Source organism: Aeromonas sp. 604443 (genome assembly GCF_049170315.1).
GTDB lineage: Bacteria > Pseudomonadota > Gammaproteobacteria > Enterobacterales > Aeromonadaceae > Aeromonas > Aeromonas veronii_A.
Map to the genome: position 1 here is coordinate 1 of NZ_JAAKMI010000012.1, position 56,968 is coordinate 56,968.

Below are 56,968 nucleotides of genomic sequence, written 5' to 3' on the forward strand. Positions count from 1 at the left end.
GAAAATCAAAAATTGTTTTTGATGTTCGATGCTGTGAGTGCCCACACAGATTGCTTGATTCAAATTGTTAAAGAGCGATGCAACAGAGTGTTGCTGCGGGAGTGGAATTCTACTCAACCGCCTTCTCGAGTCAAGCCTTATTTTCAAAGGCTTTTCGAGGTTATCGACTCGGCTGTTTGCGTTGCCGCTTGCCCTGTCGATGTGGCGCATTATAGAGATCCAGCTCACATTGACAAGGCTTTACCGCAATAAAATTGCAAAAAAGTGCAATTTCTTGGTTATTCATATTAACACACAGCCTTTATACAGACTTATCCACAACCAAGGGTGAAGTGAGGACGTTTTACACCGGATAAATGGCTTACAAGGGTACTGGCCTGGCACTCATCCACCATTGCCGCACTGTCGCGTCTAACGCGCAGCGCCCTCGACATCTTCTATATAAGAAGGCCTATGAGGAATATATAGAAGCGCTTATCCCAATCCAGCCTCTTTGACCCAGCACGCCATCAGCTCACCAGCGGGAAGATCCCGGCAGCCCGATACATCCTGCCCAGCCCAGAGCGGAGAGAAGCCACTATCCCCCGCCTTCTCGGCGGCGACGAGCAGCGGGGCCAGTGCGCCACTGGCATAGGGGAAGTGAGGGGCAAGATCCGAGAGCGGGCCCAGCTCTTTCATAAGACGGTTGACGATCCCCCGCGCCGGACGTCCACTGAACAGATTGGTCAGTGCCGTCTGCTGGCCCTCTGGTGAATGGATGGCGGCGCGATGCAACGCCGAGGTGGTCGCTTCATGGCAGCAGAGAAAAGCAGTGCCCATCTGCACGGCGCTCGCCCCCATTGCCAACGCGTTGGCGATCCCCTTGTCATCGACGATACCGCCAGCGGCAATCACCGGCAGATCGGTCACCGCGAGGATCTGCGCCAGCAGGGTCAAGGTGCTCTGCTGCAAGGCGAGATCATCGGAGAGGAAATGACCGCGATGGCCGCCCGCCTCCAATCCCTGAGCGATGATGGCGTCGGCACCGTGCTGGGCAAGCCATACGGCCTCCGCCACCGTGGTGGCGCTGGCCAAGACCTTGGCCCCCGCCGCCTTCACTTGGACAAGCAACTCGGGCGCGGGCAGGCCGAAGTGAAAGCTGACCACCGCCGGTCTGAACTCAGCCACCATGGCGGCATGTTCCCCATTGAAAGGTGCACGGCTTGGCGCCGTCGTAACAGCTGGGGGCTGTACGCCGAACTCGGCATAGTAGGGAGCAAGGCACTGCTGCCAGCGGGCCAGTACAACGGGATCCGGTTCCCGTTGCCGATGGCAGAAGAAGTTGATGTTAAATGGCCCAAGACCACTTTGGGCAAGACGCTCCAGTTCGCTGCGCAGCTCCGCTGGCGTGAGCATGGCGGCAGGCAAGGAGCCCAAGCCGCCCGCACGGGTCACGGCCAGCGCCAGCTCGCAGCCCTGCACACCGGCCATCGGTGCCTGAATGATGGGATAACGCATCCCCAGTTCGCTAAAGAAGCTCATCCATTCATCCCACTTGTCGTATCGGCGACCAGATGTGCACGGGCCAGCGCAATGGCGCCGTCGATGGCACTGCGCGCCTGCGGGCTGTTCTGCCAACAGGTCGAGCCCAGCATGCTGGCTACCCGCTGGACAATATGGGTGGTGTCGGCCTCGGCCAATCCGGCCAGGGTATGGTAGCCAAGCTGTTCGATCCGCTCGATAACCGTCGGCCCCACTCCTTTCACCCCGAGCAGCATTGCCCGCTCTTGCGGGCCAAACCGGTTGTTGCCATCCATCTTTCAGACTCCTTTCCGATAGCTGTGGTTAAACATCAGGCCCGCAAGGGGCCTGATGGAGAGAGTGAAGGCTTAACGCACGCTGCGCAGCAGGAAGTCCGGCTGACCACAGGAGCGACGCTCACGCTTTTGCATTTCGGCGGAGCAGGTGACCGCATCCGTCCCCTCTTTATTGACGCAGATGTAGATCTCCCGCAGGAAGCGGCCACCATCGGCGCAAGCCACCGTGATGTTGTCGGGCGCCAGCCACTGGTTGGCGCTCGCCAGATCGGCCTTGAGCTGGAAGGTGCTCTTGCGCAGCGGCGCTTCCGGGGATTGATAGGCCACCGGGATCTTCACCTTCTGGCGCAGATCGCTAGCCAGCTGATGGAAGGCCTGCTGGCTCAGACCGGAGCAGGTACCGTGCTTCTCCCACTCATGGCGATAGAGGAAACGGCTGGGGTAAAGGTCGGCAAACTCGCTCTCCATATCGGGATCGAGCCGTTCGCGGGTGCAACTGCTGGGATAACCGCGATCGTACTGAGGCCAGAGACCGTGCAGCACGAACCCCAGCTTGCGGGAACACTGGTCCCGATCCGCCGGTTTGACGGCGCAGTGCTCGGGCGACCAGGAGAGCGCCATGGCGTAATAATCAAACTCCCCCGCCTCCCCTTTGGCCTGTGCGGCCGAGGAGAGCAACAAACCACCCGCCAGCAGGGCAATCATCTTCTTCATCTATATATATCCATTTCAACCAACTCGGGAATGGCTGCAATGCTCCCATATTCCAGCGCGCGGAAACAGTGCTCCCGCCAAGGCTTGCGACAAGGGTCAGACCACTTCGGGGTTTCACCGGATAATAACGAGGCGTAAGCTGGCATCCTGGCGCCGGGTGCGCCACCGCATCATTTCAAGCAACCACAGGATGTAACATGATCCGCAAGAATCCCTCCGGCCATCTGCCTGTCATCGACGAATCCGCCTATATCGACAAGACCGCCATCATCTGCGGCAAGGTGATCATCAAAGAGAATGTCTTTGTCGGCCCCTATGCGGTGATCCGTGCCGACGAGGTGGATGAGAGTGGAGATATGGAACCCATCGTCATCGGCGCCAACTCCAATATCCAGGACGGGGTGGTGATCCACTCCAAATCCGGCGCCGCCGTCACCATCGGCGAGTACACCTCCATCGCCCACCGCAGCATAGTCCACGGGCCGTGCGAAGTGGGGAACCGGGTCTTTATCGGCTTCAACAGCGTGCTGTTCAACTGCCATATCGGTGACGGTGCCGTGGTGCGTCACAACTCGGTGATCGATGGCTGCGATCTGCCGCCGGAGTTCTACGTCCCCTCCACCACCCGTATCAACCAGCAGAGCGATCTGACCCATATCCCGCGGGTTTCGGTAGATGCCGCCGAGTTCTCCGAAGACGTGGCCCACACCAATATCGATCTGGTCAAAGGGTACAAGGCGCTCTCCAACGAGTTCTGATCCCTTTCTTTATGACCAGAGAACAAAACGGGCGCCGAGGCGCCCGTTGCTGTTTCTATCTCTACTTATATATGTGCGGGTCAGGAGCACTTCTTCAGGCTGATATGCCAGTTGGCACCGGATTGCACCTGATGCTTGGCAGCGAAGCTGTCCATGTTCAGCGCCACCGACACCTGCAGCAGACTGTTGAGGTAGACCAGCGGCTGACCTTCCGGCACATCACCGAAGCTGCTGACGTAAGGGGCCTTGCCGTCATATTTGACCACATCCCCTTCACGGATCTTGATGCAGGCGTTATCCCCCTTGTTGATCCCCGCCTTGGTCAGCAAGGCATCGTCGATATTGGTCCAGACGTTGCCGTACTGCACATCGAGGATCGGGATGGTGCCCTTGAGGGTGCCATCTTTCTCTGCTACCGCAGGCTGATAGGGGATCTTCACTACCTCGGCGGGCAGCAGCGGGCCCACCTGCTCGTAGCTGATGGCGCCGGAGGCTAGCCGTGCGCCGGTATAGGCATACACATCGCGGCCGTGGAAGGTGTAGGACTTCTCGGAACCCTTGAGGCGGTTGAGTTTCTCGTCGATCTGGCGCACCGCCTCGATGCCGAAGTGCTCGGCCACCAGGGTCAGGGTGCCGTTGTCCGGGGTCACGATGTAGTGGCCGCTCCTGGTCTTGAGTACTACTGACTTGCGCTCGGTGCCGACACCGGGATCAACCACGCTGACAAACACTGTGCCCTTGGGCCAATACTGCAGGGTCTGGTAGAGGCGGTAGGAGGCTTCCCAGATGTTGTAAGCCGGGATCTCGTGGGTCAGGTCATAGAGCGGCAGGGTGCGATCCACCCCGAAGGCAACCCCCTTCATGGCCGATACGGCGCCATCTTTGAGGCCGAAATCGGTCTGGATCACCAGCGCTTCGTTGGCGGCGGCGATGCCGCTTGCCAGCATGAGGGCGAGCGCAATGGCGCGGGGAGCGGTACGAATATCCATATCTGAACTCCTGAATCATCTGAGGATAACGAAACGGAAACAGCCATTTAGACATCCAGACTGCCACCAATGGATTTTTTTGCAAGGGGTTTGCAACAAAGTGAGGGACGACTCGCAGAAATTGTGCTCGCCAAACGTCGGCGGCGGGGGTATCAAAGGCAGAATGGGAAAACGTTTACAATACAGGAGCTCAGCACCATGACACAACCCGTACCGGAGATGATGACCCTGCTGCTGGAGATTGGTGAACAGAGCAGCCAGCTCTGGCTGAGCCAGCCAGATGCGGCCCCGTCACACTACCCGCTGGCCTTTGGCACCCACGCCATCCAGCCCGGGCCGTTTCGCCACGCGCCACCCACCCCGCTCGAACTGGAGCGGGCCATCATGGTGGTGGAAGATGAGTTGATGCGCATCGCCCCGCAGATCCCGCCCGGCTTGCAGCTGACCCTGCGCAGCCAGCCGTCGCTGGCCGAAGTGCTGGGGGACAACCAGCTCGACCGGGATCTGGTGGAGCAAGCCTTTGGCCAGCTGGCCGCCATGGCGGAAGGGGATCCCCTCGCCGCCAGCTTGCTGCCCCGCGACGAGCACTTTGCCGCCGTGCTGCTGATCGTCAGAGAGTGGCTGCACCATCTGGCCAGCGAGAGCGTGCTGATTGTGGAGTAGAGTCATGGCGGATGTCCCTTGCACTGCCGACTCGCGGTAAAACAGGAGCGCGGCGACGAGGTCCTGCGCCACCGCCATGCACGGCATGCAAAACCGGGAGCTATGCGCCCTTGCTCATCATCGCCTTCTGCCGCGCCCCCTGCTTCTGTTACCATCGCGGCCACGATCACTCATTGTATCGTGGCCGCAGGCCGCGATAACCCCGACTGGTGCCCCTATGTCCACTGCCTCCTTTGCCAAACTGGCCCTCTCCCCCCGCTTGCAGCAGACCCTGAGCGAACTGGGCTATGCCGCGCCGACCCCCATTCAGGCTCGCGCCATCCCCGTCATTCTGGCGGGTCGGGATCTGATGGCGGGGGCACAGACCGGCACCGGCAAGACCGCCGCCTTTGTGCTGCCGCTGCTGGAACAGTTGCTTGCGCAGCCACAAGCAGAGCCCCGCCCAATCCGCGCACTGGTACTGGTGCCGACCCGCGAGCTGGCGGTGCAGGTCGCCGAGAGCGTGGCGCGCTACGGCCAGGGCACCGGTCTCACCAGCACGCAAGTCTACGGCGGGGTGAGCATAGCGGCTCAGATAGAGGCGCTTCAAGCCGGGGTGGATCTGCTGATCGCCACTCCGGGCCGTCTGCTCGACCATCTGCGGCAGGGGGCGCTGAGTCTGGCGGAGCTGCGCCATCTGGTGTTTGACGAGGCGGATCGCATGCTCGACATGGGCTTTATGGACGAGATCAAGGCGCTGCTAAAACAGCTCCCGGCGGATCGCCAGACCCTGCTCTTCTCCGCCACCTGCGACGACAACCTGTTTGCCCTCTGCAAGGTGCTGCTGCGTGACCCCGAGCTGATTGAAGTGGCATCGCGCAACACCACGGCGGCTGAGGTGGAGCAGCGGGTCTACACGGTGGACAGCGATCGCAAGCTGGCGCTGGTCGAACACATGCTGAAAGTGAAAAGGTGGGCACCGGCGCTTATCTTCAGCCGCACCCGTCAGGGGGCGGACAAACTGGCCCAGCAGCTTGGCAAGACGGGCATCAATGCGCTGGCCTTCCACGGCGATCTGTCGCAAAGCGCGCGGGAAAAAGTGCTGCTGGAGTTTCGCGCCGGCACCCTGCAGGCGCTGGTTGCCACCGACGTGGCGGCCCGCGGCCTCGACATCACGGATCTCAACTATGTGATTAACCTCGAGTTCCCGTTTGTGGCGGAGGATTACGTCCACCGTATCGGGCGCACCGGCCGTGCCGGCAACAAGGGGCTCGCCATTACCCTGTTCAGCCCGGAAGATGCGCCGCTGCTGGAGAAGGTGGAAGCGGTACTCGACACCCGTTTGCCCCAGCAGTGGTTCCCCGGCTTTGAGCCGGATCTCACCCGCTTCGAGCCCGAGCCGCGCCGCAATAGCAAGGCGGCCCAGAAGCAGCGTGCCAGAAAGCAGGCCCTCGCTGGCAACAAGGGTGGCAAGGGCAAGCGTTAAGCCTGCCCTGCGCCGCCAATAAAAAACGCCCGCACGGGCGTTTTTTGTTATCTGACAGGGGCCAGCTCTTGGCGAGTCACACCCTAATGGGTCGCCAGCACCAGTGGCAGGGATCGCAAGATCTGCCGCTCCGCCAGGGTCGAGAGAATAAACATCACCATATAGCCAAGCCCCAGCGCCACGATAATCGCCACCACGTTGGCGGTGAATTCGGCCACCAGATAGTAGGCCGCAATCAGCGCCACTATGCCTGCCAGCCGGATCAGCAGGCTCTGGGTAAAGTGGCCGTGAGCCTTGATATAGGCGAGCTGATAGCCGTTGAGCATCATAAAGATAAAGAAGATAGAGAAGTGGAACAGCACCGGCACCGCCCCCACGTAGTCAGCGGGGAAGAACAACAGCACCAGCGGCTTGCCCGCCAGAAGCATCAAGCCAAAGAAGGCCAGACTGACGATGGCGGAGAGGCGGAAGATCCAGCGGCGGATCATCCTGATCTGGCGGTGATCGCCATTGCGCAGATTGACCGCCAGCTCCGGCAGCACAAAGCGGTAGATGGGGAAGACAAACAAGGTGGTCATATAGGTGAAGATGGGGCGCACCACCACCTGAAAATCCCCCAGCTCGTCGATGCTGAAGTGGCGGATGGTGAGCAGCACAGTGATGTAGATCATCAGGATACTGGCCCCCGCCTCCAGCGAGGCGGTAAAGCTCTTCTTCACATAGCTCACCATCTCGGGGCCGAGCGCCACCTTGGCCAGCGGCCTGGTGGCGATGGCCCGACGACGCGAAACATACATATAACCGGCGATGGCGAGTGACGAGAAGGTCAGCCCGTAGAAGAGTGAAGCGAGCGCATCCATCCCGAGCCCAAAGTAGCAGGCCATAAACAGCAGACCGTTGGCCAGCGGCTCCAGCCAGGTGACCCGGTTGGAGAGCTGATACATCCGGTACATGGCCACCAGATTGGTGAAGTAGACCTTAAGCCCCAGCCCGAAGATGACCCCCACCAGTTGCAGATACTCCACCCGGATATGGAGCCCGTGCTTGATATAGGGGATCACCGCCCCCCAGGTGAGCAACACGATGCCGATGAGGAAGTAGCGAAAGATATTGATGATGTCCCGATCGTTCTTGGTCTGGGAGTAACTCACCACCATGGAAGAGCGAAAACCTGTCATCAGGATAAAGGAGAGGGAAATCAAATCCACCACGCTGTTGAACAGCGCCAGCTCTCCCTTGGCGACCCACTGCGCCAGCCACACCTTGAAGGCGAAGCCAATAACGATGCTGACCAGCGAGGCCCACATCCCGGTGATAAAGGCCTGCTTGAGGCGCGCGAGAGAGGCGTATTGCATAACGAAAATGGATAACTTTCAGGGAAAAGAGAGAGGGCCATCTTATGAAAGCCCCGCCCCCTTGAACAGCCTTAATCCCGCCAGCCCCCCAGGTCGCAACGACTCCTTCACTCACCCCCCTTCATCAACCCGAGCTCACAAAGCCAAAGACGCCGTTAAAAACAGCCGCAATTAATCGAATACCCATTTGGTGTAATTGATGGATTTGGCATCCACCATTACCCCTCTTATAGTAGGGCCGAAGCGGCCTCAATCGCTCCCTCCCCACTCATTCCGGACAGGAATCTTATGAAAAAACTCACTCTCGCCCAGCTCGCCGCACTCGTGACCGTGCTGCTGGCTATCGTCTGCTGGCAGCTGCCAGCCCCGGCCGGACTGGCACCGGCGGCCTACCACACCGCCATTCTGTTTATCGCCACCATTCTGGTCATCGTCACCAACATAGCGCCGACCGGCTATATCGCCATTCTCTCCCTCGGGCTCTACGCCGTGCTCCATGCCGGCGGCGAAGCAACCCCCAAGGCGGCCATCGAAGGGGCGCTGGTCGATTTCAACCACCCGCTGATCTGGCTCATCGTCATCGCCTTCATGATTGCCAGCGCCTTTGCCAAGACCGGCCTTGGCAAGCGGATCGCCCTGCTGCTGCTCAGCCGCTTCGGCCAGTCCACCCTGCGCTCCGCCTACTGTCTGGCGGTTGCCGACTTTATTCTGGCCCCCGCCACCCCGAGCAACACGGCTCGCGCCGCCATCGTCGCCCCCATTGCCGACTCGCTGGCCAAGACCATCAACAAGGATGACCGCAAGCTGGGGCAGTTCCTGCTCTCCAGCGTCAGCGCCATGAACGACGCCTCGGCGGTCGCCTTCAGCACCGGCTTTGCCGGCAATCTGGCGCTGGTCGGCATTGCCGCCAGTGTCGCCGGGCTGACGGTCGGCTTTCGCGAATGGGCGCTCTACCTGCTGCCGCCCGCCATCGGTCTGCTGCTGATCATGCCGCTGGTGCTCTATATGGTGATCCGCCCCGAGACCCGCGACACGCCGGATGCCCCCCGCTTCGCCCGCGAGGAGCTGGCCAAAATGGGCCCCCTCTCCCGCCATGAGAAGAGCCTGCTCGGGGTCTTTGTCGGTCTGGTGGTGCTCTGGGTTGGCGGCAGCAATCTGGGGCTGGATGCCACCACGGTCGCCTTTCTCGGTCTGGCCGCCCTGCTGCTGCTCGGGGTGCTGAACTGGAACGATGTGAAGGGCAACAGCGCCGCCTTCGATACCCTGATCTGGTTCAGCGTGCTGATGGGGATGGCCGACAACCTGAAACGGGTCGGCTTTACCGGCTGGCTGGGGGATGAACTATCCGGCTTTATGCACAGCACCCTCGGCGGGCTCGGCACCATTCCCATGTTGCTGGTGGTGATGGGGCTCTACCTCTTTACCTCCTATGCTTTCGCCTCGGCCACCGCCAAGGTGGTGGCACTGGCGCCGGTGATTGCCGGGGCCCTGCTGGCGGTCGGCGTACCTGCCGAGCTCGCCATCTTCAGCATCGCCGCCATCACCAACGTCGGCTGCAACCTCGCCACCTACTCCCACGCCCGCATCCCGCTGCTGATGGGGATGGGCTATCACACCAGCGCGGAGTGGATGCGCATCGGTCTGGTGATCGCCATCGTGGGCTTTGCCGTGGTGATGAGCATCGGCCTCACCTGGTGGCAGTGGCTGATCTGATAGCAAAAGGGCCCGTAACGGGCCCTTTTGCATAGAGGGTGTGCAGCGTTCCATACCGGCGCTGCACTTGCCACAAGCTGCGGCATTGTTAAAAACAGCGCGGGTCAGCTCTGCGGCGCCGCCTTGATCAGCGCCTCGTAGTGATCAATCAGCTCAGGGCCGTGCAGCGGTGAGTCGTGACCGCCAATCACCGTCTTGATCGGCAGCTTCATTGCTTTCAGCCGCTCGATGGTCTGCGGATACTCCTTCACATTGGCAAAGCTCAGGTTGCCCAGCTTCTCCTTGAGGATGCAGTTGCCATAGAGCACCTGCTCGTCGGGGAAGTAGACAAAGATGCCGTCCGGCGTATGGGCCGGGCCTGCGTAGAAGGCGCGCACCTTGCCCTCTTGCAGGGTGAAGTCACCATCGTGCACCACGTTGGGCAGCACCAGCGGCAGATCCGGATACTCCGGCAGCCCCTTGCGGGTAAAGGCGACAATCTCGGCCCAGTCGCTCTTCATCAGATCCCGGGTCTGGCGCGTCGCCACCACCTTGGCGCCGATGGACTTCCAGTAGGCGTTACCGCCCGCCCGATCGGTGTGGTAGTTGGTGTTGATCACCTCCAGCACCGGCTTGCTGCTGACCCGTTTAATGAGCTTGTGCAGCTCGCGGGCAGTATCCGGCGTCCAGGTCGCCCCCACCACCGTCACCCCCTTGGCCCCGAAATAGACCATGGAGTTCTCTTTGACGTAGTAGTTGTCCTCCACCACATAGACAGGGCCGCTTACCTGCTTGAGGGAGATCCCCGCCGCCCGCACGCTGCCGCCCCAGAAACTCGCCATCAGCACCACGGCCCCGGCCAATCCGCACTTCATCCAACCTTTCATCATCTTGCTCCCTCGAACCAACCGCCCCCTCGCCACCCCTGTGGCAAGCCGGGCCTTTTAAGCAGTGGGCAGAAGATACGGGGGATTTGTGAGGGGAAAATGAGGTTGTGTGAAGTCTGGGTGAAGTCAGGGGGAATGCAGAAAATTCAGGGGGGAATCGGCGACGAGCCACGACCAATATGGCGTTCGACGGTACGGGAAGTGGAGAGAGGTAAAGGCTCAAAACGAAACGACAACACAGATAGCAGCCCCTCACCCTAGCCCTCTCCCGAGGGAGAGGGGATGGCCCGTGCCAATTCCAAGCCACTCATATTCACCCGCACCACAGAGCCAACGCACAATCAGCGGAGCATATTTGCCCCCTTCTCCCCTTGCGGGAGAAGGGCTGGGGATGAGGGGGGAGGTAACAATAAGCCACATAATGTAGGGTCGATTAGCGCAGCGTAATCGTCCGCATACCGCCGAGCATCGAGTCATGGCAAGGCCAACAGGAAACTCTGAATATCACCTGCTTATCGGCCACGACCTGTTCGCGATCGTCCGAATACGCTTCGCTATTCGAACCAACAGCGCTTATAAATCATCATCAACTTCTTTTTCTGTTTTTAGCCTATGTAATCGCTCAACAAACTTAATGTTATTTACCATCACGGATAACATTGCCTTTATTTGATTTATACATAAAAAGACTAACAACCAAACATTTAAAAATCTAATCTCAGGTATATATCCCACAAAAAAAGGATGATTTGAATAGAGCGCATACAAAAGACTGCAAAATAAAGTACAAACAAGAACTGATGCCGAAGTGAAAATTATAATAACTAATGATTCAATTCTTCTGGTACTTTCCGTCCCTTTTAACAAGGAAACTTTTGAAGGATTAGTAAATGAAGTGATTGCCTCTGGGTAAATATAAGCAATCCATATACCTGCAATAGTAAATATTGCAGCGGATATATTCTGAAGAACTGACATAACTGATGATATATCTGAATATGACACATACTCAAAACAGCTGTATGCGACTAGTATACCCGCGACTAAATAGATAAATTGTGCAATGAAAACTCTCAGCATATCAAGCCACCACAGTTACCTTGTATTCATCAGCTACATTTTCATTATTTTTCTCAGTAAAACTAATTAATGACTTACGTTCTTTTAACAGCGAACCAAGAATTACTTTAGCTGGAAAGTAACTTTCATTCATTTTTTCATTTTTCTTGATCAGAATTTTTTTCCTTTCAACATATCGATCAAACCACTTTGTCGGCGCATCTCTACCATCCGTTTTAAACCCAACATTGTCCCACTTACTCCGAGGATCATGTTCCTCAGCATAGGTTTCCAGAATACCCTTTAATTCAGAAACAGTAAGGGATTCTTCTGATATAATCTCAACTTGCTTACTTCTGGATACCCTTTCATTATTTCCAGTTACTTTATCCCACATTTCAAAAACCACATTTCTTTCTACTTTTTTAGTAGTTGAAATGGTCTCCCTAACAACAAGGTGTGAAATATTTTTAGCAAGTTCAGCCAATGTTGCATCTCCAATTGATAATTCTTTCATATCAGCCTTTAATTTAAAAACCAAAGAAAAAGAACCATCACGTGATGTATACGATACATGTTTAGTAATTATTTCACGGCCTGCCCTAACATTTGGAATTGCGCTCTCTGTAGTCTTTTTCCTAGGATGGCTAACTCTTAAATCAATGCAGTTTTTTATAAATTTAACGACATCATCTGTATCAGATAATGAGTGAGGGAACTTAATAGATGCAAGCAAATTAAGCGAAGGCATGAACCAATAATACATTGGCTGACCCAATATTAATTTTTTACCGCCAACACTGGCTTTTACAATGTGTGAATCAGTGACTCCATCACCGACCTTTGAATCTCCAATAACCCCATTAATATTCCCATCATCTTCGCCAAACTTTTTCCAAAAAATAAATAGATAATCACCCGTTACAGGATCATATTCCATAGACTTACAATATACTTTGGTACGATATGGATGAGTTTCTACATCCCACGGGATTGTTTGTTCTACCTCTCGTCCTTCTAACCACTTTGTCACCAGTGACAACGTATCGGCAAGAGATCCTTCTATTAATTCTTGAGCTTTCTCTTTCCTCTGTCGATAAAAGCCACATTGAGAAACATCGAAAAATGTGATTAATCCTTGCTCCATGATTACCTCTATATAAGAACATTAATTTTCTAAGGCTAACACAACCCATATCGTTCTCATACAGATACCAATTAAAACTATCAATAAGCATGAATTTCAACCAGAACTATCATGCCAACTTTGTAACATAGATGTAGATATAAGTTTGAAAAATAAATGATCAGCTAAGCCATTCACTAGATAGCAATAAAAAGCCACCCGCATCTTGCGAGTGGCTTTTTGTATTCTCGGTTGACCCCCAGAGATTTAACTTACAACAGCAATCACCCCAACGGCGGCGTGCGTGGCGGCACCATACGCTTGCTGCCGGTGGACTCGAAGGCCGAGGCAAAGCGCAGCAGGTTGTTGTCGTCATAGGCGCGACCGGCGAAGGTCAGCCCCACCGGCATACCGATATCGGCCATGACGCCCATGGGGACGGTGACGGTCGGCACGCCGAGGTGGCGAATGGCGAGGTTGCCGTTGGCAACCCAGATGCCGTTGCTCCAGGCGATATCGGCGGAGGCCGGATTCACATCCGCATCAGCCGGGGCGACGTCGGCGACGGTCGGGAACAGCACGGCGTCGAGTTTGAGCCCGTCCATCCAGTCCTCGAGATCCAGCTTGCGGGTCTTCTCCAGACCGCGCAGGCCGTCCGGCACTGTGGCGATCTCGTCCCAGGATTTCAGGCCACGCTTGGCCATATTGACGTACTCGTCCATGCCCGCCGCCAGATCGCCCTCGCGGTTCGGCAGTGTGCCCAGATCGTGGGGGAAGATCTTCGGCCCATCGACATCGGCCAGCTTGTTGAGTTTGGGATCGCCGTTGGCGCGCAGGAAGTCGTCGAACGCCCAGCCGGAGAGCTCCCACAGCTCGTCATTAAGAAACTCCGGGCTCACGATGCCGCGATTGAACACGGTCGGCGCGCCGGGTCGGTCCCCTTCGCAGTTGGAGACCAGCGGGAAGTCCACTTCGATAACTTCGGCGCCAGCGGCTTCCAGCGCCTTGCGCGCATCTTCCCAGAGGGCGATCACGGTCTCGCGGGTATGGATGCGCTGACCGGTCGGGCCGCCGATGCCGGGGTTTTCGCTGGTGCCGGCCAGTTCATCCTTGTTGATAAACATGCGCGGCACACCGAGGCGCTTGCCCTTGAGGGCATCGGGCTTGGCAGCCAGATCCAGATAGGAAGCCGGACGCACTTCAGAGGCCTTGGGCAGCTGCACCCAGGGCTGCAGGCGCCACAGATCGCCACGGGGATCGCTATCGTCGGCAACCACTACGTCGAGCACTTCCAGCAGATCATTCATGGTGCGGGCATAGGGCACCACCACATCCATGGTCGGGGTCAGCGGCCAGTTGCCGCGTACCGAAATCACGCCACGGGACGGGGTGTAGGCGCACAGACCGTTGTTGGAAGCCGGGCCACGGCCGCTCGACCAGGTCTCTTCCGCCAGACCAAAGGCGGAGAAGCTGGCGGCGGTGGCGGTACCGGCACCGTTGGAGGAGCCGGAGGCAAAGGGCGCGGTCAGGTAGTCGGCGTTGTAGGGGCTCTCGGCACGGCCATAGACGCCGCGCTGCATGCCGCCATTGGCCATCGGTGGCATATTGGTTTTGCCAAGGCAGATGGCACCGGCGGCTCGCAGGCGCTCAACGGTAAAGGCATCGCGCTGGGCCACCAGATCCTTGAAGGCCGGGCTACCGGAGGCGGCGGTCAGCCCCTTGACCAGATAGCTATCTTTGGCGGTGTAGGGGATGCCGTCGAGCGGACTCAGGGTCTCGCCACGGGCGCGGCGGGCATCGGAATCTTCGGCTTCTTTCAGCGCATCGGGATTGGCGACCACCACGGCGTTGAGTTTGGTGGCAGTTTCGGGGCCGTTGTAAGCCTCGATCCGGGCCAGATAGGCCTTGACCAGTTCGACCGCTGTGGTGCGGCCTGATTCGAGCGCGGCACGCAGCTCGGCAATGGAAACCTCGGTCACTTCGATCATGGGGATCTCCTGTAAAAGGGTGACTGTTTGTCATGATGATCGCCGCATCAGCGCCTGCGACCATCACACCATCAAGAGAGAAAACCCCACGGCGTGGGGTTTTGAATACTAACTAGAACCGGTTTACGACCCGTCGCGAGAGGCCGTCAGCAAGGTGAAGAGCAGCGCAGGAACCGGAGCGTATAAACATACGTGAGGCTTCCGAGCAGCACATGAGCCTTGATCACGGCTTCGCAGCAGGATCGTCATCCGGTTCTTATTTGCCGGACGGGATCTGCTGGGTAATGCAGTGAATATTGCCACCGCCCAGCAGGATCTCGCGGGCCGGCACGCCGACCACGGTGTGCTCCGGGAAGATCTCTTCCAGAATGCGCTGGGCTTCGCCATCGGTGGCGGCATCCAGCAGCGGATAGACGATGCGATCGTTGGTGATCAGGAAGTTCACGTAGGAACCGGCCAGACGGCCTTCTGCCTCGCGCGGCACACCAGTACCGCTCTCGACACCGGCTGACTCCTCTTCGGTACAGAACAGCGGGCCCGGCTGGGGCAGCTTCCACACTTTCAGCTTGCGACCCTTGGCATCGACTGCCGCTTCCAGCACCTTGAGGGCGGCCACGGAGCGGGCGTACTGGGGATCGTTCTGGTCGTCAGTCCAGTGCAGGGCCACTTCACCCGGACGCACGAAGCAGCACATGTTGTCGATGTGGCCGTCGGTTTCATCCATGTAGACGCCTTCGTCCAGCCAGATAAAGCTGGTGACGCCCAGATAGTCGCGCAGGTAAGCTTCGATCTGCTCTTTGGTCAGGTGCGGGTTGCGGTTTTCGTTGAGCAGGCACTCGGCGGTGGTCAGGCAGGTGCCTTCGCCATCAACATGGATGGAGCCCCCTTCCAGAATCAGCGGCGCGTCGTAACGAGCCATGCCGTGCTGGGCCAGCATCTGGGCAGCGACCTCTTCATCCTGATTCCACGGGTAGTAGAGACCACCCTTGTGTCCGCCCCAGGCGTTGAAGCCCCAATCCACCCCACGGCACTCGCCGGCAGCGTTGGTAACGATGGTGGGGCCGGTATCGCGGGCCCAGCAGTCATCGCTGTTCATTTCAACCAGAGTGACGTGGGCGGGCATGATGGCGCGGGCCTGCTCCATAAACTGGGCCGGAACCCCCATAAAGACCGGGGTGGCGCCACCGATGGCATCGGCCACCTTGGCGAAGGTCTCTTGCGCGAAGCGACCGGCTACGCGCCAGTTGTCCGGGCGAAACGGCCAGATCATCCAGACGGCCTGCTGGTGCGCCCACTCGGCGGGCATGGTGAAGCCGTCGGCGGCCGGCGTGGAGTTAATGGTCTTGATGCTCATCGCAAGGCTCCTTGCATGGATTGAGGCCCCCGTTTACGCCCGATGCGGCGCGGGAACCCGGAAAAATAAGAGTGGGTCGCAGATTAAGACGTTGCGCCCCCATCCATCAAATGAATAGGATGGATTGTCCCATAAACACGGCGAATAATCCCCCCATGAAACTGCACCAGCTCGACCTCAATCTGCTGCTCGCGTTTGACGCCCTGATGACGCAGGGCAGCGTCACCCGCGCCGCCGAAGCGCTCTTTATCAGCCAGCCCGCCATGAGCCATTCGCTTAACCGGCTGCGCACCTTTGTCGGCGACCCGCTTTTGGTGCGCACCCCGCAGGGGATGCTGCCGACCCCGCGCGCCCAGCGGCTGCACCTCGGGGTACAGCAGGCGCTGCGGCTGCTGGAGCAGCAGCTCACCGAGGAGGAGGAGTTCGAGCCGAGCCAGTCGAAGCGGCGCTTCGTGCTCTGCACCACAGATTACGTGGAGTGCGTGCTGATCCCGCCGCTTATTCAGCGGCTCAGACGGCTGGCGCCGGGGGTCACCATCGAGATCCGCATCCTGCGCGACACCCTGCCCGAAGCCGAACTGGCAAGCGGGGAGATCGATCTGGTGCTGGGGTTTGACGAATACATGCAGGTGCCGGGGTATCTCGGCAAAGAGACCTGGCTCACCGAGCCGCTGGCCGGGCTGGTACGCGCCGATCTGCCGATTGCCAAATCGGCCCCCGCCGGCGCCGAGGATGACCCCTCCCAGTGGCAGGAGCGCATCACCCTGCAGCAGCTCATCGCCATGCCCCATGTGTTCCACTCGCCCCTTGGCACCTCGGAGGCGAGCCTCGACCGCTATCTGAAAAGTCAGGGCTTTAGCCGCACCATCTCGGTCAACAGCCAGAGTTATATGTCCGCCGCAGCCATTGTCAGCCAGAGCGATCACCTGCTGGTGCTGCCCAGCATGGTGGCCGAGCTGCTTGCCACCCACTGGCCGCTGAAAAGCTTGCCGCTGCCCGCAGACGTGCCGGATTACCACCTAAACTGCGTCTGGCACCCCGTTCATGCCCAGCAACCCGCACTGGTATGGCTGAAAGATTTGATGAAGGAGCTGGTGGGGCCGAGGTGAGGCCGCAGCGTCTGGCATACCCCATCGGCGCATACGCAACAACCGGCGCAGGTGTGGCTCAAGGATTTGATGAAGGAGCTTGTTGACCGACCATGATGCCCAAACCGAACCTCGATCAATTCCCTCTCCCTCTGGGAGAGGGTTAGGGTGAGGGCTGCTCCTGCTCCATCCCCTCATCCCCTCATCCCCAGCCCTTCTCCCGCAAGGGGAGAAGGGAGCTGATCCAGTACAATCGGCAACATCACGGGTAACCAACTAGCAGGGCAATGCCCATCCACTCATCAGCTCATCAGCTCATCAGCTCATCAGCTCATCAGCTCATCATTACCAAACACAACGATAGCTCGGTTGGGGTCAACAAATCCTGACAGCACCTAGATCTGTTCCCTCTCCCTTTGGGAGAGGGCTAGGGTGAGGGGACGCAATATCCAACCGGTAAACACAAAGGAAGCTGGCTATATCTATAGGGCCAAACAGAACTGGAGCCCTTTATGGAAAGCAACCGCTTTGCCAAACGACTGAGACGTGATGCCACGCTGGCAGAGCAGAAACTGTGGCAACACTTGCGCAATCGCCGTCTGGCGGGAGTGAAATTTCGCCGCCAAATGCCCATCGGCCCCTATGTGGTGGATTTCATCAGCCTTGAACAGGGATTGATCATCGAAGTGGATGGTTCGCAACATGGAACACTAGCGAACCAGATGCATGATGAGGCTCGGACAGCCTATCTCAATCAGCAGGGATTTCGGGTGATACGAGTGTGGAATAACGATGTACTGGGCAGGCTCAACTCCGTGCTGGATTTTATCCTGTTCTCATTACGTCAATCCGATTGACCCCTTCCCCTCAATTCAAAAAGCAAAAACGGAGAAGGGGAAACCTAACTTACGCCCGCAGGGCCCGCATCAGCTGGGCGACTACGTCGTCGAGCAGGGGGCGATCGGGGCGGCACTGGGCGAAAGTGACCAGCCCTTGCAGGTTGATCAGCAGCAGTGCGGTGAGGGTGTGGATATTGCTATCCGGGGCCAGTTCACCCTTGGCCTGCGCCTGTGTCAGCAACTCGGCCAGATCCTGCTCCAGCTCGCCATAGATCCCCTTGACCCGCTGGGTCAGCTCCTCATCCTGCTCGCTCAGCTCCATCATGGTGCGAGTCACCAGACAGGAGCCGCAGAGCGCCTCCCCCACAATCCGGTCGAGATAGGCAGCAAGACCCGCCAACGGGCTCGGGTTGTCGAGCAGGGAGCGGCGCAGGGTGCGTTTGCCCTCGACATAATGATCCACCGCCGCCAGCAGCAGGCCGCGCTTGTTGCCAAAGGCGCCGTAAATGCTGCCCGGGTGCAGGCCGGTGGCAGCCACCAGCTCCTGCATGGTGGTCTTGGCATATCCCTTGGCGCGAAACGCTTCCATGGCATTTCGCAGTACCTCGTCCCGATCAAACTCGGCTATGCGCATGGTTCCTCCCGTGGGAAATGGTTCACCGGCAAGGAGCAACAGGGCCCGCCGATAAAGAGTGACTGGAAAGGGCGGCAAGTTTACCCCAGCCGCCCGCTCGGGCCAACCTTCTTGAACGCGCATTCAAAAAAAGCTTGCGCCCGACGCAAAAAACGTCTTGAATGCACGTTCAAGAATAACCCGTTCAGGACAACCTATCATGAATACCCTGTTTCAGCCGTATCGACTCAATGACACTCTGACCCTGGCCAACCGTTTCATGATGGCCCCGCTCACCCGCTGCATGGCAGGCCCAGGTCTGGTGCCGACCGAGCAGATGGCTGCCTATTACGGCCGCCGCGCCGACATCGGCCTGATTGTTTCCGAGGCCGTCATCATCCGCCCCGACGCGCAGGGTTACCCCAATACCCCGGGCCTCTTCACCCAGGCGCAGATCGATGGCTGGAAGAAAGTGACCAGCGCCGTGCACGCCAAGGGCGGCAAGATCTTCGCCCAGCTGTGGCACGTCGGCCGCCTCTCCCACCCCTTCTTCCATCAGGCTGAAGTGTTGGCCCCCTCTGCCGTGGCGCACGAGGGCACTGTGCCCCGCATGCGCGAGCTGACCTATCAGGTGCCGCGTGCCCTGACCGAGGCGGAAATCGCCCAGCTGGTACTGGATTACGCCCAGGCCGCTGCCAACGCCATCGAGGCGGGCTTTGACGGGGTGGAGATCCACGGTGCCAATGGCTACCTGATCGATCAGTTCCTGCACCACTCCACCAACCTGCGCACCGACAACTATGGTGGCAGCCCGGAAAAGATGAGCCGCTTCGCGCTGGAAGTGGTCGATGCCATCAGCGCCCGCATCGGCGGTGATCGGGTTGGTATTCGTCTCTCCCCGGGTGCCTATGTCCATCTGGCGGGCAGCCCGGAAGATCGCACCGTGTTCGACTATCTGCTGGGCAAGCTCAACGATCGCCCGCTGGCCTATATCCACCTCGGCATCTTTGATGACAACCTCACCTTCGATTATCTGGGTGGCCGCGCCTCCGACTATCTGCGCGCCCACTACAAGGGCAATCTGGTCGGGGTGGGCAACTACGACGCCGAGCGCGCCGCAGCGGCCATCGAGGCCAACCGCTTCGATCTGGTGGCCATCGGCCGTCCACTTATCGCCAACCCGGACTACCTCACCAAGGTGAAGAGGGGCGAAGCACTGGTGCCCTACGCCGACACCATGCTGGCCGAGCTGGTATAACCACGAAGCCATCGCCAGACCACAGGCAATAAAAAACGAGGGGAGCTGTTGCTCCCCTCGTGCTATCTGGCTGATGCGCTGATCAGTTGGTGCGGATGCTTAATTGGTACGAAATAACGCCTCGATGGAGAGCCCCTGGCTCAGCAGGATCTCCCGCAGACGGCGCAGCCCCTCCACCTGGATCTGGCGTACCCGCTCGCGGGTCAGGCCAATCTCGGCCCCCACATCCTCAAGGGTGGCGGGCTCGTACCCCAGCAGACCGAAACGACGGGCCAGCACTTCCCGCTGCTTGGGGTTGAGCTCCTCCAGCCAGTGCACAATGCTGCTGCGCATATCATCTTCCTGTGACTCCAGCTCCGGCCCCATGCCGCGCTCGTCGGAGAGCACATCCAGCAGCGCTTTGTCGCGATCGCCACCAATGGGGGTGTCCACCGAGGTGATCTTCTCGTTGAGCTTGAGCATGCGGTTCACATCATCCACCGAACGATCCAGCGCGAAGGCGATATCCTCGGCGGTCGGTTCATGATCGAGACGGTGAGAGAGTTCGCGCGCGGTGCGCAGGTAAACGTTTAACTCCTTGACCACATGAATGGGCAGACGGATGGTACGGGTCTGGTTCATGATGGCCCGCTCTATGGTCTGGCGGATCCACCAGGTAGCATAGGTAGAGAAACGGAAGCCGCGCTCTGGGTCAAACTTCTCGACCGCGCGGATAAGACCGAGGTTGCCCTCTTCAATGAGATCCAGCAGCACCAGGCCGCGGTTGTTGTAACGACGGGCGATTTTCACCACCAGCCGCAGGTTGGACTCGATCATGCGCTTGCGGGCGGCTTTGTCACCTCGCAAGGCACGACGGGCGTAGTAGACTTCCTCTTCGGCTGTGAGCAGCGGGGAGAAACCTATCTCCCCCAGATAGAGTTGCGTGGCATCCATCACCTTATTCAGCTCAGGTGCCAGCAACTCATCGGAGATAGTCTCGTCCGCCTCGGCGGCTACCTCCTGCAACTCTTCTACCTCGTGAGATTCGGGTTCAGCGTCAAACTCTAACTCTGCATCCTGCATTACCAGTTGTTCTTGGCTCATGGTGTGTCTCCCTGACGTTACCAGAGTAAGACGGTCTCTCTGGGGTTAACGCTTTGGCAAATAGCTCATCGGATTGATCGACTTGCCTCTGTACCGGATCTCGAAATGCAATCGCACATCCGGCGCGTCCGTGCTACCCATGTTGGCAATGACCGAGCCCCCCTTGACGCTGTCCCCTTCCTTCACCCGCAACTCGTCGTTGTGTGCGTAAGCGGAGAGATAGTCATCATCATGCTTGAGGATAATCAGCTTGCCGTACCCCCTTAAAGCACTGCCAGCGTATACCACTTTACCGCTGCTGGCGGCGTAGACGGGTTGCCCCTTCTGGCCGGCTATGTCGATCCCCTTGTTACCCTGTTCTGCAACAGAGAACCCCTCGACAATCCGGCCTTTTGCGGGCCAGTGCCAAGCAAGTCTCGACTGGGGGTTGTTTATTTTTTGTTCTTTGGACTGAGCGTATTCCTTCGGTGCTGCCGGAGCAACGGATTTCTGAGAGATGAATGGCGTGGTCTGACCAGATCCACTCGGCTCGGCCAACGGACGCGGACCGCTGCTGGGACGGCTCACTGCCACCGGCGTCACGGTTGCCGGACGAGTCGCAGCCACCATCTGGGTCGAACCGCCGCCTGCGGTCTGGACATTGAGCACCTGACCCGGTTGCAGCGCATAGGGGGCACTCAGGTTGTTGCTCTGGGCCAGCGCCTGCGGCGTCATGCCGAACTGGCGGCCGATGCTGCTCAGGGTATCGCCGCGGCGCACCTCATAGGTACCGGCACTGCGGCTGCTGCCAACACTGGCGCTGGAACCATCGAGTCGCAGTCGCTGCCCCGGATAGATGTTGTAGGGCGGGCTGATGTTGTTGAGGCTGGCCAACGAGGGTACATCGTTGCCGGAGTTGAAGGCGATGGAGTAGAGGGTATCGCCCCGCTTCACCACATAGCTACCGCCCTGAATGGGGGCGCTGACCTGGGCACCGCTTTGGCGAGCCGGAATGGTCGAGACAAACTGCCCCTCATCAACACCATCTACCGGAGCTGCATTTTTACTGGAGGAGCAGGCAAGCAGCAGCCATGACAACACCACGACACTGCTTCCTTGCCAAATACGCGAACGCATAATGGATCCTTAACGACTAAACCAGAAATAGGCCACCACGGCCAGACCAATACAGAGCCAACCGAGCACATCAACATAGTGCATCAGTTTGCGTTCCATCTTCTCGCCACCCCAGCGCATCAGGCCCGCAACCAGGAAAAAGCGCATGCCACGACCGATGAGGGAGGTGATGATGAAGGGCAGCAGAGCCATTTGCAACAACCCTGCCGTCACGGTAAACACCTTGTAGGGGATAGGGGTGAAGCTGGCAATGAAAATGACCCAGATCCCCCACTGCTCAAACCAGTTGCGAGCAATCTCGATCTTGTCCTGATAGCCCACAGACTCCACCAGTGGCAGCACGACCGGATCCCAAAGGGCATAGCCAAGGGCATAGCCAAACAGGGCGCCCAGAACAGAGAAGAGGGTGGCCAGCGTGGCGTAGTGCCACGCCTTGTGGGGCTTGGCGAGCGCCATCGGCGCCAGCATCACATCCACCGGGATCGGCCAGAATACCGACTCGATGAAAGCGGTGATGGAGAGATACCAGGGGGCATGCTTGTGGCGAGCCCACTGCATCACCAGTACGTACAAACGGGAAAACAACTTCACTCAACATCTCCGTCAATCAGGGGAACAAAACGTACCGGCTCCAGAATACGGCTGGTAAGCTGGGATCCGGATCGTTCGATCAGCTGCAAGGTCTGCTGGCTGTCACCCACGGGCAACACCAGTCGGCCCCCTTCGGCCAGCTGATCGGTGAGCGCCGTCGGGATCTCGCTCGCCGCGGCCGTCACCAGAATGGCGTCATAAGGCCCCTTGTTGGGCCACCCCAGCCAGCCGTTGCCGTGCTTGGCCGAGACATTGTGCAGATCGAGCTGGCGCAGTCGGCGTCGGGCCTGGAACTGCAGCGACTTGATCCGCTCAACGGTATAAACATGCTCCACCAGATGGGCGAGGATCGCCGTCTGGTAGCCCGAGCCAGTGCCAATCTCCAGCACATGGGCCGGATTGTTTTGCATCAGCAACTCGGTCATTCGCGCCACCATATAGGGCTGCGAAATGGTCTGGCCGTGGCCAATGGGCAGGGCGGTGTTGTCCCACGCCTTGTGCGCCATGGCCTCGTCCACGAACAGCTGGCGCGGCACTTTCGCGATGGTCGCCAGCACGCGAAAATCGCGAATATCCTGCGCAATGAGCTGATTTAACAGGCGCTGTACTATCACACCACCCTCATCCCTGCAGATCTAACCAGGCCCCCAGACCGGCGAGACTGTCATAGGCAGTCATATCGATGGTCAGGGGGGTAATCGAGACATAGCCCTGCTCGATGGCGGCAAAATCGGTGCCTTCACCGGCATCCTGCTGGCTACCGGGGGGGCCGATCCAGTAGATGGGCTGACCACGGGGATCCTCGGTGCAGATCACCGACTCCGCCCGGTGGCGGTTGCCAAGGCGGGTGGTCTTGATCCCCTTAATCTGCTCGAGGGGCAAGTCCGGCACGTTGACGTTGAGGATCTGATCGGCAGGCAGGGGGTGTTTCATCAGCCCCTTCACCAGCAGGGCCGCATAGTGGGCCGCCGTGGCGAAGTGGGTCTTGCCTACCAGCGAGATGGCGATGGAGGGGTAGCCAAGATGGCGCCCCTCGGTGGCCGCGGCGACCGTGCCCGAGTAGATGACATCATCCCCCAGGTTGGCTCCGTGGTTGATGCCGGCCACCACCATGTCGGGTTCAGGGCGCACCAGCTCGTTGACCGCCAGATGCACGCAGTCGGTCGGCGTCCCCTTCACCGCATAGCTCTCGCACCCATTAAAGCCGTTTTCTGCAATGCGGGTAACCCGCAGCGGTACTTCCAGCGTCAGCGAGTGACTCGCGCCGCTGCGGTTGCGATCCGGCGCAACCACAATGACCTCGCCGCAGGCGCGCAGCGCCTCGCTGAGGGCACGAATGCCCTCGGCATGCACACCATCATCATTACTGACCAGAATTCGCATCGGTCTGATTCCTGAAACCGTGATCGGCCTCTTCGGCCTGCATTAACTCGCGCACCACGCTGGTGGCAAACGCGCCCGCCGGCAGGAAGAAGGAGAGGGTCAGCGCCTCGCCATCCAGCTGCCAGCTCATCTGCTCCGGCTTGAGCAGCAGGGGGCGCCTGTCCTGATCCAGCCCGGCTTTCTCCAGCCCGTCACACCAATCGCTGTAAGGAGCCAACACGCCCTGTTCGAACTCGGCAGCGGCGCCCTGACTGACCAGGCGGCCACGGCCCCACTGGGGGGCGGTGAGCTGCACGTCGCCGGAGGCAAGACGCGCTTCCAGCTCGGGGGTCACGCTCTCTTCGCTGAAGATGGAGTGGCTGCCCTTGAGCATCACGCAATCACCGGCCAGCAGCTGATGAGCCAGCCCCTGCTCGATACGGGCGCTGACAATGGCGTTGAACAGCATGCTGCGGGCGGCAGAGAGGTAGAGGGAGCGCTTGTTGCGATCCTTGATCCGCTTGCCGGCAAACATCGCCTTGGCCGCTTCCAGGTTGTTGCCATCGCGGCCAAAACGCTGCTCACCATAGTAATTGGGCACGCCCTGAGTGGCGATGGCCTGCAGGCGCGCTTCCAGCCCGTCGGCCTGTTCCAGACCGGTGAGACGCAGGGTGAAGTGGTTGCCCTTGAGGTAGCCAACCCGCAATTTGCGGTTGTGACGCCTGGCTTGCAGGATCTGGATGCTGTCGCTCTCGATAACCGACAGGTCCGGTTCGGCCTTGCCCGGCAGGTGAATGCCGAACCACTGCTCGGTCACCGCGTGGCGATCTTTCAGGCCCGCCCAGGTCACCGCATTGCGGTTGACCCCGGCCGCATCGGCCAGCAGACCCGCCACCCAGGCGGTGTTCTCGCCGGTTTTGCGCACCCGGACGAAGATATGCTCCCCTTCACCGCAAGGCTCAAACCCGAGATCTTCATTGACCACGAAATCGGCGGCCTCGGCCTTGAGGATACCGCGGGCAGTGGGCGCCCCGTGCAGATAGGCAAGTTGTTCCAGCATTATTGTTTCACCAGTAGGACGACGGCTTCGGTGGCGATCCCTTCCTTGCGCCCCGTAAACCCAAGCTGTTCGGTGGTGGTCGCCTTGACGTTCACCCGGTTCAAATCACATTGCAGATCGGCGGCCAGCACGGCGCACATGGCGTCGATATGGGGCGCCATTTTGGGGGCTTGGGCGATGATGGTCACATCCAGGTTGCCGATGGCATAACCCGCCTGCTGTACCCGGGCAAAGACATCACGCAGCAGAATGCGACTGTCGATCCCCTTGAACTCGGCAGCGGTATCGGGGAAGTGGCGACCGATGTCACCGGCGCCGATGGCCCCCAGCAGGGCATCGCTCACCGCGTGCAGCACCACATCGCCGTCAGAGTGGGCAACCAGCCCCTGCTCGTAGGGAACCGGCACGCCACCCAGCATGCAGGGGCCAACACCACCAAATTTATGGACATCAAAACCATGACCAATGCGCATCATCAGCGGCAACCTCCCAACATGCTGAAACCAACCCCATCAATTTTGTGTACGTCCACACCATGTCCAATCCGGATCATGCTAACTCCTTGTTCGGGCCTGTTTGTTCGAGACGCTCTGCTCTGAACGGTCTGTTATGACTGAGGGGCTTATGCCTGCTGGCTTAAAAACAGCCCCGCCAGCGACAAGTCTTCCGGCCGGGTCACTTTGATATTGTCGGCGCGCCCCTCCACCATCCGCACCGTGAATCCGGCCCGCTCCATGGCGGAGGCCTCGTCGGTGATGGTGGCGCCCAGCAGCAACCCCTCTTCCAGTGCCCGCTTCAGGGCACTAGTCGGGAACATCTGGGGCGTCAGGGCATGCCAGAGCTGCTCGCGCTCGACGGTGGCGATGATATTGCCCTCCCCATCGGAGCGTTTCATGGTATCGCGCACCCGGCTGCCGAGAATGGCACCGCCGCAGTTCATGGCCGCGACAATCAGCGCATCGAGATCGCCGTGAGTCAGACAGGGGCGGGCCGCATCGTGCACCAGCACCCACTCCCCTTGCGCCAAATGGAGACCATTGAGGACGGAAAAGGCGCGCTCGGCGCCTCCCTCTACCCGCACAATGCGCGGGTCGGCCGCCACGGGCAGGGCCTCGAACCAGCGATCATGGGGCGCCAGCGCCACGATCACCTGGGCGATGGCCGGGTGGGAGAGCAGCCGCTCCAGGGTATGTTCGAGAATGGTTTTACCCGCCAGTTGCAGGTACTGCTTGGGGCAATCGGCCCCCATTCGGCTGCCGATACCGGCGGCAGGGACGATCGCCGTCAGGCCGGATACCCGGCTGGCATCAGTCATCGTAGGGCTCATCGTCCGGCGCTGTCTCTTTGTCTTTCTCTTTGGGGATGATCCGGTAGAAGGTCTCCCCCTGCTTGATGTAACCCAGATCGTTGCGCGACAACTCCTCGATGGCCTCGAGGCCAGAGGTGAGATCATCTATCTCGCGGTAAATGAGGTCGTTACGATCCTTGAGAGTCTGGTTGTCCCGCTGTTGCTGCGAGATGGCCTCCGACAGGTTCTGATAATCGGATAGCCCGTTCTTCCCCAGCCAGAGGTCATATTGCAGTCCCCCCAGCAGGAGGATCAGGATCAGGGTGAATAGCCGCATGCACTAGGTCTCCTTCAGGCGGCCTAGTGTCCCATATTCGGTGCCAAGACAAAAGAAAGCGAGCACCCGGGAGCCACTGGCCGAACATAAAAAAGTGCCCAAGAGTGAATCAGATAGCACAAAGCCCCGCCAAACCGGTGCAAGGATGGCCAACCAGGGCGCTCCTTGTCCGGGGGCGGGGCTCTCAATCAGAAAGCGGTAAGGGGGATCAGTTCACCGCGACCGGCTCTCCCGCGCTCTCGGCCGGGGTGTTGTACTCCTCCTCGGCATCGCGGAAACGCTCCAGCATCGCTTTTGAGGGCGCTTCGCCCAGCAGACTGCCCACCACGATGGCCAGCAGTGCGAACAGGAAGCCCGGAATGATCTCATACAGCCCCAGCCAGCCGAACTGCTTCCAGACGATGACTGTGATAGCACCGACCAGCATGCCGGCCAGCGCGCCGTTGCGGGTCATTCTCGGCCAGAGCACCGAGAGCAGCACCACGGGACCAAAGGCGGCACCGAAACCGGCCCAGGCGTAGCTCACCAGCCCCAGCACCCGGTTTTCCGGATTCATGGCAACGGCGATGGCAATCACGGCGATCAGCAGCACCATCAGGCGACCCACCCACACCAGCTCACGCTGGGAGGCATTCTTGCGCAGGAAGGGCTTGTAGAGATCCTCGGTAATGGCGCTGGAGCAGACCAGTAATTGACAACTTAGAGTGCTCATCACCGCCGCCAGAATAGCGGAGAGCAGCACACCGGCGATCCAGGGGTTGAACAGGATCTTGGAGAGCTCGATAAAGACCCGCTCCGGGTTGCCGGTCACTCCAGCCGCCACTTCCGGGAAGCGGGCGAAGTAGGCCAGCCCGAAGAAGCCGATGGCCACCGCGCCTGCGAGGCAGAACACCATCCAGGTCATGCTGATGCGACGGGCATTGGCCATGGAGTGGTGGGAGTCCGCCGCCATGAAACGGGCCAGAATGTGGGGCTGACCGAAGTAGCCAAGGCCCCAGGCCATCAGCGAGATGATGGCGATCACATCCAGATTCTTGAACATGTCGAGGTTGGTGGCGCTCTTGGCGGCCACCTCGATCATGGCGCTGTCTATCCCGCCGACGGCGATGATGACGAAGACCGGGGTCAGGATCAGGGCGAAGATCATCAGGGTCGCCTGCACCGTATCGGTCCAGCTCACCGCGAGGAAGCCGCCGAAGAAGGTGTAGGTGATGGTGGCGGCGGCACCTACCCAGAGGGCGGTGTTGTAATCCATGCCGAAGGTGCTCTCGAACAGACGGGCACCGGCCACCACGCCGGAGGCGCAATAGATGGTGAAGAAGAGCAGGATCACCAGCGCCGAGAGAATGCGCAGCACCTTGCTGTGATCTTCAAAGCGGTAGGTGAAATAGTCCGGCAGGGTCAGGGCATTGCGGTTCTTCTCGGTATGTACCCGCAGGCGACCCGCTACCCAGCGCCAGTTGAGGTAGGCGCCGATGACCAGACCGATAGCGATCCAGCTCTCGGAGATGCCACTGACGAAGACGGCGCCGGGCAGGCCCATCAGCAGCCAGCCGCTCATGTCGGAGGCGCCGGCGGAGAGAGCGGTCACCCAGCTCCCCATCCGGCGGCCGCCCAGAATGTAGTCATCAAAGTTGCGGGTGGCGCGATAGGCGACGAAGCCGATCAACACCATTCCGAGGATATACACCAGGAAGGTGATTAACATGGGTGTGCTAGCTGTCATGCGAAACTCCGTTTTGTGTCATTTTATGCCCGCTCTGGTGACGGGCTCATCCCTAAAAAACCGGCCTAGCTTAATCAGCCGTTCGCGCCAGCTCAACCACTTTTAACAAACACAAAACACAATAAAAACCTTTGCGCATCAAATCATCTGCCACATCAAGAGGATGGCGCCAGATTTCCTGCCGTGGCCGTGGCTGCCATATCGCCGCAACGGCGGCTATTGAGCGTTATGTTTTCACATTTTGTTACTATCCATTTTTTTACAAGCCAGCGCCCCGCTCCTACACTCCCCGCCCTGTCTCATCACACCAGTCAGAGGTCGGCACCATGTCATCTCATCTGTCACACCTGCGAACCCTCGCCCGCCGCCTTCATCCGGTGGAGGAGTCGGGTCATCTCATCCGACGGGCCAAGTATGTGGGGCGTCTCTGGCTCAATCCCGGCGCCCGCGCACTCTATCGCCAGCAGCAGGAGCAACCGCTGCTGGCGCAGGCGATCAGCCGCTTCCCCGATATTCTGGAAAAGCCGATCCACCCCTATCGCCACAAGGGGCTCCGCAAGCGCCTGCGAGCCGGGCTTATCAGCGGCCACTACCAGCAGCTGGCACGTCAGCTGCCCAAGGCGCAACAACTGGCAATCTACAGCGGGCGCGGCCTGCTGCTGGCCCAGTGGCAGAGCGACAAGCTGACGGCACCGCTGACCCTGCAACTGGATTACCAAACCCACATGGGCAAAGAGGGGGAGATGAGCCTGACCCTCAAGCTGGGTGACGCGGCGCTCTATTACATGGCCCTCAATCTGCGCCCCGCGCCGAACCCGACCCTCGAGATCTGCTCGCTGCAGGGCGGCAAGGGGCAGAGCGAGGAGATCAAGCAGGTCACCAAGGCGTGCGGCGGGCTGCGCCCCATGTCCCTGCTGGTCTATATGGCCGCCGAGCTGGCCCGGGGGCTGGCGTGCAAGAGCCTGCTCGGGATCCGCACCCAAAGCCACGTCTATCAGAGCAGCAAGCGCACCGCCGATCGGGTCAAGTTCGACCTCGACGGCTTGTGGCAGGAGCATCAGGGCAGCGTGCAGGATGAACTCTGGATGAGCCTGCCGCTAGAGGTGCCCCGCAAGACGCTGGAGGAGATCCCCTCCCGCAAGCGGGCCAGCTACAAGGCGCGCTATCAGCTGCTCGATCAGCTCGGCAGCGAGCTGCAGGCAAATCTGCTGCGAAGCTGAGTCAGCACAGCAGAAACACAAAGGGCGAACAGCATGCTGTTCGCCCTTTTTCATGACGGGGATTTGCCGTTAGCGGTTGATCGCCATCGGCATGCCGTTGCGCTGCTCCAGCGCCTGCTTCACCAGTTGGGAGTCGCTGTCGGCGTGGGCAATGAAGCGGGTCACCGCCGGAGTCATCGGCAGCGGTGCCGGCAGCTTGGAGTTGAACTCTTCTTCGCTGCGCGACAGCGGCTGATGCACTTCCAGATAGCGGACGCCGTTGGGCTCGAGAGAGGCCTTGATCGGCTGGTTGACGAACTGGACGCGGGTACCGACCGGTACCTGCTTGAACAGATAGGCGATGTCGTCGTTGCGCAGACGCACACAGCCGTGGCTCACCCGCAGGCCGATGCCGAAGTTGGCGTTGGTACCGTGGATGGCGTACATCTTGCCGATGTAGAGGGCAAACAGACCCATAGGGTTGTCCGGGCCGGCTGGCCATACCGCAGGCAGGCTCTCGCCACGGGCGGCGTATTCGGCATGCATCTTGGCGGTCGGGGTCCAGGTCGGGCCCGCTTTCTTGCGCTGCACGCTGGTCACCCAGTTTTCCGGAGTATCGGTGCCGAGCTGGCCGATGCCGATGGGCAGCACTTCCACCACTTTTTTACCCTTGGGGTAGTAGTAGAGTCGCATCTCGGCCACGTTCAGCACGATCCCTTCACGGGGTGCATCCGGCAGGATCAGTTGCTGGGGGATCACCAGCTTCTCGCCGGTCTGAACCAGCAGGGGATCCGCATCGGGGTTGGCTTCGGTCATGTTGGTGAGCCCCAGCTGGAATTTGGCCGCAATGGCCTCCAGCGGCTGGCCGTTCTCTTCGGCCGGAACCACATATTCCAGATTTTCCCCTACCAGACGGCTGTTGGCCGCAGGCAGAGCATATTCAACAGCGAAAACCGGCGCAGCGGTCAGCAGCAGGCTGTAGCAGAGTGTTGCCACACTATTGCGAAGGAGCTTCATAACTTTCCCATGATGATGACTTGAAGTGACGTCTCTGGGCTGGCAGCTGATCAAGAGGGGATCAGGGGCGCGAAGAGAAGGCCGCCATTTTTCTCCTCTGCACGGCAAATTTCAACTGACAAGTGGCGACGGGTCGATGATTAATATGCGGTTTTTTCCACGTCCCCGACCCGCCCGGTTTCCCTGTTTATCCCCGTTGCCAGGCACGCATATCGTAACCTGTGGGAGATTGGTGCAACCGCAGATGAAATTGCTCAATGATGGCGAAGATATGGTCGAAAATATCGGCCTGGATCCCTTCGTAATCGGCCCATGCCGTTGTCGCGGTAAAGCAGTAAATTTCCAGCGGCAGACCGTCTGACGTGGGTGCCAGCTGGCGCACCATCAGGGTCATGTCCTTGCGAATACCGGGGTGGGCACGCAGGTAGGCATCCAGATAGGCGCGCAGGGTGCCGAGGTTGGTGAGGTGACGACCGTTGATGGGGCAGCTCAGGGCATCGCTCAGCTGCTGGTTGTAGGCACTCAGCTCCTGCTCCTTGCGGCTCAGATAGGGTGCCAGCAGTTGGGCCTGCTTGAGCTGCAACTGCTCCTCGGCCGTCAGAAAACGCACACTGGTCATGTCGATATTGACGCTGCGCTTGATGCGGCGGCCGCCCGACTCGGTCATCCCCTGCCAGTTCTTGAAAGAGTCGGAGATCAGGGCATAGGTGGGAATAGTGGTGATGGTCTTGTCCCAGTTCGACACCTTGACCGTGGTAAGCCCGATGTCGGTCACCTCACCATCGGCGCCATACTTGTCCATCTGCAGCCAGTCACCGACACTCAGCATCCGGTTGGCGGAGAGCTGAATCCCCGCCACCAGCCCGAGGATGGGGTCCTTGAATACCAGCATCAGCACTGCGGTCATGGCACCCAGACCGCTGAACAGGAACAGCGGCGACTTGCCGAGCAGCAGGGCGATCATCAGGATGCCCACCAGAATGCTGCCTACCAACTTGGCCCCCTGGAAGATGCCGCGCAGGGGCAAATCCCGGCCAAGGCGGGTGTAACGGCTCACCGACAACAGGCAGTCGAGCAGGGCGAAGAAGGCCAGCAGCAGGAACAGCAAAATCCAGAGCTGGGCCACCATCTCGATAAGCTTGAGGCTATCCGATTGGCGGGGTAGCCAGATCTCCGCCTGACCGAGCAGCACGGCCCCCTGCAGCACAAAGGCGAGCCGGTTGAAGAGGCGCTGTTGCAGCTGGGGCGGCAGCCACACCTGCTTGGCCTTGCCGAGGATCCCCACCAGCCGGACCAGCAGTACCCGGTGCAGCGCCATGTGCAGCAGCAACGAGGTGATGACGATAAAGCCCAGTGCGATCACCAGCGCCATCAGGCTGGTCACCTCCACCCCAAGGCCCGACAACCAGTTAAAAAACGCCTCTTTCATTGCTCTCTCCCGAACCGGGCAGCCCGCTGGCTGCAAAAACAGTGGTGGTCAGGGTACCGCTCCCCTCCCCCATGTCAAATCGGCGTACGCCAGAAATGACAACGCCCGGCACAGGCCGGGCGTTGTTTCAAAGCGAGGCTGACTTAGCAGACCAGGCTCAGGGCATCGCGAGCGATGACCAGCTCTTCGTTGGTCGGGATCACCATGGCGCAACGGCTGTCGGCGGTGGTGATGCGACCTTCGCCACCCAGTACCGCGGCGTTGTTGGCCTCTTTGTCCACCTTGAAGCCGAACAGAGCCAGGCGGTTCAGCACCATCTCGCGCACCATGGCGGCGTTCTCACCGATACCGCCGGTGAAGACCACGGCGTCCAGACGACCGTCCATCGCAGCGGCGTAGGCACCGACATACTTGGCCACACGGTAGGTGAAGACATCCAGCGCGCGCTTGGCACCGGCGTCGGTGGCGTAGTTGGTGGTGACGTAGCGGCAATCGCTGCTCGCTTCGGTCATCCCCAACAGACCGGACTCACGGGTCAGGGTGTAGTTGATCTGCTCAACGCTGTAACCGAGCTGGTCGTGCATGAAGAAGACCACGGCCGGATCGATATCACCGGAGCGGGTACCCATCGCCAGACCTTCCAGAGGAGTCAGACCCATGGAGGTGTCAACGGATTCGCCGTTCTTGATGGCGCAGACAGAGGCACCGTTACCCAGGTGGCAGTTGATGATGTTCAGTTCATTCAACGGCTTGCCCAGCTCTTTTGCGGCTTCTTCCGCGATGTAGCGGTGAGAAGTACCGTGGGCACCGTAACGACGGATGCCGTGTTCGCGGTAGAGCTTGTGCGGCAGCGCATACAGGTATGCCTCTTGCGGCAGAGTCTGGTGGAAGGCGGTGTCGAACACGGCCACGTTCTTCTCGGACAGCTGCGGGAACACTTTCAGCGCGGCGCGAATACCGATGAGGTGGGCCGGGTTGTGCAGCGGGGCGAACGGAATGGCGGCTTCGATACCGGCGATCACGCCGTCATCAATGCGCACGGAGCGGGAGAACTGCTCGCCACCGTGTACGATTCGGTGACCGATGGCCACCAGTTGCTCGGCAAGAGTCGGATCCTGCGGCAGGATGTGACCCACGATATGGTCGAGGGCCTCCTGGTGAGCGGCACCCGCTCCCAGCATGGCTTCGCCCTTGACCCCGTGGAGTTTCCATTTGATACGTGCATCATCCAGATTGAAGCATTCGGCCAGGCCGGACAGCATGTCCTCACCTGTTTCGGCGTCCATTACGGCAAATTTCAGGGAAGAGCTACCGCAGTTAAGGATCAATACCAACTTGCTCATTTTCTACATCTTCCTGTGCTTCGGCTTTATGCCGACAGTGTCGTGTCATCCAAAAGAGGATGGGATTCCCCTGCCGGGGGCTTATGGTCGCAGGAGGGTGCGTCCAATTTTTCAATTCTTGCTCTTGAAAGAGTCATCGCAACCTGTGGTGCGTATCACTGGTTTCAATTCTTGCTCTTGAAAGAGTGATCGCAACTTGTGGTGCGTATCACTGGTTTCAATGCTTGCGAGTCTCAACGCATCAGCTGCGCAGGGCTCGCCTCAATGGGAATGCTCAGGCGATAGCCAACAGATCCTTGTGTACCTTGACCACCAGCTTCTTCACCTTGGCGGGCTGGTTGAAGGTACAGAGCGGGCGGTGCAGCTCGCCCGGCCAGAAGATGGCGAAATCGCCAGGTTGCAGCGCCAGATAGCTGGTCTGCTCGTCATCGACAAACCAGAGGTCGGGATGGGGATGGTCGGCGCCGTCGCTCACATAGTCGTGGGGGCCCACACCAATCCACTCTTCACCGCGCAGCAGCAACTGGATATCGAGATACTGCTGATGGAATTCGCCACGGCGATCCGCGGCTGGCTCGGTCAGATCTTCGCTCACCAGACAGAACAGGTTGAGACCATCGATCTCGGTCTTGCCGAGCGGAGCGTCACCCCAGTGAGCCACGCTCTTCACCACCTCGGCCATGATATGGGCCAGCGGGGCGGGCAGCGGCGTCCGCTGCAGGGTGTTCAGGCTACCGGTGATCATGGCGTCTGTTTCCTGTTAGGTATATCTGAGCGGCATCTTTGCCAGCCAATGAAAAAGGACCTGTGACAGGTCCTTCAATAATGCCGTCTGCAATCCGTGCAAACCGGTTTAGAGCTTTTGCTCATGTTCAGCTATATGGGCACTGTTACACACTCGTCAGCACCTTGCCAAGAGACATAATCCCATTTTCATAGTGATCGTACCAGCTGAAACCATATTATTCACCACCCTTTCCCCCTCGACTTTGACCAGACGCAAAAACGGGCGCATCAGCGCCCGTTTTTTTCGCAAAACCGTTTAACAACCGGTTTCATTCAAGCCTTTTTGGCGTTTTCCACCGGTTTGGCGTACATGGCCCGCCAGATCGCCTTGTGCTCTTCCGGCACCTCTGACTGACGGGTCAGGAAGGCCGCCTGTTCGATGGTATTGGCCTTGCCGGAAACATCGGCCGCCAGATAGTTGCTGGGGAATAGGTGGTAACTGCTCCAGATCGCCTTGTCGATCAGCGCGGCCAGTTCGTCCGGATCGCTGAAGCCCTCGGTGATCGGCGCGCCGAAGGAGACGTGTACCCGCCCCTTCATGCCGACGATACCGGCGACGATACTCTCGATATCCTCGAACTCGCCCTTCTCGTAGCTGCCGTTGACCGACTTCTCGTAGAGCTCGCGCGCCTTCGCCTTGTCGGTAGGGTCCAGCTCGTAGCTGATGCTGACCGGCACGATATTGAGGCTGCGCATGTAGTCGACGAAGTCGATCTTCTGCTTCTTGCCGTCGACGTAGAACATCTTGAGGATGGCCGGATCTGTCTTGTCATCGCCATTCTTGGCGCGCCCTTCCTTCTGGGCAATCCAGATGGAGTGACCTTCGTGGACCGAGTTGCCAATATAGGCAGACAGCTCGCCGAGCGCCTTCATCATCTCCCGCGGCCCCTTGGCGGAGCGTTTGACGATAAAGCTCTTGTTGAGCTTCATCAGCTCGGTGGCACAGGGTTTGCGCAGCAGGTTGTCACCGATGGCGATGCGCACGGTATCGAAACCGTGGGTGTGCAGCCCCCAGTTGACGAACGCCGGATCCATAGCGATGTCTCTGTGGTTGGAGACAAACAGATAGCCCTGCTCTTTCTTAAGATGCTCGATCCCGGAGAAGGTCACCCCCTTGGTGGAGGTGGCGATCATGCGGGACATGTACCGGGTGACCCCCATCTGGACCTGATGCACTGTGGTCACTTTTGACCATTTGCGGCGCAGGAACAGGCGGATCATCGGGCGGATGGCCCAACCCAGCCAGCTCATCAGGGAACCGAAACGATACTTGGCGATGGCGCCGATAAATTCATCATCCTGGATCAGCCGTTCGATGGCTGCCGGCACTTCTTCATCGCGGTAGGGGCGAATATCCGCGAATCTATCTACTTCAGTCACAATGTCAGCCTTGCATGCTAGGAAACCGCAGCCAACCCGCGTTGGCCGGGGAAAATTCAGGGCGCAATTTTACACGCTTTTATGGCAAGGGGTATGAGACAAGCATTAATAGTGAGATCTGACCAGTTTATTAATCAGCTGCCAGTGCCAGCGCGACCGCCGCTTCGGCATGGATGGCAGTGGTGTCGTAGAGCGGCACCGCCGCCCGGGCATCCCCCACCAGCAGGGCAATCTCGGTACAACCGAGGATCACCGCCTCGGCACCCGCGGCCGCCAGCCCCTCGATAATCGCCAGATACTCGGCCCGCGATGATTCACGGCTCTCCCCCAGACAGAGCTCGTCATAGATGATCCTGTGTACCCGCTCCCGCCCGGCCTCATCGGGTACCAGCACCGCCAACCCGAAGCGCTCCTGCAAGCGCCCCTTGTAAAAATCCTGCTCCATGGTGAAGCGAGTGCCGAGCAGGCCGACCCGGGTTATCCCGTCCGCCTGCAATTTGGCCGCGGTAGCATCGGCGATATGGAGCAGCGGGATATCGATGGCCGCCTCAATCTCGGGGGCGACCTTGTGCATGGTGTTGGTGCCGATCAGCAAGAAATCGGCGCCGCCATCCTGCAACTTGCGCGCCTCCGCCGCCAGCTGACGGGCGGTAGCGGGCCAGTCACCGGCATGCTGCAACCGCTCGATACCGGCAAAGTCGACGCTATTGAGCAGCACCCGCGCCGAGTGCAAACCACCGAGCTGTGCCCGCACCCCGCGATTGAGCGCCTGATAATAACTGACGGTGGACTCCCAGCTCATGCCACCCAGCAGACCGATACATTTCATATGAACTCCTTTCATCCCAAGGGAGGGCAGAACCACGCAACCTTGCAGGCAAGGTCACGCGGGCGAGATAAAAAAGGCCCCGCAGGGCCAACAAGACAGCCGGTAAAGGCCCGGGTCAACCCCGGGCTAAATCCAGATCATCCCGACACAGGCGGCCGTCGCCAGCCCCATGCCCAGATTGAAACGCCGCCAACCCTGGGCGGTGCGAATGATTTGCCGCACCTGGGCACCAAAAAGCACCCAGAACGCCCCTGTGTAGAGGCCGGTAATAAAGAAGATCACCAACACCCAGAGCGCGGAGGGCCAGTAAGCCTCCCCCGCCAGAGTGAAACCGCTGATGGCGGAGAGCGCCATCATCCACGCCTTGGGGTTGAGCAGTTGCAGCATGGCCCCCTGATGGGCGGGAATGAGCGGCCGGTTGCCCTCGGCCGGGCCGCTGGCGGTCGCCACCTTCCACGCCAGCCAGAGCAGATACGCCGAACCGATAAGCTTGAGGCCGTCGTGCAGCAGCGGCACCTTCTCGAACACCACGCCAAGCCCCAGCGCGGTAGCGAGGATCATCAGATTGATCCCCCCGACCACCCCAACCAGCAGGGGAATCGTGCGGCGAAAACCCTGCGCCGCCCCGGCGCTGGTGAGCAACATATTGTTGGGCCCCGGCGTGCCGCAGGTAACCAGGGCAAACCCCGCCAGGGGCAGTAACCAGTTCAGATCCATCTCAACCTCTTGTCGATACAACGCCCCCGTTATGGGGAAAGCCTTCTAATATGCAGAGCCAACCCCTTGGCGACAAGTCAGAAATGCCTCTTTCTCGGCCACCTCCCCCATCAGCGCAGCACGGCTCAATACCAGAGCATCACCACGCAGAGCGCCGTCAGCAGACCGAGAGAACCGTTGAGTCGCCGCCAGCCCCGATCCGAGCTGATCCAGTTGCTCAGCTGATGGCCGAACAGTACCCAGACAAAGCAGACCGGCAGGGCCACCAGCACAAACATGACCATCACCGCCAGCTGACTCGACCAGTAACTGGCGCCGGGCAGGCTGAACAGACTGATGGCGGAGATCCCCATCATCCACGCCTTGGGGTTTAGGAACTGAAAGCCCAGCCCCTCCAGCATGGTCAGCGGACGGGCCCTACGGGCCGGATCCCCCGGCGCCCCGACCACCGCGATACGCCACGCCAACCACAGCAGATAGAGGCTGCCGAAGATCTGCAAACCGAGCCGTAGCAGGGGCCAGCGCTCGAACAGCGGATAAAGCCCCAGCGCCAGCACCAGTTGCAACACCGGCTGCCCCAGCCCCACCCCGAGCAGATGTGGCAGAGTGCGACGCACCCCGAAGTTGGCGCCGGAGGCCGTCAGCATCAGGTTGTTGGGCCCCGGCGTACCGCAGGTGAGTACGGCAAAACCGAACAGGGTGACATACCACTCCATCGTCATATTGTGACTCCTTGCCTGCCACATTGTATCGATACAATATGTGCTATTTGGTTGTTATCAGGTTGAAATTCACGCTATATTGACAATGAATTTGGATCAATGGATTTATTGTCACCATGACAATCTGGACGCCCGACCTTGCGGCCTTCGATGGCCCCCTCTACCTCAAGCTGGTCAAAGCGATCGAACAGGGGATCGTGAATGGCGAGCTGCCACCGCAGACCCGATTGCCTACCCACAGATCCCTGGCGGATCGTCTGGGTGTCACCGTCGGCACCGTCACCCGCGCCTACAGCGAGGCGGAGCGACGCGGCCTGCTGGCCGCCCGGGTGGGCCACGGCACCTGGGTCAAGGGAGCGAACACGGATCCCGCCAATGAGTGGGTGATCCGCCAGGAGGAGGGGCACCGCATCGAGCTGTGGCAGAACCTGCCGGTACAGCTGGATCGGGCGGCCATCATTCGCCCCATGCTGGGGGAAGTGGCAGACGGGGATCTCAACGCCCTGCTCGGCTACGACAAGGAGGCGGGACGACCGGATCAGCGCCAGCAGTTCGTCAACTGGCTGGCGGAGCAAGGGGTGGCCTGTAGTGAGGATCGCCTGCTGTTCAGCCACGGCGCCCAGCACGGCATCATGCTGGCGCTGCTGGCGACCGGCTGCGTGGGGGAAACCATCCTGTGCGAGGGGCTGAGCTACCCCGGTATGCTGGGCAATGCCCGCCAGCTGAAGAATCAGGTGGTGGGGCTGGCGATGGACGAGGAGGGGCTGCTGCCCGAGGCGCTGGACGCCGCCTGCCGTACCCGCCGGGCCAAGCTGCTCTACCTCACCCCGACCCTGCAAAACCCCACCACCGCCATCATGAGTCTGGCGCGACGGGAGGCAATCGTCGCCATCGCCCGTAACCACGATCTGCTGATCATCGAAGATGACGTCAACGGCCTGTTGCCCCAGCAACCGGTGATCCCTCTGGTCAATCTGGCGCCGGAGCGGGTCATCTATCTGGGCAGTCTGGCCAAGATCGCCTGCGGCGGCCTGCGGGTGGGCTTCGTGCTGACGCCCCCTGCCCTGCGCAGCGCCTTCGCCCAGACCATGCGGCTGTCGAGCTGGATGGTGAGCCCGCTGCTGATCGAGCTCGCCTGCAAAATGGTCAGTCAGCGCCAGATCATGCCGCTGGTCGAGCAGCAGCGTGAGATCCTCAAACGCCGTGGCGAACTGCTGCGCCACCTGCTGCCTGCCGCCCGCTGGCAGCCTGGCAGCATGCACGCCTGGCTACCGCTGCCTGAGCCTTGGCGCAGCCAGCAGTTTGCTGCCGCCGCCGACGCCCTTGACGTTGGCGTGGCGAGCGGGGAACACTTCGCTGCCGGTCAGTTTGCCGCTCCGCAAGGGGTGCGCCTGAGCCTGAGCCAACCCGCCACCGACGCCCGAGTCGGCGAAGGGCTGGCCCGTCTGGCGCAACTGCTGCAGGGGACGCCCCCCAGCAATCCCCTGCTATAGTCAGGGCCAACCGACCTGACCTTCACGCTTCATCGTCATTGCCAAGGAGATGCCGTGCCCCCCATCAGAGCCGCCCTGCTGCTTGCCACCCTGTTGTTGGGTGGCTGCGCCTCGTCAACGACCCACCAACAGCTGGGGGCCGCGCTCAATGGACTGGAAGGGGAGTTGCAACGACTGGAAGAGGAGCTGGCGGCGATGAACGGCCTGCACTATCAAAAGGCGATCGATGCGCCGCTCAGTTTGCGCCGTGCGCTCGGGGCGCCGCAGCCCACACCAGAGGGGCTGGTACCGATGACCAGCAAGCTGGAGGATGGGCCAATCCTGCGCTATCAATACCGACTGCCAGCGGGGATGGCGAGCCTACCCCAGGACAACCTCTGCCAGCGCTACGAGTTCGAGCTGCGCCATCTGGGCCGCCTCGGCAAGCTCGAAGTCAGCTGGCAAGGGAAACTAGGGAGTGGTTCACACCTGATCCGTCAAACAGAGTGTGTCTTTCTCACCGGGGTACATGGCTCCCGGTAACCACCTATAGTGCCCTCTCCCTTCCCGCGCTGACTACTGTCACTTTTCCTCCCTCCGCAGAGTTGTCGCTATGTTCCTCTTGGGTCTACTCTGATCTACTCGTGGAGTATTGAAAGGACGCGTGCATGACGATACTGCTGCTCGAAGAGGATCCCCTGCTCCGTAGCGCCATCACCAGAGAACTGACCGAACAGGGTATTCCTGCTGAACGGATCCACCACCACAGCCATCCGGGTCAGGAACGCAGCGGTCTGCTCACCCTGCTGCAACAACAGCCATTCGATGCCATTGTCTGCCAGCAAAATAGAAAACTGGGCCATGACGGCGCCCGCCTGCTGCATGAGGCACACTACCTCGGCCTGCTGCAACCCGCCTGCGTCCTGTTGTTGCTGGATGCGGACCAGAACGAGCAGGATTTTCTCCCCTCGGACCTCTACTTCTCCCTCCATCTGCCACTCCCCTTCATGGCAGGAGAGCTCACGACTGTGCTCAAGCAGTTGGCACAACTGAGCAAAATGACCCACACCCTCGCCCCTCCGGCCCTGCTGCGGGAGTGGAAACTGGCGACCGCACTCTGTGAAGACCTGCTCTATCAACGGGACAACCGCCCCCTTGCCCCCTGGCTGGATCGGTTCAAGGGCTACCTGCTGCTGCAATCCAGCGAACAGCTCACTGCCGCTCAGCATTATGCCCTCTGCGCCAACGAGTATCGGGCAAGCTGGCCAAGGGTCGGACTGTTTTACGCCATGTTGGGATTGGGCAAACTGCAGAGTGCCGAAACTGACTTGCAGCGTCATCAGGCCATATTGCCGACCGCCACCCGACTGGAGCTGCAACTCGCCAGCCAGCTGCACCAACATCAGTGGCAGGCAGCCTGGGAGACCATGGTGCAGCTGCAGCAAGTCCGCCCTCATCAACCACGCTGGCATCAGCTGGCCATGATTCTGGGACTGTTACAGCAAGACGAGAGGAAGGTACTGGAACAAGCCAGCACCCTGAATCTTCACTATTTCAGTGAGCTGCGCGTCCGGTTGGCCATCGACCACTTCATGATCAATGCCATGCTGGCGGTACTGTGGCATGCACCGTCCAGCAACCGGATCCGCTCCCTGAAACAGGAGTGGACCCACCTGCAGCGAACAGTGAACCTGCCTCCCCAGGAGTACGAGCTGCTGCAAGCACTGATGCAGGGACTGGATTACTGCTTCGACGAGGCGTTGATCCTGATCGCCCACCATCAACCCAACCAGGCGAGCGAGAACCATCTCACCCTGTTGTTGGGCTTTGCCGTCTGTCAGTTTTGTGGCCTGCCCCATCATGCCCAGCGTTATCTCGCCCAACTGGCACACTACCGTGACCGTGTCGCGCCCCACCCACTGACCCGTAAACTGTTTCACCATCTGCTAACGGAACTGGGCCAACGGTTGACGACGCGGGAGCAGCGCCTGACCAGCTTGCGCCAGACCCGCCATCAGGGGATACAAAAAGGTGATTATCAACTGGCTCTGCAGGCCGGCTTGCAGTTGCTGGAGGAGTTCCCTGCCCTGCCCGGCGATGCCTGGCAATTGCTGGAACTGCTGCAACACAGCTGGCCGACGGGCATGGCTGCCCCTAAGGTAGCGCTGCTGGTCGATACCCTGGAGCGGCGCCTCAAGCACAGCCCTGCGTTTCTGGATCAACATGCCCAGCAGTACCAGCGTACTCTGCAGGAGATCCGCACCCACTTGCAGCCGCACCTCTCCGGCAGTGGCCCATCCAGCCTGGCCAAGGGGCCCCCGGAGTCATGATGAAGCAGCAGGGGGTGCACTTACCTGCGCCACCAGCCACCACATAGAGAGAGGGGAGCCTTGGCTCCCCTCTATTCATTTCGTGTACCCTTATGGCCCTCAAGGACGGGCACAAGCAGATACGGTGACAGATGACTGTTAAGTCCCCGGGCTCAGCCCAGTGCATCACTCTCCAGCGCCGCCTTGAGAAAATCCTTCCAGCTGATGATGCCGACCAGGGCGCCATTCTCCAGCACCGGCAGGCAGGAGACCCCCTTCTCCAGCATCAGCTTGACGCCGTCGCGCACGGTGAGATGGGGAGCGATGGTGACGAGCTGACGACTCATGATCTGGTGGGCCCGCTTGTTGAGGGTTTCGGTATCGCGGCTCATCTCGGCTTCGGAGTCGAGATAGGGGCTGATGGCGCGGAACAGATCCCGATCCGAGATGACCCCCACCAGCTCCTCCTCTTCCAGCACCAGCAGGTGGCGAAAGTGTGCCTGCTCGAAGATATCCCTGATGACTCGGAGTCGATCATCCATTGAAACGGTGGCGACCCGGGTCGTCATAATATCCCTGATATGCATGCTAACCTCCCGTAACCAAACTGGTTTCTCTGTTATGGCATGTTTTTGCAGTGCCAGCCAGTAGCCAGCCCTTCGCTACAGTGCAAATCAGCGTCATTTCACGTAAGATCCGCGCCAGTTTTTCTCCTCCATTTTGAGCAAGCAGATCCCACCCATGATAGTTGCCAGTCAAATCGAACTGATCCGCGGCGGCCGCAAGCTGCTGGACAACGCCTCCGCCACCATTCACCCCGGCCACAAAGTGGGTCTGGTGGGCAAAAACGGCTGTGGCAAGTCCACCTTTTTTGCACTGGTACGGGGCGAGCTGGCCATCGACAGCGGCACCTTCAGCCTGCCCGCTGGCTGGCAGATCGCAGGCGTGGCGCAGGAGACCCCGGCGCTCGACTGCTCCGCGCTCGAGTATGTGATCGACGGCGACAAGGAGTTCCGCTCGCTGGAAGCCCAGCTGGTACAGGCCGAACAGGATGACAATGGTCTGCTGGTAGCCGAGCTGCACGGTCGCCTCGATACCATTGGCGCCTACAGCATTCGCGCCCGCGCCGCCGAACTGCTGCACGGCCTCGGTTTCAGCGATGAGCAGCTGAGCTCGCCGGTTCGCAGCTTCTCCGGTGGCTGGCGCATGCGTCTGAACCTCGCTCAGGCGCTGCTCTGCCGCTCCGATCTGCTGCTGCTCGATGAACCGACCAACCACCTAGATCTCGACGCCGTCATCTGGCTGGAGAAGTGGCTCAAGGGCTATCAGGGCACGCTGGTGCTTATCTCTCACGACCGCGATTTCCTCGACTCGGTCATCAGCCGCATCATCCATATCGAGAACGGCAAGCTCAACGAATACACCGGCGGCTACTCCGACTTCGAACTGCAGCGCGCCGAACAGCTGGCCCAGCAGCAGTCCATGTACGAGAAGCAGCAGCGGGAGATGTCCCACATGCAGGCGTATGTGGACCGCTTCCGCTACAAGGCCTCCAAGGCCCGTCAGGCCCAGAGCCGCCTGAAAGCGATGGAGCGGATGGAGAAGATCCTGCCCGCCCACGCCGACTCGGAATTCAGCTTCGAGTTTCGCGAGCCGTCGGCCCTGCCGACCCCGCTCATCGCCATGGAGAACCTCTCTGCCGGTTACGGCGACAAGGTGATCCTGGAGAAGATCAAACTCAATCTGGTACCGGGTTCGCGCATCGGTCTGCTCGGTCGCAACGGCGCCGGTAAGTCGACCTTTATCAAGATGCTGTCGGGCTCCAACCCGCCGCTCTCTGGCAAGCTCGAAGTGAGCGCCGGGGTGAGCATCGGCTACTTCGCCCAGCATCAGCTGGAGACCCTGCGTCTCGATGATTCCCCGCTCGATCATCTGGCCCGCCTCGCGCCGGACAAGACCGAGCAGGAGCTGCGCAACTATCTGGGCAGCTTCGGTTTTCACGGTGACAAGGCGCTCGACAAGGTGGCGCCCTTCTCCGGCGGCGAAAAAGCGCGGCTGGTGCTGGCGCTGATCACCTGGCAAAAGCCCAACCTCTTGCTGCTCGATGAACCGACCAACCACCTGGATCTGGAGATGCGCCACGCCCTCACCATGGCGCTGCAAGGCTTCGAAGGGGCCATGGTAGTGGTCTCCCACGACCGTCACCTGCTGCGCACCACCACCGACGACTTCTATCTGGTACACGGTGGCCGGGTCGAGCCGTTCGACGGCGATCTGGACGATTACCACAAGTGGCTCGGCGAGCAGGAGAAAGAGGCCAACGCCAAACCGGCGGATGGCCCCGTCTCTGCCAACTCGGCTGTGGCGCGCAAGGATCAGAAGCGGCGCGAGGCGGAGTTTCGCCAGCAAACCCGTCCCCTGCGCCAGAAGCTGGAAAAACTCGAAGCGAGCATGGAGAAGCTGCAAGGCAAGCTGGCCGACATCGAGAGCCAGCTGGCCGACACCGCCATCTACGAAGAGAGCGCTAAAACCAAGCTCTCCGAACTGCTCAAATCCCAGGGCCCCCTCAAGGAGCAGCTGGAAGAGGTGGAGCTGGAGTGGATGAGCCTCTCCGAAGAGCTGGAAACCATGGAGCAAGCCTTCTTTGCGTGACGAACAGCTGATGGCCAGCGAGCGGGTCGCGGTCCACGAACTGCCGACGCCGATTGGCTTCTGGCACTGGAGCGGCAAGGTCTATGGTGAGCGCAGCCAGGATTGGCTCACCGTGCAGGAGCAGGGGGGCAACGTCAATCTGGCGCTGCTGCTGCACCGGCTCGATCAACTCGACATCGTGGTCGATCTCACCGACCTGCAACCGGCGCTGGTGCAGACCGAAGCGGTGCTGACCCCGTGGCGCGCCCTGCGCCAGAGCGCCAAGACGCGACTCGACGAGCAGCAGTATCAGTCGATGCTGGCCCACGAGCTGGAGCTGGAGCGGCTGCAACAGGGCGTCCTGTTGCAGACCCTGCGCAGCCTCTCCCTGTTTCGCGGCAACAGCCGCAATTTGTTGAACTATCTATCGTTACTGGGTGCCCAGCAGGGCCCCCTCAGAGATCTAATATGCTGAGCTACCGCCACGCCTTTCACGCCGGCAACCATGCCGACGTGCTGAAACACGCCGTTCAGGCCCTGATCATCGAGTCCCTCAAGAAGAAGGAGAAACCCTTCATCGTGCTGGACACCCATGCCGGTGGCGGTCTCTACGACCTGCGCGGCGACTGGTCCCAGAAGAAGGCCGAGTATGCCGACGGCATCGGCCGCCTGTGGGACGAGCGGGCCCAGTGGTCTGCCATGGCCCCCTATCTCGGCGTCATCGAAGAGATGAACCAGAACGGCGAGCTGCACTACTACCCCGGCTCGCCGGAGCTCTCCCGCCGCCTCACCCGCGAGCAGGACAAGCTGGCGCTGATGGAGCTGCACAACAACGAGGTCGAAGACCTGCGCGCCAACATGGGTTACGACCCTCGCGTCGCCGTCCACCACCGTGACGGCTTCGAGGGGCTGATCGCCCTGCTGCCGCCCACTCCGCGCCGCGGGCTGGTGCTGATCGACCCGCCCTATGAGCTCAAAGAAGATTACTTCGCCGTGGTCGATACCCTGAAAAAGGCGCAGAAACGCTGGGCAACCGGCATCTACGCCCTCTGGTATCCGATCCTCGGGCAGGAGGCGGACAAATCCCGCGACATGCTGCGCGCCATCAAGCGCGAAAACTTCGGCAACGTGCTGGTGGCCGAGCTGGAAGTGGCCGGTCAGACTGCCGACTGGGGCATGAACGGCTCAGGCATGCTGATCATCAGCCCGCCCTGGATGCTGGACGAGCAGATTGAAGCCTTCCTCAAACCGCTGTGCGCCAAGCTGGCACAGGGTGCAGGCGCCCAGTACAAGGTGGAGTGGCTCAACAAGGCCGCAGAGTAGGCCCGCACCAGCCCGCTCTGGCGCCCGGTCAACGCGCCAGCAAGTCGCTCACCCAAGCCGTTCACAGTGGCGGCATGGCCAGCAAAGAGAAGCCCCGTTCAGGGGCTTCTTGTTTTTTACCCGCTACAGCTTTACCCACTCACTCTTTTCCCCACTAACGCTTTTCCTCACCAATGGCAGCACCCGTCCCATCTGCACACCAGATCAGTCGTTATTGACCAATTAGTCGATCCAGATCAGAAATCGGCCATCTGGCCCTTTCCCTCCGCCTGCCCACCGCTAATATACCCGATTGGCAACACACACCTCGTTGGAGCCACCCCATGAGCCATGCCAGCTACACCCCGTTGCTTAAACGCAGCAGACTGGAGGCTGAAATTCAGGGGCGGTAGCCATGCCGGATGGAATGGATAAGCGAGAGTTGCCTACGACCCACTCAACATGGTGACGGCCCCATTTTTATTTCTGACCTGCTCACGCAGGCGTGATCTGGCGGCGCTTGCCAAGAGTGCGCTGAGCACTGATTTTTTTATACAGTAGTGACGGTGGCGCAAAAAGAGGAAGTCAAGCGAATACGCCCAGCATGCGAAGAAAGCTGATGACGTTATGATTTAATGATTATTTTTACTTGGCGGCAGTGAAAATGTTACGGAGTTATATGGAATACTCTGCTAACGGATTAGTGCCGCCTTCCATCTAATCACTGTTAGGAGTCACTAATGAGCGTTGCATGCAACAAATGCGGTAGCCGAAACACTGAGGTGGTGAAAGCCAAGGATCTTGCAGAGGCTTCGGGAGATTCTCGGATTTTCACCGCAACCGCAGGCGCAGTAAGCCCAGAGGTAGTAATTGGATTGCTCGCAGCAATTGCTGCCGCCGTTAAGGCAATATTTGAGTGGCTGACCGAATCAGAAAAAAACGAAAAGAAAGTTGTTGTTTGCAAAGACTGTGGATACTGGGAGCGCGTGTAAAGCATGGCAACCAACAGCATGTTTGACGTTATTCATATCACCAACGCAGCCGCTCCGTTTTGCCAAGGACAAAATGACTATTCTTGCCTTCAGGAAATGGCTGGTAAATTTGGCGTTTATGTCTTTCAAAGCAAGTCAACAAATGATGTTCTGTATGTTGGCGAAGCACACAAACAGGACTTGAAAACCAGAATAAAGCAACACTACACCGAAAACGATACTGGAGGCACCTTCAGAAAGAATTTCTGCGAAACCGAAGGCAAATCGTTCGAAGAATTCAAAGCATTGCTCACCGACAGTAACATTAGGGCGATATCGATCGAGACCAAGTCAAAAATACTAATAATTGGTATTGAGGCGATTTTAATTTCCGCACTTAATCCGAAGTACAACAAATGACTCTTAACTTTTCCATCAACCGGACATCCAAAAAGCTGCGCTTTTTGTCTGCCGGTTATGTCAGACGTTATGCGATTACGTGACTCTCCAAGTAAGAAGGTAAATATGGAAAATTCCTTAGGTTTAACTCGAGATATATTTCTGGAGTGCAACTGGACTTATGACGTCCCCCCAGATGACCGCTATGGGTACTCTTCGGTTATGAGTTGTCTGCAGAAGCATTCAAAGGAAATGTTGGAACAGGGAAAGATAGAGCATTCCAAAACGCTCGATCTGCTAGCACGATCGGCATCAATGATGTTGGCACCGAGAAGTATAAATGAACCCTTCAAAGCCTACATTCAAGACTTTCAGGCAGGGCGTCGGTCAGCATTACCTGATGACTTTACCGAAGAAGAGTTGATGTTTTTTGAGGCAATCCTCAATGATGTCAATGAGCCATGGTTGAAAGCACGACTCGCTGATCTGCTATGGCTGTTAAGAAAACCGAAAAACCCAGGACATGCGAAGGCGGCAATTGATTCATATATTTCCCAACCGCTAGATGATGAAACCTGGCATCGGGATGTAAAGAACTGCTGGGAACGTGCCGCGAGACTATGTATGCAAGTCAGAGACTTTGATCGCTTGAGCACGATCAAGAGTCAGCTATTTTCCGCATTTTGTTCTGAATATCCAAGAAGTAAATTTATGACGTTTTGGATAGCGGACTTATTGGATAATCTCAACATTGATGGCGATTTTAAAGAAAATATAGCGTCCACACTTCATGGAAAGGCAAATGACTTACTGAAAGATGGTGACTTCCATTCTGCCAGGTCGTACTTTGAGTTGGCTTCAAAGAAGTACCAGCAATGCTCTGATGAGAATGGATGGCTGGGGTCCCTAATTGCGATAGCTGAATGTTTCGAACTAGAGGCAGATTCTCGATCTAGCGGGAGCAATATGGTTGCAAACTCCTTCTATGAAAATGCTATACAAGCATATCGTCGCATTCCGACTAAGCATCGAGATACTTATTGCGTCGAAGAAAAGATAATAGCTATTCGCCACAAAATGGCAACTTCAGGAAAAGCCTCCCTAGAAGAAATGGGTGTGGTAAAAACCCCGGGAATTGATATTTCCGACATGGCGAAGCAGTCTATTGAGCATGTTACTGGCAAGAGAAATGCTGAAGAAGCGCTAATGTATTTCACGGGTCTATTTAGCGGCCCCAGATACAAAACTCTTAGTGACAGCGCGAAAGAAATAATGCAGAAAAGCGTGTTTGGTAGCTTATTTGGATCGAGCCACATGAGCAGCGATGGGCGTGTTATTGCTAAAACCCCGGCTATGAATTTGAGTGCAGGTGAAGATGACCCAGCTAATCAAGCAGCACTCCACAGGCAAATTCAGCAACAGTTTTCTATTGAAATTCAGCTTGTTGTTGAAGGTCAAGTATTACCCGCGTTGAGACATTTGCTTATGGAGCATAGGTTTACAAAAGAGCTCATGGTGGCCGCTTGTCACCACTCGCCTATAGTTCCACAAAATCGAGAGGAGCTATTGGGATATGCGCTTTGGCTAGGTTTTGAGTACGAATTTGGCGCAGCAATTCACTTACTGTGTCCGCAAGTCGAACATATTGTGCGATCACAGCTAAAGGAAGCGGGAGCCCATACAACTAATATTGATAGAGAAGGCATTGAAAATGAGAATGGATTGAGCACACTAATGGACCTGCAAGAAGCTCTTAAATTATTCGGAGAAGATTTAACCTTTGAGATAAAGAGTGTTTTTACAGATGCGCTTGGATTTAATTTGCGCAATGAAGTGGCCCATGGATTGTTGGATGATAATACCTCAGCATCAATACATACTATTTACGCTTGGTGGATGATTCTTAGGTTGGTGATTCGCTCAATTGTGGATGGAAGTCCAAAGGAATAATAGCTATATCAGTCACCGAAAATGGTAACAACAAATCTGGGACTCCCACCTTTTTGAGCAAGGCGTAGCATAGCCCGAACCCAAAAGATGGGTGTCCAAGGTCTTCTGCTCACCGAGTTCAAAAGCAAAAGCCCCATCACGGGGCTTTTGCTATTGGTGCAGCCGGTGTGTGCGGCAGCCTGAACCTGCGCGTCCTATGAGCGGGCGGGCAGATCCTGTTTCAGCGCAACCAGCAACAGGGCCAGCAGGCCAAAGGGCGGAAACAGACAGAGCAGGGAGCAGATAAGGGTGATCAGCGCCGGATGCTCGCTCTTGCGGCGCGCCAGTCGCCAGGCGATGAGGCCGACAATGACCATCAGCAACGCAATGAACTGGCCAAGCAGGGTGGCATTGATATTCATGAAAGATCCTTTTTCATGGGCAAGTGTGAAGAACCTGTACTTTATCGCCTTGGTTGCGATTGGCAACCGCTGAAGCGCACCGGCCACTCGCCCGTTGATAGGTTCTCTCTATTCCGGCAATAGATGAGAATAGTTTTCATTTAATCTCATTTCGGCGGATACTCTCATCATCAACAGAGGGAGCCGCCATCATGAAAAAGACCATCAGCTTTGCCATTCTGCACTTCGGAGTCGCCTTTACCGTGGCCTACCTGCTGACCGGTGAGCTGCTGACCGCCAGCCTGATCGCCCTGATCGAGCCCGCCGTCAACACGGTCGCCTTCTACTTTCATGACCTTGGCTGGCACAAGCTCAGACCAAATCACAGCCTGCAGGCCAAGACCAGCAGCTTCGCGGTGGTCCACTTCTCGGTGGCCTTCGGAGTGGCCTTCCTGCTGAGCGGCGAGCTGCTCACCGGCGGCGTGATGGCGATGATCGAACCGGCCATCAATACCGTGGTGTTCTTCTTCCACGAGCGGCTATGGCGCGCCCGCAGTCAGCAACTGGCGCTGGCCTGATCAACCGTGCAACCCGCCTCCCCCTTTATCGCGGCCACAAAAAACCCGACATTCCGGCCAGGAGTGTCGGGTTTTTCCGTTTGGCAGCCATTCAGCAGTGCAAGTGCGCTCGGCTCCCCTGCTGCATTGCCCTGTAGAGTGTGTTGTAGTAGGCAGATATCCCCTCCTCATTGCTGGAATCTATCGATGAACAAGACCTTGCTTGCCGCCCTGCTGTTTGCCCCTCTGCTCGCCAGTGCCGCAACCCCTTCCTTTGACTGCACCAAAGCCTCCGGGTCGGTCGAAACCCTGATCTGCAAGGATGCCGGACTGGCCGCCCTTGATAACGAACTGGCGGCCCTCTACCCCAAGGCGATTGCAGCGCTCTCTCCCGAACAGCTCAAGACAGAGCGCGCCATGCAGCGCGGCTGGATCAAGGGTCGCAACGACTGCTGGAAGGGGCAGGATCTGCGCCAGTGTGTGGAGGATAACTACCTGCTGCGGATCACCGAACTGCAGATCAGCGGCGGCCAGCTGATGGTGCCGGCACCGGTCAACTACCAGTGCGGCAAGAACGTCACTCTCTCTACCTACTTCTATAACGATGCCAAGCTGCCCGCCGCGGTGATCAACCTGAGCGAGGGCGACAAGCAGCAACAAGTGCTCGCCTATGAAGCACCCAGCGCCAGCGGCGCCCGTTATGAAGGGCAAAACCTTACCTTCTTCACCAAGGGGGACGACGCCACGCTGGAGCGTTACGGCCAGCCAACCCTCACCTGCATGGAAAATCCGACCAAGGGCTGAGGCTCATAGGGGCGGCTCGCCTTGCCGCCCCACCTTCACTAGATGGCGATATCCAGCGGTTTTCCTTCCCGCACAATCCGCAACTTAAGCGACCCCGGCTTGCTGGTGCTGAGCAGTTCACGCACCTTGTCGATATCGAGGGGACGATAAGCCACCCCGTTGATCTGTTCCAGAATGTCGCCGTTGGCCAGACCATAGGGGGCAAGATCCCGTTCGTCGCTGTAGTAGACCTGCAGATGCTCGCCATCAAAACGCACCCCGATATTGCGCAGGACTGGCGGCACTTTGCGCGCCAGGCTGTCAGCGTCGTAGCAGAGCATCATCCGCCCGGGCATGATCGCAAAGCGATTGAAGCGGTTAACAAAATCCAGCCCCAGACCATACTGCTCATTGCTGTTTTCCGACACGCGCAGCTCACCGAGCTGGCGCTCATCAAAGTGCAGGCCGGTGAGGATATGTTCACGCCCCTCCACCATACCGCTGGCGTCCACCCCTTTGCGTGGCATCGCATCTTCGCCAGAGATCGCCTTCTGACTGGCCATAAAGTCGATAAAGGCATGATCGGCATAGCTCTGATCGGCCCCGGTATCCAGATACATGCGCACGCTGCTCTCGCCGTGGGTCAGATACACTGCCGGGGAGCGGTTGTAGCTGTCTTCATAGCCGATGCAACGCTCGAACGTGGCTGCCGACGGTGCCGTCAGCGAAGCCGTGAGCTGATGCCTGTCGCGATCAAACACCCAGTTGAAGCGGCGGATGGTGTCGATCCCGAGGATGCCATCGATACGGCTGCCGAGAGACTGGGAGAAGAGATCGAAATCAACGGTTGCCCACAGATCGCTGTCATCAATGGTGACCGACCCCAGCGAGAAGGGCTGCGGCTCAACAAAGCCAAGCTGCTCGCTACCCAATTGGCTCGAAACGCTGCTCACAGTGGCAAAATCAGCCTGATAGGCCCTGGGCAATTCGCTTAAGGTCAGCGCCTTGAAGCGGCTGGCCAGACGACGATCGATAAAGGTGATACTGGCCCCGGTATCCAGCAAAAACTGGTACTGCTCACCAGCGATGGTGACGGGGATCAGGGGGGCACTTTCGTAATGCACTGTCAGCACCGGGCCGGGTGCATTGCGCTTGGCGGATGAATCCGGGGCTGTGCAGCCTTGGACGACGAACAGGGCCAACATGGCCAGCGCCACTTTGAACTGCGACTTCATAACTCTCCTTCCCGATAGCAGATGCCCCCGCGACGCCACCACATAATGCTATCTTGTTGATTTATAGATAAATAAGCTATTTCAGCGGGGGAGGCGGACAATAACAAAGAGTTTTATGCTGGTTCAAGCCAGATATGACCATGAATATTCTATGGTGATAGTTCAAGAATGGTTGTTCACGCTATCTCGGCGCGTCATCAATCGTTGGCGAGATTTGATTAATTTATTGATCTTGAACAGAAATCCTCAATATTGAGCTTTCTCTCCACAGCGCCATGGTTAATATTGCCATTTGGCAACACTTGCCTCGTCGGAGTCTCCCATGAGCCATGCCAACCCCATCCCGTTGGTGAAACGCAGCAGACTGGGAGCTGAAATTCAGGGGCGGTAGCCATGCCATATCTCGCCCGGTCCCTTTTTGATCCAAACACACTGACCGGCAAGCCGCTGACTCATCCACAACATGCAAATCAAGGTGGTGTATGGAAACACAAACCCTGCATCGTGGTCGCTTGATCGACCATATCCAGCTGGTGGTCAAAGATTTGGTAGCCAGCCAGCGCTTTTATACGGCCATTCTCACCACCCTCGATATTCCGCTGGGCGGCACAGGGGAGGGCTACTTCTGGGCAGACGAACTGTTTGTCACCTCTGTCGATAGCCCCGCCGCGCTGGGGGTCTTGACCGGTCGCCACCATCTCGCCTTTCAGGCAAAAGATCGCGCCATGGTGGATCGTTTTTATCAGGCCGCACTCACCAATGGCGGCAAAGACAACGGCGTCCCCGGCGAGCGCAATTATCACCCCGGCTATTACGCAGCCTTTGTCCTCGACCCGGATGGCAATAATATCGAAGCGGTTTATCACGGTGAGGCAAAGCGTAGTGTAGAGTCGGTGGAAATTACGTTTTAGAACGCTGATAAAAAATTTCATCACCATCATTTGTCAAAAAAGATCTACCACCTCACTACTAAAAATATTAAATATAAATATTCACAGCACTTCACAGAGTGATTCTTATTCACTTATACTTAAATGAAGGAATATAAATGAGAGTTTCTGAATTCTTCAACTTAAATAGAACACAACCATATCTTGATTTTGTAGACATCCCGTTAAATACAGATATCCCAGTATTTCTTGACCCTAACGCAATAAAGTCGCTTGAGTCAGCATGGGGGAATGAACTTTCTTCATTACTTCAAACTTTTTTTGAAGTAGTTTTACGGCTAATTAAAAACAATCAGCATGATAAAGCAAAAAAGTTATTGTCATCATTAAATGAAAGGAATGAATTTCATCTAGGGTATTCAGCCGGTGAATCTAAAGGTCATGCTTTTGGATCTGAGTCAGCAAAATCCGTTTGGAGTGCACTGACAAAAAGTAAAGCAGCTGCAACGGGATTATTACAGGACTTAGAAGATACGGCATTGCTAATTCATGGTATTGGTACTGACATGATTTCTGATGCAGTTTGCAACATCCTTAGAGGCCCATTAATCAAATACACGCAAGACATGTGTATGTATTATGGCATTCCATTAACACCGAATGTTGCATCTGGGCCCATATGGAATCCACAAAAAGAACTATGGGAGGAAACTTTTGTTTCTTTACCGATGACGAATTTTGGTAAAGTTATACTTGTCCCTAAAATTATTGTTAGACATCGACTAACCTTTCAATACAATGAATATTATAGATATTTTTTATTACCTGAAATGCAAGATGAACATCTGCGAGCAAATTCCTCCCTGGTTGAAACACTGAAAAGTGGAGAGAGACGTGTAACAAAAAAGGCACTTCAGGAAAAATATGGGAAAGACAAGTTAGCTGTAGTAGAACAAACTTTAATTAGACCTAATATTCTTAATGAATACCGTGAGGCAAAAGCAGAGTCCCCATCTAACCCGCTTACTCATGAACAGTTTTCTGAAATTGAGCAAACTGAAAAACCTCAGTTAGAGCTATTACTAGTACAACTAAAAGCATTACGTCCAGGCAGAGATACCGCTGAAGATTATGAGAGTATAATAGAAAAAATTTTGTCAGTGTTATTTTATCCATCCCTCTGCAATCCGACAAAACAACATAAGATACATAATGGCAGAAAAAGAGTAGATATTACTTATGTAAATGAAGCTAAAAGTGGATTTTTTTACTGGCTATCCATGCATTACCCATGCCCTCAGATTTTTGTGGAGTGTAAAAATTATGGTAAAGATGTTGCTAATCCAGAGGTAGACCAATTATCTGGTCGTTTCTCGCCTAGTCGCGGAAAAGTTGGCATTTTAATTTGTAGAGAGATTCAAGATAAAGAGCTTCTATATAATAGATGCCAAGACACGGCAAAAGACCAAAGGGGATTTATCATTCCTCTCGATGATAGAGATGTTGAAACCATGGTAAATAATTACATAGAAAATGAAGGGAACCAGTCATTTGATTTATTACGTGGACTTTGGTCAACCTTAATTAATTAATTAATAACAAGCTTAGCATTGGTCAAATTACAGTGATATAGTTGCCACTTTGTGACCAACATCAAATTAATTTATCATTTCTTTCTTATTTTCGCTAACACCACTCCCAATAATGGTTTGGCGCAACACTCCCCAAGGAGATAAATGAAGCCTGATTTAACCGGCACTCGGGTTGTACTGCGCACCATTGGCCCGCAGGATGCCGCCGATCTGTTCGAGATTTATGGCAATCCACTGACCATGGAGTTTGCCTCTGATCCCTGCTTTACCTCCCCCGCCATGGTGGCGCAAATGATGATGAGCGTGGTACGGCTGGAGCAAACCGGTGAGTCGCTGGAGTGGGCGATTGTCGAACGGGAGGGCAACAAGGTGATCGGCACCTGTGGCCTGCACAGTTTCAGTGAGGCGGGCCACAGCTGCGAGGTAGGTTGCCTGCTCAATGCGGCCTATTGGCGCAGAGGGTTTATGTCAGAAGCGCTGGGATTGCTGTTCGCCCACGCCAGCACAATGGGAGTCACCTGCCTCACCGCAGATATCGATGCAGATAACGTCCGCTCTATCGCCCTGTTTGAAAAGCTGGGCTTCAAGGCGCATGCAGGGCGCTATCAGCGCATGCTGCCTTTTGTCTGACCCGAGACCAGAGACATAACCCCCTCGCCTCTCAGGCCGTTGTGGCAAGGATCAGGCATAAAAAAACCGGAACCCAGGGGTTCCGGTTTTTTTCATTCCAGCCGAGGCTGGCAAACCAGTAAATTAAGCCTGGTTTTTAACTTCTTTCAGACCGCGGAAAGGAGCTTTGGCACCCAGAGCTTCTTCGATACGGATCAGCTGGTTGTACTTGGCAACACGGTCAGAACGGCTCATGGAACCGGTCTTGATCTGGCCAGCAGCGGTACCAACAGCCAGGTCGGCGATGGTAGCGTCTTCGGTCTCACCGGAGCGGTGGGAGATGACGGCAGTGTAGCCAGCGTCTTTGGCCATCTTGATGGCAGCCAGAGTTTCGGTCAGGGAACCGATCTGGTTGAACTTGATCAGGATGGAGTTGGCGATGCCGTTGTCGATACCGCGCTTCAGGATCTTGGTGTTGGTTACGAACAGGTCGTCACCAACGATCTGGATTTTCTTGCCCAGTTCAGCAGTCTGGTAGGCGAAACCTTCCCAGTCAGATTCGTCCAGGCCATCTTCGATGGAGACGATCGGGAACTTGGTGGTCAGGTCAGCCAGGAAGTCGGAGAAACCGTTGGAGGTGAAGACACGACCTTCGCCTTTCAGGTTGTACTCTTTCTTCTCTGCGTCGTAGAACTCGGAAGCAGCGCAGTCCATAGCCAGGGTGATGTCGGTGCCCAGTTTGTAACCGGCAGCGGCAACGGCTTCAGCGATAACTTCCAGCGCTTCGGCGTTGGATTTCAGGTTCGGAGCGAAACCACCTTCGTCACCAACTGCAGTGTTGTAGCCCTTGGACTTCAGCACTTTGGCCAGGTTGTGGAACACTTCTGCACCCATGCGAACGGCTTCTTTCAGGGTCTTGGCGCCAACCGGCTGGATCATGAACTCCTGGATGTCGACGTTGTTGTCGGCGTGCTCACCACCGTTGATGATGTTCATCATCGGCAGCGGCATGGAGTAAACACCCGGGGTGCCGTTCAGCTCGGCGATGTGGGCGTACAGCGGCATGCCTTTGGCAGCAGCGGCAGCTTTGGCGTTAGCCAGGGAAACAGCCAGGATGGCGTTGGCGCCGAACTTGGATTTGTTCTCGGTACCGTCGAGGTCGATCATGATCTGGTCGACAGTGGCCTGGTCCTTGGCATCTTTACCCAGCAGAGCTTGAGCGATCGGGCCGTTTACGGCTTCGATGGCTTTCAGCACGCCTTTACCCAGGAAACGGCTCTTGTCGCCGTCACGCAGTTCCAGCGCTTCGCGGGAACCGGTGGACGCGCCAGACGGAGCGGCTGCCATACCAACAAAACCACCTTCCAGGTGAACTTCGGCCTCAACGGTCGGGTTACCACGGGAGTCGATGATTTCACGACCGATCACTTTAACGATCTTGGACATGTGTATTTCCTCAGGTTTCGTAAAAAAACAACAAAAATATGCCAAAAAAAGCGGCTGTGGCACAGTGCCCCAACCGCATTTATTTTCAATTACTTCAAATTACGCTTCTGATACTCGCCTGCCGCCTTCACAAAACCGGCGAACAGAGCGTGGCCATCACGAGGAGTAGAGGTGAACTCCGGGTGGAACTGCGCAGCCACGAACCAGGGGTGATCCGGGATCTCGATGATTTCCACCAACTTCTTGTCGGCGGAGAGACCGGTCACTTTCAGACCTGCCGCTTCAATCTGCGGCAGCAGCTTGTTGTTTACTTCGTAACGGTGACGGTGACGCTCGTAAATGGTCGGGCTGCCGTACATCTGACGCACCTTGGAATCTTCGACCAGGTGGCAGAGCTGGGAACCCAGACGCATGGTACCGCCCAGATCAGACTTCTCGGTACGGGTCTCGACGTTGCCCTCTTCATCCACCCACTCGGTGATGAGGCCGACGACCGGATAGGCACAATCTTTCTTGAATTCGGAGGAGTGAGCCCCTTCCATGCCCGCCACGTTGCGAGCGAATTCGATCATGGCAACCTGCATGCCGAGGCAGATACCCAGGTAGGGGATCTTGTTCTCGCGGGCATACTGGGCAGCCAGAATTTTGCCTTCCACACCACGCTCACCGAAGCCACCCGGCACCAGGATCGCGTCCAGACCTTCCAGCAGCTCGGCGCCACGGGTCTCGATATCCTGAGAGTCGATGTACTTGATGTTGACGGAAAGGCGAGTCTTGAGACCACCGTGCTTGAGCGCCTCGTTGACGGACTTG

The 56,968-nt window shown here is 58.0% G+C and carries 57 protein-coding genes (1 of these 57 cut by a window edge); 23 read left to right on the forward strand and 34 right to left on the reverse strand.

What is annotated here, in order from left to right:
• Window positions 1-252, forward strand: a 252-nt coding sequence (locus G5380_RS15370; RefSeq protein ID WP_421209689.1) for a hypothetical protein, incomplete at its 5' end; no start/stop codon positions are given.
• A gap of 222 nt (window positions 253-474) precedes the next feature.
• Here G5380_RS15370 and G5380_RS15375 read toward each other — a convergent pair.
• The 3 genes from G5380_RS15375 to G5380_RS15385 all read right to left on the reverse strand — a co-directional run bounded on the left by G5380_RS15375 (window position 475) and on the right by G5380_RS15385 (window position 2,510).
• Window positions 475-1,521 carry an NAD(P)H-dependent flavin oxidoreductase gene (locus G5380_RS15375; protein ID WP_421352877.1) on the reverse strand — a complete coding sequence of 349 codons (1,047 nt, stop codon included), beginning with the start codon at window positions 1,519-1,521 and terminating at the stop codon, window positions 475-477.
• The gene (locus tag G5380_RS15380) at window positions 1,518-1,796 is read right to left on the reverse strand and encodes a helix-hairpin-helix domain-containing protein (RefSeq protein WP_158112850.1); all 279 of its coding nucleotides are present in this window, start codon (window positions 1,794-1,796) and stop codon (window positions 1,518-1,520) included. Before G5380_RS15380 ends, G5380_RS15375 begins: the two co-directional genes overlap by 4 nt.
• A 72-nt stretch (window positions 1,797-1,868) precedes the next feature.
• A complete protein-coding gene (locus tag G5380_RS15385; protein ID WP_158112849.1) occupies window positions 1,869-2,510 on the reverse strand; it encodes a ribonuclease T2 family protein in 642 nt (213 codons plus the stop codon).
• 197 nt (window positions 2,511-2,707) lie between these two features.
• On the opposite strand from G5380_RS15385, the gene G5380_RS15390 reads away from it, so the two are divergent.
• Complete coding sequence (locus G5380_RS15390; protein WP_005335471.1) at window positions 2,708-3,268, forward strand: carbonate dehydratase; 561 nt, start codon at window positions 2,708-2,710, stop codon at window positions 3,266-3,268.
• Between the two features lie 80 nt (window positions 3,269-3,348).
• Here G5380_RS15390 and G5380_RS15395 read toward each other — a convergent pair whose 3' ends face one another.
• Complete coding sequence (locus G5380_RS15395; protein ID WP_019446189.1) at window positions 3,349-4,257, reverse strand: SAM hydrolase/SAM-dependent halogenase family protein; 909 nt, start codon at window positions 4,255-4,257, stop codon at window positions 3,349-3,351.
• 198 nt (window positions 4,258-4,455) lie between these two features.
• On the opposite strand from G5380_RS15395, the gene G5380_RS15400 reads away from it, so the two are divergent.
• Window positions 4,456-4,920 (forward strand): hypothetical protein, encoded by a 465-nt coding sequence (locus G5380_RS15400; RefSeq protein ID WP_021229493.1) that lies wholly within the window; start codon window positions 4,456-4,458, stop codon window positions 4,918-4,920.
• A gap of 217 nt (window positions 4,921-5,137) precedes the next feature.
• A complete protein-coding gene (locus G5380_RS15405) occupies window positions 5,138-6,385 on the forward strand; it encodes a DEAD/DEAH box helicase (RefSeq protein WP_421209685.1) in 1,248 nt (415 codons plus the stop codon).
• An 83-nt stretch (window positions 6,386-6,468) separates the two neighbouring features.
• On the opposite strand, the gene G5380_RS15410 is transcribed toward G5380_RS15405, so the two are convergent.
• A complete protein-coding gene (locus G5380_RS15410) occupies window positions 6,469-7,740 on the reverse strand; it encodes a hypothetical protein (protein WP_421209683.1) in 1,272 nt (423 codons plus the stop codon).
• 288 nt (window positions 7,741-8,028) lie between these two features.
• Here G5380_RS15410 and G5380_RS15415 point away from each other — a divergent pair, with 288 nt between their 5' ends.
• Window positions 8,029-9,453, forward strand: coding sequence for a DASS family sodium-coupled anion symporter (locus G5380_RS15415; protein ID WP_124241738.1), 1,425 nt, complete (start codon window positions 8,029-8,031; stop codon window positions 9,451-9,453).
• Window positions 9,454-9,557: 104 nt separating this feature from the next.
• On the opposite strand, the gene G5380_RS15420 is transcribed toward G5380_RS15415, so the two are convergent.
• From G5380_RS15420 to aguA, 5 genes are all read right to left on the reverse strand, one after another.
• Window positions 9,558-10,322 (reverse strand): CphA family subclass B2 metallo-beta-lactamase, encoded by a 765-nt coding sequence (locus G5380_RS15420; RefSeq protein WP_202005948.1) that lies wholly within the window; start codon window positions 10,320-10,322, stop codon window positions 9,558-9,560.
• Between the two features lie 570 nt (window positions 10,323-10,892).
• A complete protein-coding gene (locus G5380_RS15425; RefSeq protein WP_268016643.1) occupies window positions 10,893-11,399 on the reverse strand; it encodes a hypothetical protein in 507 nt (168 codons plus the stop codon).
• A 1-nt stretch (window position 11,400) separates the two neighbouring features.
• On the reverse strand, window positions 11,401-12,525 hold the full coding sequence (locus tag G5380_RS15430) for a hypothetical protein (protein WP_268016642.1): 1,125 nt from the start codon (window positions 12,523-12,525) through the stop codon (window positions 11,401-11,403).
• A gap of 263 nt (window positions 12,526-12,788) precedes the next feature.
• Window positions 12,789-14,492 (reverse strand): amidase, encoded by a 1,704-nt coding sequence (locus G5380_RS15435; protein WP_421352878.1) that lies wholly within the window; start codon window positions 14,490-14,492, stop codon window positions 12,789-12,791.
• Between the two features lie 256 nt (window positions 14,493-14,748).
• Window positions 14,749-15,846: an agmatine deiminase gene (aguA, locus tag G5380_RS15440; RefSeq protein WP_100652914.1), complete on the reverse strand. Its 1,098-nt coding sequence runs from the start codon at window positions 15,844-15,846 to the stop codon at window positions 14,749-14,751.
• Between the two features lie 155 nt (window positions 15,847-16,001).
• Between aguA and G5380_RS15445 the strand changes: the two genes are divergently transcribed.
• A complete protein-coding gene (locus tag G5380_RS15445) occupies window positions 16,002-16,955 on the forward strand; it encodes a LysR family transcriptional regulator (protein WP_421352879.1) in 954 nt (317 codons plus the stop codon).
• Between the two features lie 491 nt (window positions 16,956-17,446).
• Window positions 17,447-17,791, forward strand: coding sequence for an endonuclease domain-containing protein (locus tag G5380_RS15450; protein ID WP_139406923.1), 345 nt, complete (start codon window positions 17,447-17,449; stop codon window positions 17,789-17,791).
• 49 nt (window positions 17,792-17,840) lie between these two features.
• On the opposite strand, the gene G5380_RS15455 is transcribed toward G5380_RS15450, so the two are convergent.
• Entirely contained in the window at window positions 17,841-18,407 is a 567-nt protein-coding gene (locus tag G5380_RS15455; protein WP_005335495.1) for a TetR/AcrR family transcriptional regulator, read from the reverse strand.
• 199 nt (window positions 18,408-18,606) lie between these two features.
• Here G5380_RS15455 and G5380_RS15460 point away from each other — a divergent pair, with 199 nt between their 5' ends.
• On the forward strand, window positions 18,607-19,644 hold the full coding sequence (locus tag G5380_RS15460; RefSeq protein ID WP_199765779.1) for an alkene reductase: 1,038 nt from the start codon (window positions 18,607-18,609) through the stop codon (window positions 19,642-19,644).
• Window positions 19,645-19,743: 99 nt separating this feature from the next.
• Here the strand turns inward: G5380_RS15460 and rpoS are convergent, their stop codons facing one another.
• The 10 genes from rpoS to putP all read right to left on the reverse strand — a co-directional run bounded on the left by rpoS (window position 19,744) and on the right by putP (window position 28,207).
• Window positions 19,744-20,727, reverse strand: coding sequence for an RNA polymerase sigma factor RpoS (rpoS, locus tag G5380_RS15465; protein WP_005335504.1), 984 nt, complete (start codon window positions 20,725-20,727; stop codon window positions 19,744-19,746).
• Between the two features lie 45 nt (window positions 20,728-20,772).
• Window positions 20,773-21,843, reverse strand: a complete 1,071-nt coding sequence (locus G5380_RS15470) for a LysM peptidoglycan-binding domain-containing protein (RefSeq protein WP_040068374.1) — start codon at window positions 21,841-21,843, stop codon at window positions 20,773-20,775.
• Window positions 21,844-21,852: 9 nt separating this feature from the next.
• Entirely contained in the window at window positions 21,853-22,434 is a 582-nt protein-coding gene (locus G5380_RS15475) for a YqaA family protein (RefSeq protein WP_021229508.1), read from the reverse strand.
• Entirely contained in the window at window positions 22,431-23,048 is a 618-nt protein-coding gene (locus G5380_RS15480) for a protein-L-isoaspartate(D-aspartate) O-methyltransferase (protein ID WP_005335507.1), read from the reverse strand. Before G5380_RS15480 ends, G5380_RS15475 begins: the two co-directional genes overlap by 4 nt.
• Window positions 23,049-23,055: 7 nt before the next feature.
• Window positions 23,056-23,817, reverse strand: a complete 762-nt coding sequence (surE, locus tag G5380_RS15485; RefSeq protein WP_005335515.1) for a 5'/3'-nucleotidase SurE — start codon at window positions 23,815-23,817, stop codon at window positions 23,056-23,058.
• Window positions 23,798-24,856, reverse strand: coding sequence for a tRNA pseudouridine(13) synthase TruD (gene truD, locus G5380_RS15490; protein ID WP_227341354.1), 1,059 nt, complete (start codon window positions 24,854-24,856; stop codon window positions 23,798-23,800). The genes surE and truD overlap by 20 nt, the downstream gene beginning before the upstream one ends.
• Window positions 24,856-25,332, reverse strand: a complete 477-nt coding sequence (gene ispF, locus G5380_RS15495; protein ID WP_040097825.1) for a 2-C-methyl-D-erythritol 2,4-cyclodiphosphate synthase — start codon at window positions 25,330-25,332, stop codon at window positions 24,856-24,858. Before ispF ends, truD begins: the two co-directional genes overlap by 1 nt.
• 146 nt (window positions 25,333-25,478) lie before the next feature.
• Window positions 25,479-26,171, reverse strand: a complete 693-nt coding sequence (gene ispD, locus G5380_RS15500) for a 2-C-methyl-D-erythritol 4-phosphate cytidylyltransferase (RefSeq protein ID WP_421352880.1) — start codon at window positions 26,169-26,171, stop codon at window positions 25,479-25,481.
• Window positions 26,164-26,481 (reverse strand): cell division protein FtsB, encoded by a 318-nt coding sequence (gene ftsB / locus G5380_RS15505; RefSeq protein WP_005335520.1) that lies wholly within the window; start codon window positions 26,479-26,481, stop codon window positions 26,164-26,166. The genes ispD and ftsB overlap by 8 nt, the downstream gene beginning before the upstream one ends.
• 208 nt (window positions 26,482-26,689) lie before the next feature.
• Complete coding sequence (putP, locus tag G5380_RS15510; RefSeq protein ID WP_201986304.1) at window positions 26,690-28,207, reverse strand: sodium/proline symporter PutP; 1,518 nt, start codon at window positions 28,205-28,207, stop codon at window positions 26,690-26,692.
• A 326-nt stretch (window positions 28,208-28,533) separates the two neighbouring features.
• On the opposite strand from putP, the gene G5380_RS15515 reads away from it, so the two are divergent.
• Window positions 28,534-29,427 (forward strand): VirK/YbjX family protein, encoded by an 894-nt coding sequence (locus G5380_RS15515; RefSeq protein ID WP_100652902.1) that lies wholly within the window; start codon window positions 28,534-28,536, stop codon window positions 29,425-29,427.
• 69 nt (window positions 29,428-29,496) lie between these two features.
• Here the strand turns inward: G5380_RS15515 and G5380_RS15520 are convergent, their stop codons facing one another.
• From G5380_RS15520 to G5380_RS15555, 8 genes are all read right to left on the reverse strand, one after another.
• Entirely contained in the window at window positions 29,497-30,423 is a 927-nt protein-coding gene (locus G5380_RS15520; RefSeq protein ID WP_005354531.1) for a L,D-transpeptidase family protein, read from the reverse strand.
• A 187-nt stretch (window positions 30,424-30,610) separates the two neighbouring features.
• Entirely contained in the window at window positions 30,611-31,852 is a 1,242-nt protein-coding gene (locus tag G5380_RS15525; RefSeq protein ID WP_005335524.1) for a mechanosensitive ion channel family protein, read from the reverse strand.
• A gap of 143 nt (window positions 31,853-31,995) precedes the next feature.
• Window positions 31,996-33,195 carry an acetate kinase gene (locus tag G5380_RS15530; RefSeq protein WP_421352881.1) on the reverse strand — a complete coding sequence of 400 codons (1,200 nt, stop codon included), beginning with the start codon at window positions 33,193-33,195 and terminating at the stop codon, window positions 31,996-31,998.
• A gap of 274 nt (window positions 33,196-33,469) precedes the next feature.
• Window positions 33,470-33,940, reverse strand: a complete 471-nt coding sequence (locus G5380_RS15535) for a YhcH/YjgK/YiaL family protein (RefSeq protein ID WP_124928596.1) — start codon at window positions 33,938-33,940, stop codon at window positions 33,470-33,472.
• A gap of 314 nt (window positions 33,941-34,254) precedes the next feature.
• Window positions 34,255-35,361: a 1-acyl-sn-glycerol-3-phosphate acyltransferase gene (locus G5380_RS15540; protein WP_005362790.1), complete on the reverse strand. Its 1,107-nt coding sequence runs from the start codon at window positions 35,359-35,361 to the stop codon at window positions 34,255-34,257.
• Window positions 35,362-35,491: 130 nt separating this feature from the next.
• Window positions 35,492-36,190: an aspartate/glutamate racemase family protein gene (locus G5380_RS15545; RefSeq protein ID WP_421209670.1), complete on the reverse strand. Its 699-nt coding sequence runs from the start codon at window positions 36,188-36,190 to the stop codon at window positions 35,492-35,494.
• A gap of 126 nt (window positions 36,191-36,316) precedes the next feature.
• Window positions 36,317-36,907: a LysE family translocator gene (locus G5380_RS15550; RefSeq protein ID WP_124928593.1), complete on the reverse strand. Its 591-nt coding sequence runs from the start codon at window positions 36,905-36,907 to the stop codon at window positions 36,317-36,319.
• A gap of 125 nt (window positions 36,908-37,032) precedes the next feature.
• On the reverse strand, window positions 37,033-37,629 hold the full coding sequence (locus G5380_RS15555; RefSeq protein WP_421352882.1) for a LysE family translocator: 597 nt from the start codon (window positions 37,627-37,629) through the stop codon (window positions 37,033-37,035).
• Between the two features lie 116 nt (window positions 37,630-37,745).
• On the opposite strand from G5380_RS15555, the gene G5380_RS15560 reads away from it, so the two are divergent.
• The 3 genes from G5380_RS15560 to G5380_RS15570 all read left to right on the forward strand — a co-directional run bounded on the left by G5380_RS15560 (window position 37,746) and on the right by G5380_RS15570 (window position 41,431).
• The gene (locus G5380_RS15560; RefSeq protein ID WP_421209667.1) at window positions 37,746-39,122 is read left to right on the forward strand and encodes a PLP-dependent aminotransferase family protein; all 1,377 of its coding nucleotides are present in this window, start codon (window positions 37,746-37,748) and stop codon (window positions 39,120-39,122) included.
• 54 nt (window positions 39,123-39,176) lie between these two features.
• On the forward strand, window positions 39,177-39,644 hold the full coding sequence (locus G5380_RS15565; RefSeq protein ID WP_421249983.1) for a hypothetical protein: 468 nt from the start codon (window positions 39,177-39,179) through the stop codon (window positions 39,642-39,644).
• Between the two features lie 125 nt (window positions 39,645-39,769).
• Window positions 39,770-41,431, forward strand: coding sequence for a hypothetical protein (locus tag G5380_RS15570; protein WP_216952011.1), 1,662 nt, complete (start codon window positions 39,770-39,772; stop codon window positions 41,429-41,431).
• A gap of 152 nt (window positions 41,432-41,583) precedes the next feature.
• Here G5380_RS15570 and G5380_RS15575 read toward each other — a convergent pair whose 3' ends face one another.
• Entirely contained in the window at window positions 41,584-41,997 is a 414-nt protein-coding gene (locus G5380_RS15575) for a CBS domain-containing protein (RefSeq protein ID WP_227341361.1), read from the reverse strand.
• A 154-nt stretch (window positions 41,998-42,151) separates the two neighbouring features.
• Between G5380_RS15575 and G5380_RS15580 the strand changes: the two genes are divergently transcribed.
• The 6 genes from G5380_RS15580 to G5380_RS15605 all read left to right on the forward strand — a co-directional run bounded on the left by G5380_RS15580 (window position 42,152) and on the right by G5380_RS15605 (window position 48,663).
• Window positions 42,152-44,062 carry an ABC transporter ATP-binding protein gene (locus tag G5380_RS15580; RefSeq protein WP_319919637.1) on the forward strand — a complete coding sequence of 637 codons (1,911 nt, stop codon included), beginning with the start codon at window positions 42,152-42,154 and terminating at the stop codon, window positions 44,060-44,062.
• Entirely contained in the window at window positions 44,055-44,516 is a 462-nt protein-coding gene (locus G5380_RS15585; RefSeq protein ID WP_421324741.1) for a DUF2390 domain-containing protein, read from the forward strand. The genes G5380_RS15580 and G5380_RS15585 overlap by 8 nt, the downstream gene beginning before the upstream one ends.
• Window positions 44,510-45,364 (forward strand): 23S rRNA (adenine(2030)-N(6))-methyltransferase RlmJ, encoded by an 855-nt coding sequence (locus G5380_RS15590; RefSeq protein ID WP_236351583.1) that lies wholly within the window; start codon window positions 44,510-44,512, stop codon window positions 45,362-45,364. Before G5380_RS15585 ends, G5380_RS15590 begins: the two co-directional genes overlap by 7 nt.
• Before the next feature lie 719 nt (window positions 45,365-46,083).
• Window positions 46,084-46,335: a hypothetical protein gene (locus G5380_RS15595; protein ID WP_421352883.1), complete on the forward strand. Its 252-nt coding sequence runs from the start codon at window positions 46,084-46,086 to the stop codon at window positions 46,333-46,335.
• A gap of 3 nt (window positions 46,336-46,338) precedes the next feature.
• Window positions 46,339-46,734 (forward strand): GIY-YIG nuclease family protein, encoded by a 396-nt coding sequence (locus tag G5380_RS15600; protein ID WP_421352884.1) that lies wholly within the window; start codon window positions 46,339-46,341, stop codon window positions 46,732-46,734.
• A gap of 105 nt (window positions 46,735-46,839) precedes the next feature.
• Window positions 46,840-48,663 carry a DUF4209 domain-containing protein gene (locus tag G5380_RS15605; RefSeq protein WP_421352885.1) on the forward strand — a complete coding sequence of 608 codons (1,824 nt, stop codon included), beginning with the start codon at window positions 46,840-46,842 and terminating at the stop codon, window positions 48,661-48,663.
• Window positions 48,664-48,857: 194 nt separating this feature from the next.
• Here G5380_RS15605 and G5380_RS15610 read toward each other — a convergent pair whose 3' ends face one another.
• Window positions 48,858-49,064: a hypothetical protein gene (locus G5380_RS15610; RefSeq protein ID WP_043821654.1), complete on the reverse strand. Its 207-nt coding sequence runs from the start codon at window positions 49,062-49,064 to the stop codon at window positions 48,858-48,860.
• Between the two features lie 191 nt (window positions 49,065-49,255).
• On the opposite strand from G5380_RS15610, the gene G5380_RS15615 reads away from it, so the two are divergent.
• Window positions 49,256-49,621, forward strand: coding sequence for a DUF2061 domain-containing protein (locus G5380_RS15615; protein WP_064339468.1), 366 nt, complete (start codon window positions 49,256-49,258; stop codon window positions 49,619-49,621).
• 186 nt (window positions 49,622-49,807) lie between these two features.
• Entirely contained in the window at window positions 49,808-50,404 is a 597-nt protein-coding gene (locus G5380_RS15620) for an MliC family protein (protein WP_164536123.1), read from the forward strand.
• A 38-nt stretch (window positions 50,405-50,442) separates the two neighbouring features.
• Here G5380_RS15620 and G5380_RS15625 read toward each other — a convergent pair whose 3' ends face one another.
• Entirely contained in the window at window positions 50,443-51,618 is a 1,176-nt protein-coding gene (locus G5380_RS15625; RefSeq protein ID WP_421352886.1) for an aspartyl protease family protein, read from the reverse strand.
• A 482-nt stretch (window positions 51,619-52,100) separates the two neighbouring features.
• On the opposite strand from G5380_RS15625, the gene G5380_RS15630 reads away from it, so the two are divergent.
• From G5380_RS15630 to G5380_RS15640, 3 genes are all read left to right on the forward strand, one after another.
• Window positions 52,101-52,529: a VOC family protein gene (locus tag G5380_RS15630; protein WP_421352887.1), complete on the forward strand. Its 429-nt coding sequence runs from the start codon at window positions 52,101-52,103 to the stop codon at window positions 52,527-52,529.
• A gap of 137 nt (window positions 52,530-52,666) precedes the next feature.
• The gene (locus tag G5380_RS15635) at window positions 52,667-54,100 is read left to right on the forward strand and encodes a hypothetical protein (RefSeq protein WP_421259429.1); all 1,434 of its coding nucleotides are present in this window, start codon (window positions 52,667-52,669) and stop codon (window positions 54,098-54,100) included.
• Window positions 54,101-54,244: 144 nt separating this feature from the next.
• Window positions 54,245-54,730, forward strand: a complete 486-nt coding sequence (locus tag G5380_RS15640; protein ID WP_421352888.1) for a GNAT family N-acetyltransferase — start codon at window positions 54,245-54,247, stop codon at window positions 54,728-54,730.
• Between the two features lie 123 nt (window positions 54,731-54,853).
• Here G5380_RS15640 and eno read toward each other — a convergent pair whose 3' ends face one another.
• Window positions 54,854-56,155 carry a phosphopyruvate hydratase gene (eno, locus tag G5380_RS15645; protein ID WP_005335583.1) on the reverse strand — a complete coding sequence of 434 codons (1,302 nt, stop codon included), beginning with the start codon at window positions 56,153-56,155 and terminating at the stop codon, window positions 54,854-54,856.
• A gap of 89 nt (window positions 56,156-56,244) precedes the next feature.
• Window positions 56,245-56,968, reverse strand: partial view of a glutamine hydrolyzing CTP synthase gene (pyrG, locus tag G5380_RS15650; protein ID WP_043821667.1) — the end only. Its footprint extends 914 nt past the window's final position; 724 of the gene's 1,638 nt are visible here — the last part of the coding sequence; the start codon falls outside the window, past its right edge — the gene reads right to left on this strand; its stop codon occupies window positions 56,245-56,247.

Coding starts and splice junctions, on each gene's coding strand:
- G5380_RS15620 (WP_164536123.1), top strand. CDS start 49,808: ATGAACAAGACCTTGCTTGCCGCCCTGCTGTTTGCCCCTCTGCTCGCC.
- G5380_RS15425 (WP_268016643.1), bottom strand. CDS start 11,399: ATGCTGAGAGTTTTCATTGCACAATTTATCTATTTAGTCGCGGGTATA.
- G5380_RS15390 (WP_005335471.1), top strand. CDS start 2,708: ATGATCCGCAAGAATCCCTCCGGCCATCTGCCTGTCATCGACGAATCC.
- G5380_RS15410 (WP_421209683.1), bottom strand. CDS start 7,740: ATGCAATACGCCTCTCTCGCGCGCCTCAAGCAGGCCTTTATCACCGGG.
- G5380_RS15580 (WP_319919637.1), top strand. CDS start 42,152: ATGATAGTTGCCAGTCAAATCGAACTGATCCGCGGCGGCCGCAAGCTG.
- putP (WP_201986304.1), bottom strand. CDS start 28,207: ATGACAGCTAGCACACCCATGTTAATCACCTTCCTGGTGTATATCCTC.
- ispD (WP_421352880.1), bottom strand. CDS start 26,171: ATGACTGATGCCAGCCGGGTATCCGGCCTGACGGCGATCGTCCCTGCC.
- ftsB (WP_005335520.1), bottom strand. CDS start 26,481: ATGCGGCTATTCACCCTGATCCTGATCCTCCTGCTGGGGGGACTGCAA.
- G5380_RS15530 (WP_421352881.1), bottom strand. CDS start 33,195: ATGAGCAAGTTGGTATTGATCCTTAACTGCGGTAGCTCTTCCCTGAAA.
- G5380_RS15590 (WP_236351583.1), top strand. CDS start 44,510: ATGCTGAGCTACCGCCACGCCTTTCACGCCGGCAACCATGCCGACGTG.
- G5380_RS15605 (WP_421352885.1), top strand. CDS start 46,840: ATGGAAAATTCCTTAGGTTTAACTCGAGATATATTTCTGGAGTGCAAC.
- G5380_RS15430 (WP_268016642.1), bottom strand. CDS start 12,525: ATGGAGCAAGGATTAATCACATTTTTCGATGTTTCTCAATGTGGCTTT.
- G5380_RS15445 (WP_421352879.1), top strand. CDS start 16,002: ATGAAACTGCACCAGCTCGACCTCAATCTGCTGCTCGCGTTTGACGCC.
- rpoS (WP_005335504.1), bottom strand. CDS start 20,727: ATGAGCCAAGAACAACTGGTAATGCAGGATGCAGAGTTAGAGTTTGAC.
- G5380_RS15600 (WP_421352884.1), top strand. CDS start 46,339: ATGGCAACCAACAGCATGTTTGACGTTATTCATATCACCAACGCAGCC.
- truD (WP_227341354.1), bottom strand. CDS start 24,856: ATGCTGGAACAACTTGCCTATCTGCACGGGGCGCCCACTGCCCGCGGT.
- G5380_RS15415 (WP_124241738.1), top strand. CDS start 8,029: ATGAAAAAACTCACTCTCGCCCAGCTCGCCGCACTCGTGACCGTGCTG.
- G5380_RS15385 (WP_158112849.1), bottom strand. CDS start 2,510: ATGAAGAAGATGATTGCCCTGCTGGCGGGTGGTTTGTTGCTCTCCTCG.
- G5380_RS15420 (WP_202005948.1), bottom strand. CDS start 10,322: ATGATGAAAGGTTGGATGAAGTGCGGATTGGCCGGGGCCGTGGTGCTG.
- G5380_RS15635 (WP_421259429.1), top strand. CDS start 52,667: ATGAGAGTTTCTGAATTCTTCAACTTAAATAGAACACAACCATATCTT.
- G5380_RS15615 (WP_064339468.1), top strand. CDS start 49,256: ATGAAAAAGACCATCAGCTTTGCCATTCTGCACTTCGGAGTCGCCTTT.
- G5380_RS15380 (WP_158112850.1), bottom strand. CDS start 1,796: ATGGATGGCAACAACCGGTTTGGCCCGCAAGAGCGGGCAATGCTGCTC.
- G5380_RS15520 (WP_005354531.1), bottom strand. CDS start 30,423: ATGAAGCTCCTTCGCAATAGTGTGGCAACACTCTGCTACAGCCTGCTG.
- G5380_RS15560 (WP_421209667.1), top strand. CDS start 37,746: ATGACAATCTGGACGCCCGACCTTGCGGCCTTCGATGGCCCCCTCTAC.
- G5380_RS15455 (WP_005335495.1), bottom strand. CDS start 18,407: ATGCGCATAGCCGAGTTTGATCGGGACGAGGTACTGCGAAATGCCATG.
- G5380_RS15595 (WP_421352883.1), top strand. CDS start 46,084: ATGAGCGTTGCATGCAACAAATGCGGTAGCCGAAACACTGAGGTGGTG.
- G5380_RS15550 (WP_124928593.1), bottom strand. CDS start 36,907: ATGGATCTGAACTGGTTACTGCCCCTGGCGGGGTTTGCCCTGGTTACC.
- G5380_RS15470 (WP_040068374.1), bottom strand. CDS start 21,843: ATGCGTTCGCGTATTTGGCAAGGAAGCAGTGTCGTGGTGTTGTCATGG.
- G5380_RS15535 (WP_124928596.1), bottom strand. CDS start 33,940: ATGATCACCGGTAGCCTGAACACCCTGCAGCGGACGCCGCTGCCCGCC.
- G5380_RS15460 (WP_199765779.1), top strand. CDS start 18,607: ATGAATACCCTGTTTCAGCCGTATCGACTCAATGACACTCTGACCCTG.
- G5380_RS15450 (WP_139406923.1), top strand. CDS start 17,447: ATGGAAAGCAACCGCTTTGCCAAACGACTGAGACGTGATGCCACGCTG.
- G5380_RS15375 (WP_421352877.1), bottom strand. CDS start 1,521: ATGAGCTTCTTTAGCGAACTGGGGATGCGTTATCCCATCATTCAGGCA.
- eno (WP_005335583.1), bottom strand. CDS start 56,155: ATGTCCAAGATCGTTAAAGTGATCGGTCGTGAAATCATCGACTCCCGT.
- aguA (WP_100652914.1), bottom strand. CDS start 15,846: ATGAGCATCAAGACCATTAACTCCACGCCGGCCGCCGACGGCTTCACC.
- G5380_RS15575 (WP_227341361.1), bottom strand. CDS start 41,997: ATGCATATCAGGGATATTATGACGACCCGGGTCGCCACCGTTTCAATG.
- G5380_RS15610 (WP_043821654.1), bottom strand. CDS start 49,064: ATGAATATCAATGCCACCCTGCTTGGCCAGTTCATTGCGTTGCTGATG.
- G5380_RS15555 (WP_421352882.1), bottom strand. CDS start 37,629: ATGACGATGGAGTGGTATGTCACCCTGTTCGGTTTTGCCGTACTCACC.
- surE (WP_005335515.1), bottom strand. CDS start 23,817: ATGCGAATTCTGGTCAGTAATGATGATGGTGTGCATGCCGAGGGCATT.
- G5380_RS15400 (WP_021229493.1), top strand. CDS start 4,456: ATGACACAACCCGTACCGGAGATGATGACCCTGCTGCTGGAGATTGGT.
- G5380_RS15435 (WP_421352878.1), bottom strand. CDS start 14,492: ATGATCGAAGTGACCGAGGTTTCCATTGCCGAGCTGCGTGCCGCGCTC.
- G5380_RS15630 (WP_421352887.1), top strand. CDS start 52,101: ATGGAAACACAAACCCTGCATCGTGGTCGCTTGATCGACCATATCCAG.
- ispF (WP_040097825.1), bottom strand. CDS start 25,332: ATGATGCGCATTGGTCATGGTTTTGATGTCCATAAATTTGGTGGTGTT.
- G5380_RS15625 (WP_421352886.1), bottom strand. CDS start 51,618: ATGAAGTCGCAGTTCAAAGTGGCGCTGGCCATGTTGGCCCTGTTCGTC.
- G5380_RS15525 (WP_005335524.1), bottom strand. CDS start 31,852: ATGAAAGAGGCGTTTTTTAACTGGTTGTCGGGCCTTGGGGTGGAGGTG.
- G5380_RS15640 (WP_421352888.1), top strand. CDS start 54,245: ATGAAGCCTGATTTAACCGGCACTCGGGTTGTACTGCGCACCATTGGC.
- G5380_RS15545 (WP_421209670.1), bottom strand. CDS start 36,190: ATGAAATGTATCGGTCTGCTGGGTGGCATGAGCTGGGAGTCCACCGTC.
- G5380_RS15515 (WP_100652902.1), top strand. CDS start 28,534: ATGTCATCTCATCTGTCACACCTGCGAACCCTCGCCCGCCGCCTTCAT.
- G5380_RS15570 (WP_216952011.1), top strand. CDS start 39,770: ATGACGATACTGCTGCTCGAAGAGGATCCCCTGCTCCGTAGCGCCATC.
- G5380_RS15395 (WP_019446189.1), bottom strand. CDS start 4,257: ATGGATATTCGTACCGCTCCCCGCGCCATTGCGCTCGCCCTCATGCTG.
- G5380_RS15405 (WP_421209685.1), top strand. CDS start 5,138: ATGTCCACTGCCTCCTTTGCCAAACTGGCCCTCTCCCCCCGCTTGCAG.